This window comes from bacterium (genome assembly GCA_035559435.1).
Classification (GTDB): domain Bacteria; phylum Zixibacteria; class MSB-5A5; order WJJR01; family WJJR01; genus JACQFV01.
Genome location: DATMBC010000100.1, coordinates 1 through 44,011, shown reverse-complemented (window position 1 = coordinate 44,011; position 44,011 = coordinate 1). Strand labels below are relative to the sequence as shown.

The window sequence follows — 44,011 nt, the reverse complement described above, 5'->3', positions numbered from 1 at the left end:
GGCGGGTGATCATCACCGCCGATGCGATCCGCGGCGAGGCCAAGCCGATCCTCGAATTCGCCGCCACCCAGAAGAAGACCGCCTAGCTCCGCGCCGGCCGGAACGATGGACCGTTGCCATGGATGCGCAATTTGTCAAGAGTGTGTTCACGTTGAAAGACCTCCCGCAGGATCGGCTGCCGGAGATCGCGGTCGCCGGCAAGTCGAACGTGGGGAAATCGTCGCTGTTGAACAAACTGCTGAAGAAACGCAACCTGGCCAAGACTTCGCAGACCCCGGGAAAGACCCGTTGCCTGAACTACTTCCAGGTCACGCCCGACAAGCGGGGGCCATTCTATCTGGTCGATCTGCCCGGCTATGGCTACGCGAAGGTCTCGCAATCGATGCGTGATGAGTGGGCCCGTCTGATCGAGGGCTACCTCGCCCTGCCCGATCGTCCGCGCGGCATCATCGCCCTGTTCGATTCGCGCCGCGAGCCGACCGACGTCGACTTGGACTGGATCGCCTGGCTGGCGCAGTGGGGACGGCCCTACCTGATCGTGCTGACCAAGTGCGACAAGTTGTCAAACAACGAGAAAGCGCAGTCACTCCGGCGCTGGACGCTGGATGAACCGACCGCGCAAAAGCCGCTGCTCTCCTCGGCGCTCGACGGCACCGGGGCCGAGAAGATCTGGCAATGGGTGGACACTGTTCGCGCCGGCCGCGCCGCGGCGGCGTGATGGGAGGATAAGGATCGCATGGCCAATCGCGTCGTCGTCGGCGCCCAGTGGGGCGATGAAGGCAAGGGGAAGATTGTCGACCTGCTGGCCGCCTCGTCGGACCTGGTCGTCCGCTATTCCGGAGGCGCCAACGCCGGCCACACCGTCAAAATCGACGGGAAGACCTTCGCGCTGCATCTGATTCCCACTGGGATTCTCATGCCGCACACCCATTGCCTCCTGGGCAACGGCGTGGTGATTGATCTGACGTCGCTGTTTGCCGAGCTGGACATGCTGGTCCGCGAGGGGATCGCGGTCGCTGGGCGGTTGAACGTTGCCGCCGGGGCCCACCTGGTGCTGCCGCATCACCGCATCATCGAGGCGTTCACCGAGGAGTTGGCCGAGGGAAAAGTCGGCACGACCATGCGCGGGATCGGCCCGGCCTACGCCGACAAGATCGCCCGCCGCGGTGTGCGCGCGGTCGACATGGTCTATCCCGACCGTCTGCGCGCCAGTCTGAGCCGGACGATGTCGTTCTGGGATGGGATCACCCGCGGACGGCTCACCGAGCAGAACTGCACCATCGACGCGGTCTTCGATGAACTCATGGGTTTCCGCGAGCGACTGGTGCCGCTTTTGGCCGATCCATCGTTGCAACTGGAAAAGGCGATGCGCGCCGGGCAGTCGATTCTCCTCGAGGGCGCGCAGGGCGCCCTGCTGGACATCGACTTTGGCACGTATCCGTTTGTGACCTCCTCCAACACCACCACCGGCGGCGCGTTGACCGGGCTGGGCATCCCCCCGCGCGCCATCGACCAGGTGCTTGGTGTGGTCAAGGCCTACACCACGCGCGTCGGGCTGGGACCCTTCCCGACCGAGTTGTTCGACGAGGATGGGCAGAAGCTGCAGAAGGGCGGCCTCGAGTTCGGCACCACCACCGGTCGCTCGCGCCGTTGCGGCTGGCTGGACCTGGTGGCGCTGCGCTACGCCGTGCGCGTGACCGGCATCACCCACATCGCGGTCACCAAGCTCGATGTCCTCGACCAGTTCGTCCGGATTCCGGTCTGTGTCGCCTACGACGACAACGGGACTGTGCTTCAGGATACCCCGCTGGACATCACGCGCCTCGATTCGGTGCAACCGGTGTATGAGACGCTGCCGGGATGGAACAGTTCCACGGTGGGGCTCACCGATTTCGACGATCTGCCTGCCAACGCGAAGGCGTATCTGCGGTTCATCACCGACGCGCTCAAGGTGAAGTTGTCAATTGTCTCCACCGGCCCCGGCCGTGAGGAAACGATTTTCTGCGATGACCGCCGTGCCCCGGCGCACGTGTAGCCTCCAACAGCCGTGGAAGGGGCATTCCGCCCCTTGCGTCACCCTGCCCGCGCGATTGTCTACAGAATCCGTCGCATGATCCGCCGTGACGGCGATGGCGTAGCCACCACCACAAATCCCGCCTTGCGGAAGGCGGTCTCCGTGCCGGTGTAGATGAAGACATCGGGCGCCTTGTCCTGGCGCACGACCGAGGGATATCCTTCGAGGATTTTGGCGCGCTTCTTACGGGCATAGACCGCGGCCGCTTCCAACAGCGCGACGCTGATGCCGCGGCGACGGTGGCTCCTCTTGGTGAAAAAGCAGGTGATCGACCAGACCGGTTGATCATCGATGCGCTTAAGCGATCGCGACCGCTCCAGCATCAGGTAGTTCTCCCGCGGCTCGACCGCGCACCAGCCGACCGGTTCGGCGCCGTCGTAGGCGAGAATGCCGGGCGTTGCGCCCGACATCACGATCTGGCGCTGCGCGGCGCGGTTTTTCGCGCCCTTGTTCTTGGTCCACTCGGCGCGCGAGCGCTTCCACCACATGCACCAGCATCCGGCGCAGGCGCCGCGTTCGCCGAACAACGCTTCGAAATCCGCCCAGCGCGCGGGGGTGAGGGGATGGAAGGTGAGTTTCGCGCCGGCTGGCATCGCGAATCAATTCTCCTCGTTGTCCGGACCAATCAGGAGTTCCGACTGCACCTTGCGCGGGGCCCGTTCGACGATGTTGACCTCGGCGATCTCCGGCTGGGCGGTGGCGCCCAATTCCCGGAATTTGCGCGCCGACACCAGCACCCGTCGTTCAAGTGACCCGACCGCCTTGTCGTAGGAACTCACCGCCTGTTCCAGCGCCTTGCCGACGCCGCTGAAGTTGTCGACAAAGGTCACGATCCGGTCATAGAGTTGCCCGCCCAGGATACGGATTTCTTCGGCGTTCTTCTGGAATTGCTCCAGGCGCCAGGAGTGCGCCTGACCGCTGAGGATCGACATCAGACTGCTGGGAGAGGCGAGGATGACGCGGCTGGCCATCGCCTCTTCGAACAGGCCACGGTCCGCCTCCAACGCCGCGGAAAAGAACGATTCGCCGGGGATGAACATGATGACATAGTCGGGGGACTGGTCGAACTGATTCCAGTACGCCTTCGATGACAGACTGCGGACATGCGCCTTGACCTGCTGGGCGTGGCGCGCCAATTGCGACGCGCGGGTCTCCTCGCTGTCGGCGCTGACCGCTTCGAGGTAGGCGTTGAGCGGCACCTTCGAATCGACCACCATCGTCCCGCCGCCGGGGATGTGCACGATCATGTCGGGACGCAGGCGCCCCTCCTCGGAGTCGACCGAGAACTGCTCGACGAAGTCGACATGCTCGGTCATGCCGGCCAGTTCAACGATGCGGCGCAGGGTCAGCTCGCCCCAGCGCCCCTTCACCTGCGGCGCGCGCAGCGCCTGCCCGAGACTGAAGGTCTGCTTCTGCAACTCCTGCGTCGACTGGGTGACCTGCTTGAGTTGCGCCTCGATGTTGCCGTAGGCCTGCTGACGCGCCTGTTCCAGCGCCTTGATGTGTTCCTCATATCGCTTGAGCGTGTCGGCCACCGGCCTGAGCAGCGTGTCAATCGCCTGCTGCTTCTGGGTCAGATCGCCTTTGGCGTCATCGAGCGTCTGACGGAGAATCTCCGAGGAGAGCGCCTTGAAACGGTCGATCATCTGCGCGCGGATCTCCTCGATGTTGCGGCGCTGGTCCTCCAGCGCTTTTTGGGCGTTGCGCAGATCGGATTCGGCGCGTTCTCGGGCGACCTTCGCCTCCTCGTGTTCCTGCCGCAAACGCACGAAGGATTCCTCGTTCTTCTGCAATTGCGTCTGCGCGAAGGCCAGCGCGTTCTGGTGCGACAACGCCATCTCCTCGCGCAACGCCTGCAGCGAGGCGGCGTTCTGACGGCGGGCGATCACCCATGTCATCGCCGCGCCCAAAAACAGCCCCACCACCAGCGGTATCAACCACTCCATCCGCGCCTCCTGAGAATCGCCGCCGACACCCCGTCCAGAATCGGCCAATCCGTGGCGGCAGGCAATCACTTCCCCCGCCGACGGTGTGAACATAACGAAAACTCCGGCCGGCAAATATCGCGGGAGTAAAACGGAACGTGCGCGATATCGCATTGTCCCGCTTGACCTTACAAAATAGACGTCTGGCCGAAGCAGGAAAAGGCCATGATCCATGTCCGGTCCGAAACTCAGAGTGATATCGCCCGTTTAATGCTCTGCCGTATATTGCGGCTCTTTTGCACGGGAGCACTCTGGTCCTCGGATTCAGGATGACACCATGACGACCGACTCACCCAGACCCAGTCTCTCTTCGCTGCGCATTAACCGCGATGAACCGCGTCCCTCCGGTCCATCCGCTTCGTCCAAATCGCGCGCCTGGCTGTGGGGTCTGATTGCTGTCGCTGTCGTTGCGCTGATCGGCTATTTCTTCTTTGGACGCGGCGCCGCGGCGATCGAAGTGCAGACCGCCACGGTGCAGCGTCTGGCGCCGGCGAGCGCGCAGTCGCTTCTGACCGCCACCGGATATGTGGTGGCGCAACGCGCCGCGGCAGTGGCCTCGAAGGGCACCGGCCGTCTGGAAGAACTGCGTGTCGAGGAAGGCGATCAGGTGAAGGCCGGCGACATCATCGCCCGCCTCGAGGCGGCCGATGTGACCGCCTCGCTGGGCGCCGCGCGCGCGGCCCAGAAGGAGGCCGAAGCCGCGGTCGAATACGCCAAGGCCCAGGCCCGTGAGGCGCGTCTGCGCTTCGACCGTGTCAGCGGTCTGCGCGACAAGCAACTGGCCTCCGAGGCCGAATACGATCAGGCGCGCGCCGCCAGCGAGAGCGCCGAGGCCAACGTCGTCGCGGCCGAGGCCGGTCTGCGCGCCGCCGCCGCCAATGTCGAGTGGGCCGAGGTGCAGGTGGAGAACACCATCATCCGCGCCCCCTTCGACGGCACCGTGCTCACCAAGACCGCCGACGTCGGCGAAGTGGTCGCGCCGTTTGCCTCCTCCTCCAGCTCGCGAGGGGCGGTGGTCACCATCGCCGACATGTCCTCGCTGGAAGTCGAGGCCGATGTCAGCGAGTCGAACATCCAGCAGATCCGTGTCGGCCAGCCCTGCCTGATCACACTCGATGCGCTCCCCGCCGAGCCCTACCGCGGCCGTGTGAAGAAAGTCGTTCCCACCGCCGACCGCTCGAAGGCCACGGTCATGGTCAAGGTCGCCTTCGACCAGCTCGATGGCCGGGTCCTGCCGGAGATGAGCGCCAAGATCAGTTTTCTGCCCGGCGACCTGCAAAGTGACGCGGTCAGCACCAAGACCGTGCTGACCGTGCCCTCCAGCGCGGTGGTGCAGCGCAACGGCGTCGCCGCGGTGTTTGTGGTCAAGCAGGGACGTGTGAGCATGCGCCCGGTCGAGACCGGGCAGACCTACGGCGGCACGGTGGAAGTGCGCGCCGGCGTCGAACTCGGCGATGTCGTGGTGATCGCCCCGCCGCCGCAGCTGGGCGATGGCGACACCATCAAACTGAAATCCTAAAACCGTTCGGGATCCATCACATGGCCAACAACGTGGTCGAAGTACGCAGCGTCAGCAAGGTCTACCACCGCGACAAAGTCGAAGTTCCGGTGCTCAACCACTTGTCCCTGACTGTGCCCGAAGGGGAGTTTGTCGCGCTGATGGGGCCTTCGGGTTCGGGCAAGACCACTCTGCTCAACCTGATCGCCGGCATCGACCGTCCCGATTCGGGCGAAGTCTGGGTGGCGGGCACCAACCTGGGGCAGTTGGGCGAGTCCGACCTGGCCAAGTGGCGGGCGCGTCACATCGGCTTTGTCTTCCAGTTCTATAATCTGCTGCCGGTGTTGACCGCTTTCGGCAATGTGGAGCTGCCGCTGCTTCTGACGAAACTCACCCGCGCCGAGCGCAAGCGGCAGACCGAGACCGCGCTGGAGCTGGTCGGGCTGAAGGACCGCATGCACCACTACCCGCGCCAACTTTCCGGCGGTCAGGAGCAGCGTGTCGCCATCGCCCGCGCCATTGTCACCGATCCGACGCTGATCGTCGCCGATGAACCCACCGGCGATCTGGACCGGCAATCGGCCGGGGAAATTCTCGATTTGCTCGGGCAGTTGAACAGCGAATTCAAAAAGACCATCGTGATGGTCACCCATGACCCGCGCGCGGCCGAACGCGCGCACACCCAGCGTCACCTCGAAAAAGGCGAGCTCGCCTGAGGACGAACCGATGCGCGTCTTCAAGCTGATCTACAAGAATGCCCTGCGGCACAAGCTGCGCACCGCGCTCACGGTGCTCGGGATCGCGGTGGCCATTCTCGCCTTCGGGCTTCTGCGCACGGTGATCGCCGCCTGGTACGCCGGCGTCAATCAGTCGGCCCCCGATCGGCTCATCACCCGCAGCCGCATCTCGATCACCTTCACGTTGCCGGTGGCGCAGAAGCAGAAGATCGAACGCATCCCCGGCGTGGAGGCGGTCGGGCATGGGACCTGGTTTGGCGGCATCTACCAGGATCCGAAGAACTTCTTTGCCCAGTTCGCCTTCGAGGACACATCGATGTTCCGGCTCTACCCCGAGTTCATCGTCGATGAGGGCGCCATCGATAAGCTGGCCAACACCCGCAACGGCGCCATCGTCGGCGTCGAAACCATGGCGCGGTTCGGCTGGCAGGTGGGGCAGAAGATCCCGTTTACCGGCACCATCTACCCCGGCACCTGGGACTTCGAGATTGTCGGCACCTACCGCGGCCGTGACGAGACCATCGACGATTCGCAGTTCATCTTCAACTGGCAGTACATCGAGCAGCGCATGCTGCAGGAGTGGCCCGAGCGCGCCGGACAGGTGGGCTGGTACGTGATCAAAATCGACGATCCCGCCCGCGCGGCGGCGATCTCGCAGGCGGTCGACGCCGAGTTCGACAACTCGCCCGACGAGACCGTCACCGAGACCGAGGCGCAGTTCCAGCAGAGTTTTGTGGCGATGGCCGGCACGATCATCTTCTCGCTGCAGGTGATCTCGGTCCTGGTCATCGGCATCATCCTGCTGGTGGCGGCCAACACCATGGCGATGACCGCGCGCGAGCGCATCTCCGAATACGCCGTCCTCAAGACCCTCGGCTTCTCCGGCGGGCACATCCTCGGACTGATCGGCGGCGAGTCGCTGATGATCGCGTTGATGGGGGGTGTGGTGGGGATGCTCCTGATGTTCCCGGTGCTCAACGGCGTGGCGGTGGCGCTGCGCAGTTGGTTCCCGGTCTTCCCGATCGAGGCGCGCACCTTCCAGTTGGCGGGGTTGGCCGCCTTCGGTGTCGGTGTGCTGGCGGCGGTCTTCCCCGCCTGGCGCGCCATCCATGTGTCGATCGTCAACGGCCTGCGGCGGATTGGATGATATGGGTCTTTTTCTCTCCTACACCTGGCGGAACCTGACCACGCGCAAACTCACCACCGCGCTGACCGTGCTCGGCATGGGGCTGGTGGTCTTCGTCTTCGCCGCCGTGCTGATGCTCGGCCATGGGCTGCAGGAAACGCTGGTCGCCACCGGCTCCACGGACAACGCGATCTTCGTCCGCGACGGCGCCAACACCGAGACGATTTCGCTGGTCATGCGCAGCGACGCGCAGATCGCCAAGACGCAGTCCGAAGTCGCCGTCAACGCCGAGGGCAAGCCGATCGCGGTCAATGAAATCGTCGTCCTGATCAACACCACCAAGCGCGAGGGCGGCGACGCCGCCAACGTCATCATCCGCGGCACCAACGACAACGTCTTCGAGTTGCGCGGCGAACTGGTCCGGCTGACCGCCGGGCGGATGTTCACCCCCGGAACTTCCGAGGTGATCGCCGGCAGCGCGGTGGCGAAGAACTTCACCGGCTGCGGGCTGGGGGAGAGCGTGTCGTTTGCCGGACGCGAGTGGACGGTGGTCGGCACCTTCGACGCCGGCGGCGCCGGGTTCGACTCCGAACTCTGGGGCGATGTCGACCAGGTCCAGCAGGCCTTCCGCCGCAACATCTATTCCTCGGTCACCGTGCGTCTGCGCGATCCGGCCCTGTTCGAGCAGTTGAAGCAGAAGATGGAGTCCGACCCGCGCATGACCGTCGATGTCCACCAGGAAAAGGAGTACTACGCCAAGCAGTCGCAGGCAACGACCACCTTCATCACCGTGGTCGGACAGGTGGTGTCGTTCATCTTCGGGCTGGGGGCGATCGTCGGGGCGATGATCACGATGTACGCCGCCGTGGCCAACCGCACCATCGAGATCGGCACTCTGCGCGCCCTTGGGTTTTCGCGCGGACGCATCCTCTTTGTCTTTCTGTTGGAGTCGATCTGGATCGCGCTGTTGGGCGGCGCGGTCGGGTTGGTGGCCGCCTCGTTCATGTCGCTGGTCCAGGTCTCGACCACCAACTGGGACACCTTCTCCGAGCTGGCCTTCAGTTTCGCGCTCTCACCGCAGATTGTGGTGAGTTCGCTGATCTTCGCGCTGGTCATGGGACTGGTCGGCGGCTTCCTGCCGGCGGTGCGCGCATCGCGCGCCAAGATCATCGAGTCGCTGCGCGCGGCGTAGATCGTCCCCGTCAGGGCCTGCGACAAGCGCACGTCCCTTAAGTCACAATGTCATCGTGGTCGCCCGCGGTCTGGGCCCCCGCTTTCGGGGGCGACAGAATCGATTCAACATCTCCTGCGAATCGAGAGCCGATTCTTCATGCGGGAGTGAGAGCCGACACGCCGTGCGCCATCGTCGAGCGCGGACTTCACCTAAAGAAGAACGCCGGCCTCTTGGGGGAGACCGGCGTGTGCTGCACGGGGAAGCCGTCCCGACGGTTGGCGGGACGGGGCAAGAGTTAGGCGATTTCAACCTCGCGGAGGTCCTGATGGAAGGCCTCTGCGACGCGTTTCTCCTGCCGCGTGGGAACACGATGAATCTGCCTCTCGTGCAACGATTCATCGACCGATGTTTCGGTCTGCAATTGACGCAGTTCTTTGCGGCGGAGAGATGCGAGACGGCGGCGGAAGCGCCGGAATGACCGGCGGGTCTTTTCGAAATACATCACTGCGCTCCTTACGGTCCCGGGGCAGCTCCTCACTGCCCACACCTATTCTTACGGGAAATCCCGCCGCAGGTTCCGTCGAATCGACCGTTTCCGCAGGGAAAAACAGGCGCGTGGGGACGGGGGAAGACGGCCTCAGGCGACGGTGCCGATGTATATGTAGGCGATCTTTCCAGTTACGGGGCGGGAGACAATCGCGCTAAAAACCCCGGCGGCGTGCATCAGCTCGACGAATTTTTCCGCCGCGGGGAAGGCGGCCGAACTGTCGGTCAGGTATCGGTACGAGGAGGGTTTGCCGGTGATCCAGCCGCCCACTTTGGGGATCACCCGGTTGCTGTACCAGCGGAAGAACCGTCCGAACAGCGCCCCATCCGGCTGACCGAATTCCAGCACCGCGACACGCCCTCCGGGACGGACCACTCGCGCCATTTCACGCAGTCCCGCCACCGGGTCATCGACATTGCGAATCCCGAAGGCAATCGAACTGATGTCGAAGGCGTCGTCGGGAAACGGCAGCGCCAGGACATCGCCGACGGTGAACACGACCGGCAGATGACGTTGGGCGCGTTTGCGCTCGGCCAGCGCGATCATCTGCGGCGCGAAATCCAGGCCGGTCACCTGCCCGGTGGGCCCGACCGCGCGCTGGAAGGCGAAGGCCAGATCGCCGGTGCCGGTGGCGCAGTCCAGGACCCGCATCCCCGCTCCCGCCCCCGCCAGCCGCACCAGCTGTCGGCGCCAGCGATGATGGATGCCCAACGACAGCACCTGGTTGGCGCGGTCATATCCCGGCGCGACCGCGTCGAACATCTCCTGGATTTGCACACTGGCGAACACTTTGGCAATTCCCGCGTTATCCGCTTCCAAGACCCTCCGCCCGCGCCGAAATCGGCTGGAATGGGGCCGGAACGGTTGCGTATGTTAGGGAACTGTTCCCTGCGATACTCAGGCAAAATTTGCCTCCGGCGGGAACGGCGCCCCGGCGGCTGACCATGGCCTCACTTTCCACCATGACCCCTCCCGCGCCCACGGTTGGCGCGCCTGCCCTCTCGGCCTGGGACTTGGCGCGCACCGCCATTGAGCAGGCCCGCCGTCAGGACACCAAGACCGTGCTTGTGCTCGGCTTCACCGCCCCGGTCGGTGATCCGGTGGTCTGGTTGTCGCGACATCATGGCATTCCTGCGATGTACTGGCGCGGGCGCGACGGCTGGGAGTATGCCGGGCTCGGCGCCGCCCATGTCATCGGCGGCCATGGCGAATCCGCCATGCGCGCCGCCGCCGATGAGGCCGCCGCATTTGTCCGGAAGCATGTCATCGCCGAACCGGCGCCGGCGGGACGTCGCCCGCGGTTCTTCGGCGGATTCGCCTTCGACCCGCATCAGACCGACCGCGGCCCCTGGCGCGACAGCAGCTTCGGCGATGCGGCGCTGATTCTTCCCGAAGCGCTCTATGTCCGTCGCGACACGCAATCGTACATGTTCTTCGCCTTCGAGGTGACCCCGCGCACCACCTCCGAGACGCTGGTCGACCGGCTGGCGCTGTTCAATCAACGGTACTGGGGCGGATTTGCCGGCGAATGCCCTGCCGGTCCGCGAATCGCCGTCGACGAGGAAGGGACGGACGCGGCGCGTGACGCCTGGTTGGCATCGGTGCGTGATGTGCTGCGCCGTATTGACGCTGGCGATTTCGTCAAGACGGTGATTGCCCACTGCCAGCCCGTCGCCATCCAATCTCCCAATTCCGGCGCGCTCGACCCCTGGCCGGTGGTCCGTCGCTTGCGTGATTTCGACGCCTCCTGCTATCACTTCGGTTTTCAATACGATGAGCGCTTCGCCTTCCTCGGTGCCTCGCCGGAGCGTTTGTTGCGCTGGAGCGGCGGCCGTCTGGAAAGCGAGGCGATCGCCGGCACGGTGGTGCGTGGCGTCGATCCCGCCAGTGATCAGGCGCGAGCCGAGCAACTGTTGGCCAGCGCCAAGGATCAGCACGAGCATCGTGTCGTGGTCGATGCGGTACGCGACGCGCTGCGCCGTTTGGCGGCATCCGATTCTCCCGATCCGGTCGCGCAGTTGGAACTGTCCCGTCTGCGCACGCTCACTCATCTGCGTTCGGCGATGGCCGTCGATCTGCGGTCCGGCGTCACCCCCGGGCAGATGCTGGAGGCCCTGCATCCGACGCCGGCGGTGGCGGGCACACCGCGCGCGGCCGCGTTGGCCATTATCCGCGCCGTGGAGGCGATTCCGCGCGGTTGGTATGCGGCCCCGGTGGGCTGGATCGGCGCCGATAGCGCCGAGTTCGCGGTGGCGATTCGTTCCGCGCTGCTGGGTGTCGAGCGTGGATGGCTCTATGCCGGCGCCGGGCTAGTGCGCGGCTCCGTCCCCGACAACGAATGGTGCGAAATACAGGACAAACTGAGCGCCTTCCACAGCGCGGTCCATCCGGCGGAGCCGCAGCCGTAGGCGCCGCCGCCGACAATCTGCGTTGCGCCCACGCGCTGCTTGCGACGTTGGCGCGCGCCGGATTGCGGCATGTCGTGGTCTCCTCCGGCTCGCGCTGCGCGCCGCTGGTGCTGGCCGCCGGACATGGCCGCGCGCTGCGGATCTGGACCAATCCCGATGAACGCGCGGCGGGATTTCTGGCGCTGGGCATCGGCAAGGGCACCGGACAGCCGGCTGCGCTCGTCTGCACCTCCGGCACCGCCGCCGCCAATTACTTTCCCGCCATCATTGAAGCCCGCGCTTCCGGCACGCCGCTTATCGTCATCACCGCCGACCGTCCGCCGCGCCTGCGCGGCGTGGGCGCGTCGCAGACCATCGACCAGATCCATCTGTATGGCAACTACCCGCTCCACTTCGTTGATCTCCCGGTTCCCGATGCCCGCCCCGCGACGTTTACGCGCTGGATCGACGCGGGTGTGGAATCATTCCGTCGGTCAGCCCACGGCCCGGTTCATCTGAATGCGCCGTTCGATGAGCCGTTGATTCCGACGCCCGCTGAGGCCGCGGGCATCATCGGCGATGCCGACGCCGCATTGCCGCAATTGACGACCAACGACCAATTCGTCGATCAGCAGCCATCGGAGCACGGCGAACTTGCCACAGTCGCGGAGTTGTTGCGGCAGAGCCGACGCCCGCTGATTGTCTGCGGTCCGATGCCGGCGGTTGAAGCGGTATCCAATGGGATTGGCCAACTGGCCGATGCGTTGGGCGCGCCGCTTCTGTCCGACATTGCGTCGCCGACGCGCGCGCTGCCCGGCGCGATCGCGCATGCGGATCTCATTCTCCGCGATTCGCATGTGGCCGAAGCGTTGGCGCCCGATCTCGTCCTGCGGCTGGGCGGCCTGCCGACCTCGAAGGCATTCAGTGAGTGGATCGCCGGGTTGCGCGATGTCCCGAAGATCGGCATTCATGAACTCCAGGTTCCCGATCCGCATCGCTGTCTGACCCACGCGCTGTCATTGCCGTTGGCGGCGGCGCTGGCACAACTGCATCAGGCCGATCTCCGGGTCGCTGCGGAGGCGGAGTTTTACCGCAGGCGCTGGCAGGTGGCGGACACGGCGGTTTCGCAGTCGCTGCGCGAATCCATTGCCCTGTCGGAAGCCCCGACGGAGGCGGCGGCGATCGCCGATCTCATCGCGCAACTGCCGACGGCGACTCCGCTTTTTCTCTCCAACAGCATGCCCATACGCTGGGCCGAGATGTATGCCGCGGCGCGGGCCGGGCATCCGCGGGTGATCGTCAACCGCGGCGCCAACGGCATTGACGGGATCATCTCCACCGCGGCCGGTGTCGCGGCGGGCACCGGCAAGCCGACCGTCTGCGTGCTCGGCGATCTGACATTCCTGCACGACCAGAACGGCCTCTGGGGTCTGGTCCGTCAGGAGGTACCGCTCAAACTGGTCGTCTTCCACAACGACGGCGGCGGGGTGTTTCACTTCCTGCCGATCGCCGCGCACACCCCGGTGTTTGAACCGCTGGTGGCAATGCCGCATGGTGTCGATCTCGAAAGACTGGCGCAGGCGCACGGCATTCCAAGCCGGCGGCTAACCGGCGGTGGCAACGTTGACGTGCAAGTTGTCGACTCCCTGGCGCAACCCGGTCCGTGCCTGTTTATCCTGCGCAGTGATCGTGCCGACAATCACCGCCGGCATCAGGCGACGCTGACACGCGCCACGGCGGCGGCGCGTGCCGCGCTGGAGCTGAACTGACGATGCCATCCCCGCTCTGGTTGCTCCACGGTTTCACCGGCTGCGCCGCGGTCTGGACGGATGTGCGCGCCGCGTTCGAATCGTCTCTGCAAACCCAGGCCATCGACTTGCCCGGCCATGGCGCGCTCACCGATCTGGACGATCCACAACGTTACACCTTCGCGTCGGTGATCGCGGAGATCGCCGGGCATCTGGATCATGCCGGCCACACGGCGGTGACGCTGTGGGGATATTCGATGGGCGGACGCATTGCGCTGCAATTTGCGCTGGCCCATCCGCACCGTGTGCGTCGGCTGATTCTTGAAAGCGCCTCGCCGGGCATCGCCGATGACCGTGAACGTGCCCGGCGGCGTCAGGCCGACGATCAGCTGGCCAGTGAGATTGAAAGCCGGGGGATCGACTGGTTTGTCGAGCGCTGGCTCGACCAGCCGCTTTTTGCCTCGCAAAAGTCGCTGCCGGCGGCGCGCTTTGAGCGTGGGCAGGCATTGCGTCGGCAGAATCGCCCGACAGGCCTGGCCCGGGCGCTGCGCGGCTTCAGCGTCGGCCGTCAGGCCCCGCTACACAACCGCTTGCCGGAATTGACGATGCCGACCCTGGTGCTGGCGGGCGCACAGGATGCCAAATACCGCGCGATCGGCGAGGCGATGGCCCGCTCGATCCCCAACGCGCAATTGTGTATCATCCCCGAGGCGGGGCATTCCCCGCATTGGGAGCGTCCGCAGGCGACGGCGGCGGCGGTGTCCGCCTTCCTGATGACCTCCGCCAGCGAAAGTTGAGACGTCCATGATCCAGTGGCAGAAGGCCGGCGAGTACGCCGATATCAAGTACGACAAGGCCGAGGGGATCGCCAAGATCACCATCAACCGGCCGCACGTGCGCAACGCGTTCCGTCCCCAGACCGTCTTCGAAATGTCGCAGGCCTTCAATGACGCTCGCGACGACGCCGCCATCGGTGTGGTCATCCTCACCGGCGAGGGGCCGGAAGCCTTCTGCTCCGGCGGCGACCAGAGCATCCGCGGCGAGGCCGGCTATGTCGATCATCAGGGCGTGGCGCGTCTGAATGTCCTCGACCTGCAACGCCAGATCCGCACCCTGCCCAAACCGGTGATCGCCATGGTGGCCGGATACGCCATTGGCGGCGGACATGTCCTGCATGTGATCTGCGATCTGACCATCGCCGCCGACAACGCTCGCTTCGGGCAGACCGGGCCGCGGGTCGGCAGTTTCGACGGCGGCTATGGCGCGTCGTATTTGGCCCGCATTGTCGGACAGAAAAAGGCGCGGGAGATCTGGTACCTCTGCCGGCAGTACGATGCGCAGCAGGCGCTCGAAATGGGGCTGGTCAATGCCGTGGTGCCGTTGGAACGGCTGGAGGAAGAGACCGTCGCCTGGTGCAAACGCATCCTCGAACACAGCCCGCTGGCGCTGCGCTGCCTGAAGGCGGCGCTCAACGCCGATTGCGACGGCCAAGCCGGGTTGCAGGAGCTGGCCGGCAACGCCACCTTGCTCTTCTACATGACCGAGGAAGCGCAGGAAGGGAAGAAGGCCTTCCTCGAAAAGCGCCGTCCGGATTTCAGCAAGTTTCCGCGGTTTCCCTGACGCTGTCCCGCCATGACCAGTGAGCCGTCCGTTTCGCGTTGGCAGGTGTGGGTGCTGGCGGCCCGTCCCAAGACCCTCTGGGCCTCGGTGGCGCCGGTCATTGTCGGCGCGGCGGTGGCGGTGCGCGACCATCAGTTTCATTGGCCGGCGGCGTTGGCGGCGTTGGCCGGCGCGGTGCTGATTCAGATCGGCACCAATCTCGCCAACGACCTCTTCGATCATCTGCGCGGCACCGACACGTCCGACCGCCAGGGCCCGCTGCGCGTCACGCAGGCGGGCTTGGTCACCCCGGCGCAGATTCGTAACGCCATGATCCTGGTGTTCGGCGTTGCCTTCCTGATCGGCATCTATCTGGTCGCGCGCGGCGGCTGGCCGATTGTCTGGATCGGTCTGTGCTCGATTGCCGCGGCGATCCTTTACACCGGAGGGCCCTATCCCTTTGGCTACTATGGCTGGGGCGATCTGTTTGTCTTCCTCTTCTTCGGTCCGGTGGCGGTGGTCGGCACTTACTATGTGCAGGCATTGTCGATCGTGCCGGCGGTCTGGTGGGCCAGCATCCCGATGGGAGCGCTGGCAACCGCGATTCTGGTGGTCAACAATCTGCGTGACATCGACACCGACCGTCGCGCGGGCAAAAAGACCCTGGCGGTGCGTCTGGGGCGGTTCGGCAGCATCGGCGAATATGTGCTCATGCTTCTGTTGTCGGCGCTGGCGCCCTTGGCGATGGTCATGACCGACACCGCCGGTCCCTGGACATTGCTGTCATCGCTGGTCATCGTCGTCTTCATTCCCTTGAACATGAAGTCGCTGCGCTCCCAGTCGAAGCCGATGAAGTCGGGGGCGATCCTCAACGACTTCCTGGCGCGCACCGCGCGGCTGAAACTGGTTTACGCTCTCGTCTTTGCCGTGGGGATCAACCTGTGAACATCGAATCGGTCCAAGTCATCCCTTACCGTCGGGCGCTGCCGCGTCCGATCACCACCGCGCATGGGCAATACCGCGAGCGCGAAGGGATTGTGTTGATCCTGCGCGATGAGTCGGGCCGGGTCGGGATCGGCGAAGCGGCGCCGCTGGCCGGCGTGTCGACGGACACATTTGCGGAGTGCGCCGCGGCGTTGTCCGGCCTGATGACAGCGGGCCGCTCACGCCTTGATCCCGCACACTGGTTCTCGGATTTCTCGCACCCGATCATCTCGATGCCGCCCGCGGCGCGGTTTGCCGTCGCCTGCGCCCTCGGCGAGCTGAAAGCCAAGTCGGTCGGTCTCAGTCTGTGTCGGACGTTGTCGGGTGAGGAAACGTGCGCGAGAGTTCCCATCAACGGTCTGTTGAGCGGCGCCACGGTCGGGGAGACGCAGACGCGGGCGACGGCGCTGGCCGCCGCGGGGTACCATGTCTTCAAGCTCAAAGTCGGTTATGACTCGCCGTTCGACGATGTCCGTCGGATCATTGCCGCGTGCGAAGCCGCCCCTGACGTCCTCCTGCGTCTGGACGCCAACGCCGGCTGGACCGCCGCGTGGGCCGAGGACGTTCTCTCACGGATTCCGCTGGAGCGGCTGGATTTCATCGAGCAACCCTTCCCGCGCGGGCAGTGGGAGGCGGCGCAGGCATTGGCGCACCGCTTCGGCATTCGTCTGGCCCTTGATGAAGAAATCCAGACCATCGCCGAAGCCGATCACCTGATTGCGCAACGCGCCTGCGATGTCCTTGTGCTCAAGCCGATGGTGATCGGGCATCTGTATCAATGCTTTGTGACAGCCCGGCGCGCCCAACAGGCGGGCATGCAGGTGATCTACACATCGTCATGGGAATCCGATATTGGTGTCGCAGCGACACTTCACCTGGCGGCGGCCCTTGGTCCGCATCCGCCGGCGATGGGACTGTCGACGGCCGGCATGATCGCCGACGGCATTCTCCGGACACCGCTTGCCATCGACAGTGGTTATCTCGCAGTCCCCGACGGCCCGGGGATGGGAGTCGAGCCGGTGGAAGAGCTGCTGGCAGACTGACAGGTCGCCCATGACCACCATCGAGTATCCGACCATACGCTGGGCGCGCGCGATCCCCGATCATCCCGCGGTGATCACCGCGGGCCTCGTTGTCACTTACCGCCGGCTGGAGGCGCTGATCGGCTCTGCCGTGGGAACGCTGCGGCAACATGGCGTCGGACCCGGCGACCGGGTGGTGGTCTGCGGCGTCAATTCCCTCGATTGGATTGTGACGGCGCATGCGCTGATGCGACTGGGCGCGACCCTGATCGCGGCGCGCACACAACTGCTGCCGACCGAGGCGCGCGCGCTGATGGAGCGCTTCCATCCACGACTGGTGCTCTGCGACCCGGCGCTCCAGGATCGCTGGCCGTCGTCGTGGCCGTTGACAGTCATATCACAACCGTCGTCGGCCAGCGACGTGCCGGCAGAGATCGATCCTGATTCCCTCTGCACCATTGTCTTCACCTCCGGCTCGGGAGGGGAGCCCAAGGGCATCGGCCTCACGTTTCGCAATCATCTGGCCGGAGCGCTGGCCTCGGCGCTCAATCTCGGCGTGCAACCCGATGACCGCTGGCTGCTGAATCTGCCCGCCTTCCACATCGGCGGCCTGGCGATCATTCTGCGCGCCGCCATCTATGGGACAACCGTAGTGGTGCATGACCGTTTCGATCCCGCCGCGACTTGGCGGGCCATCCGCGAGGACCGTGTGACGCAACTGTCGCTGGTGGCCACCACCCTGCGGCGGTTGCTCGATGTGGAGCCGGAGTCTCGCTGCCCTGGGTGGGTGCGTTCGGCGCTGGTGGGCGGCGGTCCGGCGCCCTCCGCGCTTCTGGATTCCGCGCGCGATCGTGGTTTCCCGGTCCTGCCAACCTACGGCATGACGGAGACCGCTTCGCAGATCGCCACCCTGGCGCCGTGGGCGCCGCCGGCCAAACGCCACACCGCCGGTATGGCCTTGCCGCTGGCGGAGATCGCGATTCGCGACGAACATGGCCAGGCCGTCGCGGCCGAATGCGAGGGACAGATTCATCTGCGCGGGCCGATGGTGGCATCGGCGTACTTCGATCGCGCCGGCGCGGCGCGCCCGCTGGCCGGCGCCGACGGCTGGATGCCGACGCGCGATGTCGGTTCTCTCGACCAGGATGGCTATCTGACCGTGCATGGACGCATCGATCAGGTCATTATATCCGGCGGCGAGAAGATTCATGCCGAAGAGATTGAGAATGTGCTGGCGGAGATGGCGACGGTGATACGGGCGGCGGTGGTGGGCGTGCCCGATGCCGAGTGGGGGGAGGCTCCGGCCGCGATGATCGAACGCGTCCCCGGGAGCGCCGATTCCGTTGAGGATGTCCGCGCCTTCCTCGCCGTACGGTTGCCGCGCTTCAAGCTGCCGCGGATCATCGAGTTCGTGGATGGCCTGCCCACGCTGCCCTCCGGAAAGCCCGACCGACAGGCGTTGCGCGAACGCTATCTCACGCGATAAACCAGCCGTGTCGAACTCGTCTGCTCGAAGTCGTGCAGATTCAGATACACCTGCCCGTCGGGGCCGTACATCTGCGCATACAGCCGTCCAATCGGCCCCAGATCGAAGACCAGCGAGTCGCGCACGATCGCGTCGCAGGGATCGTCGTGGGCGTCGTGCCACAGATAGAGATTCGCCTGCACCGGGTACGATTCCATGAACACCGCCGGCGTCATGAGCAATTCGTAATCATGCCCGCGGCATCCGCCGCCGGAGGAGATGATCAGGTGCAGACGCGCTCCGTGGATCTCCGCCTGTTCAATGGTGAAGGCATCATGGCGCAGATCATCGGGCGAGCGGTTGGTGATGACCACCGCCGTGTCTGCCGCCGGACGGGCGCTGATCCCGTGGTCGAAGGCGGCGGTCAGCGCCGCGAAGACCAGCAGACTCGCGCACCATGGCCGCGGCTTAATCAAAGTCGTTGACACTTCCCATAAACAGGATCAGCCCCGATTCGCGGTCGGCGATGGCGCAGAAGAAGGGGCGATCCACCAGCATCCGGAAGTGACCGACCGGCTGGATGTCCGACGTGATGCCGACCTCGACGGCGGTGACCGCGGCCGCCACCGTTCCTTCCTCGTTGACTTCCATAATCGTCTTGTGCAGCACCTTGCTGATGAAGGCGTTGGCATCCGGCAAATCGATCATGCGTGTGAACTCGGCTCGATTTGGTTCGAACGCCGAGGGCATGCCCATCGTGCGCAGCGGGCCGACCAGGTCCTTCTCCCATTCGAGCTTGAATCGCGGCAAGTGGATTTCCCCCTTACGGTCGGCGAGCCGGCCGGTCAACTGGCGCCAGCGCTCCGCCGTCAGGGTGTTGAGAAAGGCGGCCAGTCCGGTATCGGCGCGCGGCAACACGACATACATCCCGAACCGTTGCGACTTGCCGTAGGGCAGACGCACCGCCTGAATGGTCTCATCCTCGTAATAATCGAACTCGCCTTCCTGCCACATGAACCGCCGCTCCCGGGCGCCGGCGGGAAAGTGGAATTCGCGTTCGTAGCTTTTGGTGGAATCGAATCTGTAGGTCCAGGTCCCCTTGAAGTAGATGGCGTTGATGAGGTAGAGAATGGTGCTGGGGTCGATCCGCTCAATGATCTTGTCAATCTTGCCGCGCGTCTTGCGCTCAACCCAGCCATTGATCGAGTCCGCCGCCGCCGGTTGGTCGAAATCCAACTCGGTGAGGCGGGCATCGAATGCCTCGATGTTCAACGCCAGGAAGGCCGAATCGAAGGGCAGGCCGAGACGCGCCCACAGTGAATTGGCGATGTCGAGCGTGACATCGGACTTCGGGTCGGTCAAAAACTCGCGCAACGCCCGATGCGCGGCGCTCAATTCCTCGCGGGTCATACCGGTGACCTGCAGAACATCGGCCATCTCGGCGGCGGTGGTTCCGTCAGCGCCGTTATACGTCATCGCCAGCGCCATGGCGACGCTGGCCGGCGAGATCAGCGTCTGGTCGGCCCCGCCGACGCGCAAAGTGGACAGCAACTCGAATCCAAAACGGTTGGTGGCGTCGGCCAGACGGGGGTCAATCTGGCCGGCAGGGACGGGGGGATTGTCTCCGTTGGCGGATGTGCCGGCAACTTGCTCCCGGCCGCAGGCGGCCAAGAGACAGACGGACAAGAGGATGACAATCAACTGCTTCATGACTCCCTCCTTTGCTTCGAGGGATTCTACCAACGAGCTGCGCCGTTATTCCCACGATTTCTTCCCGACCGCGGGCCACAGGTTTCGGCATCAAAAGCGTGGATTCATCCGGCGCGCTTGCGCACCTTGGGCGCACCGAACCGGAGGATGGCATGGCGCAGACGTTTTCCTTTGATATCACATCCAAAGTCAAAATGGACGAGGTCCATAACGCCGTCAATCAGACGCTCAAGGAACTATCCCAGCGCTTTGACTTCAAAGGGACCAAAAGCGAAGTCAATTTGAACCAGAAGGATCACACGATCACGATCGTGGCCGACGACGAGCTCAAATTGAAGAACATCATCGAGATTCTCAAGCTCCGCCTGGCCAAACGCGAGATTTCCCCCAAGGCGCTGGCATTCGGCAAGGTCACCGCCTCGTTTGAAGGAACGGTGACGCAAGTGGTGACCGTGCAGTCGGGACTGTCGAGTGATCAGTGCAAGGAAATCGTCAAGATCATCAAGGAACAGAAACTGAAGGTCCAAGCCACGATCCAGGAGTCACAGGTGCGCGTCACCGGCGCCAAGAAAGACGATTTGCAATCGGTGATTCAGACTCTGCGCGACAAGGATCTGCCCTACCACATCGAATTCGCCAACTACCGCTGACGGCGCCGCGCGAAGCGGTCCGGCGACAGGAGCGGGCTGGCCAGGGGCGGCGTTTCGCCCGCCAGGATCGCGGCGATGAGTCGTCCGGTGATCGGACCGAGGCTGAATCCCATCATCGCGTGCCCGGCCGCTACCGCGAGGTTGTCAAACTGCCTGGTCCGTCCGATATACGGCAGTCCATCCGGCGTCACCGGGCGCAATCCCCGCCATGGCGCCACGCCCGCGAAGTCCGCCGGCGAAAAATCGGTCAGATGCTGGCAGGCGGCGCGGATAATGCGGTTGACACGCCGCGTCGTTATTGATTCGTCCAACCCGGCGATCTCCATCGTTCCGCCAAAACGCAACGCCGCGCCCATCGGCGTGATGGCCACCCGTGCCTCGGAGAGAATCGCCGCGATCTTTGGACGTCGCGGTGGATGGGTGAGCGTGACGCTGTACCCCTTGCCCGCCTGAATCGGAATGTCCAGATCGAGTCCGCGCGCCACCCGCGGCGACCAGGATCCGGCGCAAATCACAAATTGATCCGCTTCGCGTTCGCCGCGCGCGGTCAGGGCGGCGCTCACCCGACGGCCGTCGGTCCGCCATCCGGTCAGTTCGGTCCCCCATTCAATGCGCACGCCCCATCGCTCGGCCAGGCGGCGCAGTCCGGCCATGAAGCGATTCGGCGAGAGGAAGTAGTCCTGCGGGTAGTGGACGCCACCGACGACATTGAGGTTCAGATCGCCATACAGCTCCCGCGCCCGCCGGGCATCGACCACGTCGGCGGTCAGCCCCACCCGACGCGCCAATTCGGCGGTCTGCGCTTCCTGCGCCAGTCCGCGCTCGGTGCGGCAGAGATTGATGACGCCGTCGCGTTTCAAGGCGCAGTCGTCGCCGATCTCGGCGAGCAATTCTTCGTAGCAATCGCGGCTGGCCAGATTCAAGTCGCGGATCAACGGCGCCGCGCGCAACACATGCTCCGTGGTGGCCGAACGCCAGAAGCGCCAGGCCCAGAACCACAGCTCGCCGCTGGGTCGGGGCCTGATGTGAAAGGGGCCTTCCGGGTCAAAGAGGTATTTGATGCCGAGTTTGATCATCCCGGGAGAAGCCAACGGCACAATGTGGCTGGGGGTAATCAAACCGGCGTTGCCGAAGGAACAACCCTCCTCGTCGGCGGCCCCGCGCTCGATCACCGTCACGGTGAATCCACGCCGCGCGCCGTAACAGGCCGTCGACAACCCGACCACGCCGGCGCCGACAATGAGAATGCGCTCGCTCATGGTGAAAACCTCGCATGACCGGACCGGCGGGGCAATGAAAAGCTCTCCGAACTGGAGCAAAACGCCAACGTCCTGATCTTCCCCGACCGGCCATCGGAGGATGTCGCCGTCGGTCCGTTTCTGTGGGCACAGGCCTCCCGGCGCATCTGCTGCATTACGGCGCCACCGTCAAACATCGGGTTCGCCTGACCGCCATCGGTGTGGTCGAAGCCGCAACGCTCCGCCAAACGGGCGATACCTTCAGCTTCGGGACGGGGACGTAGGAGGTCGTAAAGAGACTGTGGGGGCGGGAGGTACGGCATCGGAGAGGGAGGGACACGCACCGTCGTCACTTCCAACTTGTCAGCGCGCCATCGATTCTGCCGTAAGGGCCTGACTCCCTGATACTTATAACCAAGTTCAGAAGCGATCTTTAGTCGTCAGAAGTGTTTCAGGCTTTCATTCTCGTAGCTTCAATTCAGCTTCCCTGATCGTAGCTCCTCGAATCAGACTGAGCGTATGGCAGACTTACTTCACGGACAGCCGTGGCAGGAGTTGCAGCATTGCGACAACGTGTCTTTCAATCACGGTTTGTTCAGCCGGCGAAAGTTCGCCGTACCCCGTCAAGGCATGCGGCCTGCTGTCCTCGAGCACCGTCCACAAATATGACCGCATGGCCTCGACAACTTGACTCTCATCCACGCGGCGCGGTTCCAACTCGAGGGCTTGGAACATTGCTTCGTTGGCGCGTCGCAGGGCGCTGACGGCTTCGAGCAGGGCCCTCCTCTTGCCGGGCGTATAGCTCGCGTGCACCCTCTCAGAAATCCTGTCGGGTCTGTTCCGATTCAGCAAGTCCTCAAGTTGATCCAGCGTGTCTTCCATCACCTGGGCCGTTGCCGACAGGCTGCGTCTATGGTTGTCCGGGAGCCTCATTATTTCTTCTCACGCGATTCGTTGCCCCGCACAATGAGCACACTGCAAGGCGCGTTTTCGCTGATGCGATCAGCAGTGTGTCCCAGGAAACGGCCCCAGAGTCCGGAATGCCCCCGGTTGCCCAGCACGATCAGGTCCACCCCAGCCTCCTCGGCGTATTCGGCGATCGCCTTCGCAGGATGCCCGGCTCGGCAATCCGTCTGCACCTCGACTCCCTCCCGCGCGGACATCTCGCGGATTTCGGCTTCGAGCTTCATCCAGTACCTGTCGGTCGCGGATTTCTCTTCCTCTATTTCGTCAACAGTTTCAGGATAGTGGGGAAGCGATCCCCGAACCCAGAGCGCGCGCAAAGAGGCTCCCGTCAGCTTCGCCAGATTGATGGCATACTTCAACGCCAGTTTGGAGCCATCGGAACCATCGTATCCCACGAGCAACTTTCGGATCATGACTCACCCTCCGATATGGCGGCTGTCTGATTCTTTGCTTCTTCTCCGTTCGCGCCTTGCAACAAACGCCCCCACGCATGCATAGTCGTGGTCTTCGGCTGGAAGAAGCGCTGTGCGATCATTGTTGGAATTACGGCGCTCAAGATGACGACGGTGACGAGTATCGTGTACTGCCGCTGGTCTATGATCTTGTTGTTCAGCCCGAAGAGCGCCGAGATTGTGCCGAAGGTCAGGCCGGTTGCCATCAGCAAAGTTGTGTAATTGGCTTCGCGCGCCCGCATTTTGAAGCCGCGCGCCAACGGCCAGACGCCCACGACCTTTGAGGCCACCTTGATCAACAGAAGAATCCCGATAATACCCAGTCCCGCCCACAGGGCCGAGGCCGAGACGTAGAGGCCCGCCTTGATGAAGTAGAATGGCGTGAACATCGCAAAGGCGATGCTGCGCATTCGGATCACCAGTGTCTTGTCCCGCAAGAATACACCCGCAACGACAAGCCCTACCAGGTACGCGGGAAGTACGGCTTCACTTTTTGCCGTTGTCGCCAAGCCGCCCAGAAAAAAGAGGATCAGGAGGATGAATTTGACCTCCGGCTCACTGACGCGCGTCGCGCCCAAGTGCACGATGATGGCCTTCGTCCACTTGGGCATAAACCAGAGCATGACGGCGCTGACGACGACGAATACCAAAAGCCAGATGTTGAAGTCCGCGAACAAGACTCCCAACGCCAGGACGGTCCCGAAATCCGTGATGAAACACGCGGCCAGAATCATCTTTCCCATGGCGGTGTCATTGAACCCGCGCTCGATCATGACCGCGTACACGACGGCCACGGACGTTGTCGATAGCGCAATCCCGGCAATCTGTGACTGTTGCAGTGTCCAGCCCAGCACGAATTGGGCAAAGCCCCAGACGCTCAAAAAGGGGAGAAAAAAGGAGAGGGCGCCGATGCTCAGGCTCGCTTTCAGGTTTGTCCGCAAGGAAACGGGATCGATTTCCGCCCCCGCAAGGAAAGTGAGAACCCCGCTGCCCAGCATGGCCAGGAAATTGATCCACTCGGTGGTCTTGTACAGCCCCAGGAGGTTGCCCGCCATCACGCCCACGAGGATCTCGACCAAAGCGACGGAGATTCCAAGGCGGATCGAGATCAGGCTGGCCAGAAGAGCCAGTCCCATCCAGATTGCAGCAACGAACCAGATATTATCCATCGGCTCTCTTTGTATTGGACAGCGGGTGCTTCACTCGCCCCAGACAGACGGACGACACTCATTCCAACTCAGCGACCCATCAACAGCCCCATCAACACGAATAGCAGTGCGGCAGCCGGGAGCCCAACCATGTATAATGCGTCTGCGACGCCCGCGCTACACGACATCCGGGGCGCGTCGCGACGCGGCACCATCGGATACGCTAATGCCACGGTCCCACAGGGTTTTCGGCAGCACGGCAGTCGACTCGCAAGACTCACTTTACGATCCCGAGCGTCTGCAAAGCCTTCTGAACCGCGCGCTTCTCGATCACGCCAGATTCCCGACCCGACAGCGCCGAAAGGACGGCGACTGCCTCATTCCCGCCGATTCTCCCCAGCGCTCGAATGACCTCTGCTTTCAGGTAGTGATCCCGAGATGTCCGAACGATCTCAATGAGGTGCGGGATGGCTTCGCGCGCCTGCAGCTCGCCCAGCAGCGCGGCCGCTCGGAGAGGAGTTTCGGGTTCAGGGCTGTGCAGCGACCGAATGAGCTTTTGGACGAATGGCTCGTCAGCCAATTCGTGCTGGCTCGCCCCGCAGTTCGGGCAGACAACCGTTTCCTTCGAGGTCTCACGCCAGCATCGGCCACAGAACCACCTCATCGACGCACCGCCTCAGCCTCGCGGCTGCTGGCGCGTTGGCTGCCGCTTGCAACATTCCCAATGCCGGCATTCTTGAAAGCGGCGAGTCCGGCAAATTGCGCCTTTCCTCCAAGCTCCTCCTCGATTCTGAGCAATCGATTGAACTTCGCGATCCGCTCCCCCCGGCACCCTGAGCCCGTTTTCAGATGCCCGGCTCCGACCGCCACCGCCAGATCGGCGATGAACGTATCCTCGGTCTCGCCCGAGCGGTGTGAGACGAAACAGTTGTAGTCGTGGGTTCTTGCCAGAGCGATTGTTTCCAGCGTTTCGGTCACCGTACCTATTTGATTCAGCTTGATCAGCACTGAGTTTGCAATTCCGTTGTCGATTCCATGCTGCAGGAGCGCGGGATTGGTGCAGAAGTTGTCGTCGCCCACCAGTTCGAGTCGTGAGCCCAACTCTCTGCTAAGCGCCCTCCAGCCCGCCTCGTCGTTTTCGGCCATACTGTCCTCCAGGAGCACGATCGGATACTGACGGGCCCAGTCGGCCCAGTGCCTGACCATCTGCTCCGAGGTTTTGATTGACCGATCCGATTTGAAGAAACAGTAAACTCCGTCATCCCACATTTCGCTTGTTGCGGGATCAAGGCATAGAGAAATGTCGCGCCCCGGTGTGTAATCGGCCGCCGTGATGGCCTCCAGAATCAACTCAACCGCTTCCGTATTTGACTGAACGTTGGGAGCGAAACCCCCTTCATCCCCGACGCCGGTGCTGTATCCCTTTTTTCTTAAGAATCTGCCTGAGAGCGTGAAACGTCTCAATGGCCATGCGGATCGCATCGCGAAAGCTCGACGCATGATGAGGCGCGATCATGAACTCCTGAAAATCGATATTGTTGTCGGCGTGCTTCCCTCCGTTGATCACGTTAAGACAGGGGACCGGGAGAAGACACGCCATGTCGCCACCGAGGTACTGATAGAGCGAGCGGCCCTGCGCCTGCGCGGCCAACCGCGACGCGGCCATTGACACAGCCAGGATGGCATTCGCCCCGAGCGACCTCTTGTTGCGCGTGCCATCCAACGCAACCATGGCCGCGTCGATACCGCGCTGGTCGGTGGCTTCCATTCCGGTGATTGCGGGAGCGATGACTCGATTCACGTTTTCGACTGCTTTGAGCACGCCTTTGCCGGCATATCGGCCCTTGTCGCCATCGCGGAGTTCGTGCGTTTCTCGTTCGCCGGTCGAGGCGCCTGACGGGACCATCGCGGAAGCGATAGCTCCGGAATCGAGAGTTAACTCCGCCTCCACCGTGGGGTTCCCGCGTGAATCGAGCACTTCTCGTGCCCGCACTTGTGCGATCTTCATATGAATTCAGCTCCAATGTTCAACTTTTGTCCTTGGACGACTACTTGCCCGCCGCGTAGCGAATGATGTGCATCTTTTCTTCGGTGATGAGTCCCCCGCACCCCGCTTCCTCAAAGAGATCATCGACTGCCTTGATGAAGTTGTCGATCCGTTCAATCGTGTCGACGATTTCGATGATGATCGGCAGGTCTTCCGACAAGCGAAGGATCTTCGCGGTGTGGATGCGGCTCGCCGCACCAAATCCTTCGATGCCGCGCAACACGGTGGTGCCCGCCATGCCGACTTCCTTGGCCTTGTAGATAATCTCTTCGTACAGCGGTCGGTGATGCAGTCGATCCGACTCCCCGATGAAGATGCGCACGAGCTTGCCTTCGCCTTCGAGTTTCATGGCAGCCTCCAATCCTAGAATTGTGCTCCGATCAGACCGCCGACCCAGGTGGCCCCCAGGCAATTCAGAAGCATATACGCGACATTTGCCGACGCCGTCATGTAACCGCCGGACCGGATCAACGGGATGGTTTCATAGCTGAACGTGGAAAACGTGGTAAACCCTCCCAACATCCCGATTGTCAGAAACAGACGAAGCTCGGGATTCACTGCGAATCGTTCCTGGAAAAACGTCATGAGGAATCCGATCAGAAAGCATCCCAACGTGTTGACCAGAACTGTTCCATACGGAAACTGCGAACTCATGAAGCGGTAGACCGCGCCGGAGAGCAAATACCGCGCCGTCGCGCCGAGCCCACCCCCGGCGAACACAACGAAATACCGCGCCACGAACCGAGTCCCCTCCCAAAAAAGAAATGACTCCCTCTCTCATACCGCCTGTGAATGAGAGCAGGAGTCATCAACCGCGAATTGCGACGCGGTGCTTGTCGAGGCGGACGCCCCGCGGGTGAACTCCATCACCCGTCCTCATTATACTACAGTTTCCCGCCGAGGCCCGTCAACACATTCCGGATGTTCTGCAGACGCTCCTCCGCCTGCTTCATCAAAGGCAGCTCCCGTTCAACCATCGCGACATTCTCGCGGCGGCGCTGCAACGTTGACCTGATGGCGTCATGTGTGGCGGCCAGGGTGTCGGCAAAGCGCTCGTCAAGGGAGTCGCCGTAGATGCGAAATGTCTCGTTGATGCTCTGGAGGAGCACCCAGCGGAGATTCTCGACATTGGTTACAACCAGCGTCTCTATCTCTCTCTCAAGACGCTTGGCGCGTTGCCCTTGTCTATACTCATGCGGAATGAAACTCTCCCATCGGTGTTTCTGCATCGCGGTCAGACCGGCGACCCACTCCTGACTGATCCAGTAGGGCAACCGTGTCAATCGAAGTGCCCCGCCGCCCGGCGCCTCGGTGTGCGCGATCCCGAATGAGTCACTGGCTGCCGTCCGGATCCGTTCGATGATCCCGTTGAGTTTCTCATCGTGTCGACCGAGCACCTCTCCGATGCGCGCGCGGAGTCGTTCCATCGTCTGGACAAAGCATTGCTCAAAGTAATCTGAGATTGCACGCGAAAGACCGGCTTCGGAGGACTCCTGTTGACCCGACGCGGCGCCGAAGGGCGCGACGTTTTGAAGGATGGTTCTGATGTGGACTCGCGATTCCTTCCGAAGGGTCTCCGCCTGCGCCTCGAGCTCATCGATGACACGCTTCTGATCCCCGGCCAGCTGATCCGCGGTCGAAATGCGCTCCACTTGGATCTTCTCAAGTTCCTCCGCAAACATTTGAAGGCGGGATCCGAGTTGCGCGAGAGGCATTTCCAGGCTCTTGGTGGTCAACCGGAGCCGGAGGAGAGTATCCAACAAGACACTCGAGAATTTCAACCTCACGGCGTCGAGAAGCGCCGGCCTTTTCTCTGTGTCGAGAAAGCGGATCAAATGCTCTGCCAGGTCGGCGACGCCACTTTCCCGCCAGCGCGCCTTGTCCCTCCTGGCTCGAGCGTCCAATCCCATTGTTGCGGAGAGGCAAAACACCGGCGTGTCCTTGTTGAGTGCGCTCTGTTGTTCGAGCGTCCTTCGAAGAAAGGCGAGGGCTGTGCTTAACTCCTCTGACGTGACTCTGTCAATCTTGTTGAGGACCAGAAAGAGCCGGGGAATCTGCGGCCGTACCCTGGCCAGATACTGAACCTCCGCCTCAGTCGGCGGGAGATCAGCGGACAGTACGAATATCCCTGCGTCGCAATGGGGAAGGAAATTGACGGCGGTCTCCGTGTTGTGGCGCAGCGTCGAGCCGATGCCCGGTGTGTCGATCACCACGACCCCGTCGGCCAAGAGCGCTTCCGGGTAGACAACCGTCACGCGCGAGATGCGCCGGCGATTTTCCGGATTGCCTGTCTCACTCACCAAATCGGTCAGTCTATTGCGTGCCTCTTCGCTGCACGAGACGCTAACCGTCTCGGTCCTCTGACCGTCTTCGTATTCAATCGTGAGACGGAAATCGGAACCCGATCGTACAAGCGTTGGAACCGCGGTCACGGGCACAATCCCGGTTGGGAGGACCGTGTCGCCAATCAGTGCGTTGATCAACGCACTCTTTCCGCGCTTGAACTGGCCCAGCACTGCAAGGTGGAACACGCCGCCGACCAAGCGGTCATGCAGTTCCCCGATTCGGGCCATCGCACTCCCAAAGTCTCCCCCCAGACCCGCCAGGCAATCGATTGATTCGCGCAGGAGATTCGCCGTGGCCCGCGCCTGATGGGAGGACATTTCATCGCCCCACGACTGAGCGGGAATGCTGCTGCTTATTCGGTTTGGGTCGGACTGCGGGGATTGCACAACAGCTGTGCTCCTCTCGGCGTCGCAAGACGGCGTCAAGGAGTCATCAGCCAAAGGCAGTTTGGGCAGACTCCATTGCCCTGAGTCCTGATCAAGATACGTACGGGCGGGGCCACGCGCAAGATCGCACGAAGGGGCGCAGAATCGCATTTGCGCTTTCCCGCCGCGATCCGTTTTCGGAACTTGGCCAGGAAGGGAGCCGCGTCTTTCCCGTCTTGATGGCTGCCATGCCCACCGATCCTTTCCATCTCTCCTTGCTCGCGTCCCTCATCCTGCTCGCGGCGGTTCTTTATTCCTCGGTCGGTCATGCCGGTGCTTCCGGTTACATAGCGGCGATGGTGCTGTTCGGCGTGGCGACTCCGATGATCAAGCCCACAGCCCTCGTCCTCAACATCCTCGTAGCCTGCGTCGGAACTTGGCGCTTCGCATCGGCAGGACAGGTTCCCTGGAAGCTTCTCGGCTCCCTCTGTATCGGCTCCATCCCGGCGGCCTTTCTCGGCGGCTGGATTGCGCTTCCTCCTCGTATCTACGAGCCAATGCTGGCTGCCTGCCTTGTGCTTGCGGCGTTGCGTCTGATCTTTGCCGAGGGCGATACGGCCCCGCGCGCCCACCCGCCCCTCTGGGGTTTCATCGCGTTGGGTGCGCTGCTTGGTTTCGTATCCGGCCTCACAGGCATCGGCGGCGGCATATTCTTGTCTCCCATCCTCATACTGACTGGATGGGAAAACCCGCGCCGCACGGCCGCAACATCCGCGCCCTTCATTCTGGTCAATTCAATATCCGGGCTTCTCGGCCATGCCTCTTCAATGCAACACATTCCCGCTCAGGCGGCGCTACTGGCGATCGTGGCTCTGTGCGGCGGCCTGTTCGGCTCCTGGCTGGCGGTTAAGAAGCTTCGCTTCCCGGCGCTCAGACGAATTCTCGCGTTAGTCATGCTGGTCGCCGCCTCGAAGTTGGTGGCGGAGCTGTTCAGAGTCGAGTAACGCTGACCGCGGAATCCTACGCGGGCATCGCCCGTGAATGAGCGCAAGAATGAAATTCAGAGCGGGATTGCTCGAACGGACCCAGCTTCTCCTGCGGCTTGCCATGTACGCGAAGACCACATGAGACAGTGCGGCGTGATGACTGAGATCGGAGAGGGAGGATTCCAGCACGGTGTGTCCCCGAACTGCTTGCAACACAGACGGTTCCATCGTAACGCTGCGATGGCCAATCGCGCAGACTTGCCTCAGGAAGTTGCTTTGAGTTGTCGTGAACGTGCCGGGATTTCATTCTCATTGCTTCAATTTCGCCTCCAGAAAGACTTCACAACTCCGCGGTCAGCATGCTTGGCTCGGTGCTCCTTGAACAAGACATCCTCTGGGCCTCGCGGGGGCGATGATCCGGTTCGAAGGATCCAAGTCATGAATTGAAAGGGAATAGGCAGACACTTCGCCGGTAATGCAATTGATCGTGCACACCTCGAAGCGTGGATCGGGAGGATCAAATTATGACCGATCGGTCTGTATGAGATGGATTTTCTCGTTCTGGGGTTGAATCTGCGTGACAGCGTCGCGGAGGGGTGGGGAGTACATTAGGGCTACTGCGACTATGTGGTGAGGACATTCCGGGTGTTCTCACGTCTAGGCATCGCGATTCTTGATCGCTTCACAGGAAGGAGGTGAAAGCGAATGAAGAAGGCCGGAGTCGTGCTCGGTGTTCTCTTGGTGCTGAGCATCATCGTGCTGGATGGGGTTGCGCTGTTGACAGCCACGACAGCGAGGGCCACCGATGGGGGATCAACGTTTTCTGCCGGCGATGTGATCAATCAGGGTGGCCAAATCGTCGGCTGCCGTTGCCCACGGTTGCGTGGCCCGTGTGTTTGCCAGTACGACGATGTTCAGAAGTGAAGTGAAATCGGCGTAATGCGCCACGGGGCTCCGGGGTGCATGCCCCCGGACGCCTCGGTGGTTTCGTCCTCAACAAGGAGGCCGGCCGTGTTGGTATTCTTGATGATCGCCGCTATTCCGTTTGGCAACGCATTCAGGATCGATACATCGTACACGTTGCCGCCGTCGATACAGGTGTCGGGCGAGCACGGCTGGAGCGAGTGGAGTTTTTGTACCGTGGCTCCAGAGGGAGATCGAATCGCGCTCATAGTTCCGACCCGTCATGAAGTTGTGACCTATGAACTCAATTCGGGACACCAATCTGTGGCGGTCAAACACACCGCGGGCGCTGCGTTGGCATCACACGAGTCGGGCGAGGCGCTTGAGGGTTTTGACTGGCAGACATTTGTCAAGACGGTGGCGCGGCAAGGGCGCAATCCGGACCAGGTCAATATTCCTGTCGCAGTTGCCTTTGATCGTAGCGGTCGGTTGATGGTCAGCGATGCCGGAAACCGGCGGCTAAGCATGTTCGCGAGACATGGGGATGTCGTCAGTTCTTTCTTGTTTGGCGCGGATGAGGATGTTCCGTCGACCATGCGCTTGGCGTCGCATGGAAACATTCTTTGTGCCAACCTGCGCCTGGACCGCAAGCAACGGCTCAACGCCGGCCATCACTGCAATCTCTACACGCCTTCCGGCAATCATTTGCTGGCGTTGGCCTACACGCCTTCCATTGCGTTCGAACGGAATCTGTGGGTCGGGGTTGCCGCCACGTTTGATGTCGACACAGCCGGCACAATATTTCAAACCTTCACGTGTGATCCGACGGTCCACGTCTATGACCAGAGCGGACGTGAAGTCAGGTCCTTCGGCGCCAGCCCAACTTGGTTTGTCGGTCCTCCGGTGCTTTCGCCGCCGATCTTTGAGTTGGAGTCGCCGCCTCCGAGTTACTGGACGGCATGGACCCGCCCCATCGGCATCACCTGCATCGACCAGGATCGAGTGCTTCGGACGTCGCTGTCGAACGGCAAGGTTCCGGGAGTGTCCGCCCCGTTCATCATCGATGTGTTCACGAAGGATGGAGAGTTGGTTGCCGAGGGAGTCCCTTCGGATGCGTGGCCGATCGGTGTTGATCGCGATGGCGCCATTTACTTTCTGACGCTCAAAGGCGACCGATTGTTGAAGACTCACGTCAGGGAGAGAATCGTCCCATGAGCACAACACGGTACAAAGTCGCCATCATTGCGCTATTGATCGTCAATGCGCTGCTGTTGGCCAAACAGTTCTCACTGTCAAATCCAGGACAGAAGCCGTTGCTAAAGGAATACGTCTCACGCGCCGCCCTGCCGGCGGTTTCCGTTATCGATCGCACAGGGCGCTCCTGGAGCCTTCGCGAAGTGACGGACAATTCCCCCGCAAGTCTCTTCGTGTTCTTTTCGCCCGCCGATTGTCCCCCATGTTTGGAGGAACGATCTCTCTGGAACCATGTCACCCAGGAGGCGGGGATTCCGGTATTTGGCATTGGCACGTGGCCGTCACCCTCAGAATACTGGGACTGGACCGAACGCATGGAGTTCTCCATGCCGACGTTTCTGGACACGACCTTTACATTGCCTGAGAGCATGGGGCTGCGCGTAATGCCTCTGAAGGTTCTGGTGTCGCAGGATGGTGTCATCCGGTGGGCGGACCCAGCGCGGCTATCGGCCAACGCGGCGGAGGAGTTCAGGGAGGACCTCTCAGATGCGCTGGCTTCGCTACGTTAGTATCGCGGGCGCGCTGATCGTTCCTGTCCTGTGCCGGACGGCGGCTCTTGCAGACAACACGACACATGTGAAGTTCGTGGCGACGCCTGTTGTCGTTGACGGAATTCTTGAAAGTGCCTGGCAGGGCGCAGATTCGATTGTCGAATTCTATCAGGTCCAGCCGCGCGAAGGCGCTCCGGTTTCCGAGCCCACCGTTGCCTACGTCATGCAGACCCAGCAAGCTCTTTGTTTCGCTCTGCGTTGCGGGACCAATGGGCGAACGCCGGACTGCCGTCCCGGATACCGCGACGGTCACGAGGGGGACTATGTCAGTGTCTTCCTTGACACATTTCATGACCGCCGCACGGCATATCGCTTTTCCGTCAATTGCGCCGGCGTCCAGGCGGATGAGATTGTGTCCGCCGATGGCAAGGAGTCGAATGCCGATTGGGATGGCCGCTTTGAAAGCGCGGTCACGCGGGACTCCGCTGGGTATACCGTCGAGATTCGGATCCCCTGGTCGACGCTTCGATACGATCGCAAGAAGGAAGAATGGGGCTTCAATTTGGAGCGCGCGATCCCGCTGAGTGGGGAATTGGCTTTCGCGACGCCCGTTCGTCTGAACGAAGGGTTGAGAGTCTCTGGGTTCCGTACCCTGACTGGACTCAAGCCTGTGGTGCGGGCGTGCGGGATCGAGATCTACCCGCAGGGTTTTTATCGCACCGAGAAATACTTGGACGAGCGATCGGAAACATGGAAGCCGGCGTTGGATCTCAACTGGGCGATCACTTCGTATGCCCGGCTTCAGTCGACCGTCAATTCGGACTTCTCGCAGGTTGAGGCCGATCCATTCGCCCTCAATCTGTCAAAGTACAGCCTCTATTTTCGTGAGAAGCGCCCTTTCTTCGTCGAGGGACAGGAATTCTTCCGGCCGAGCGGCGGTGTCGTGGCCGACATGTTGCAGGTGTTCTACTCGCGCCAGATCGGGCAGAAGCTGCCGGATGGCACGGAGGTCCCGCTTGATGCGGGCCTTCGAATGACGATGAAGTGGCAGAACGAAGAAATCGCCGCGTTGGGAGCCCTGACGGGAGAAAAGACGTACGACGGGTTTTCGGGATTGGGTCGCGAGCCGCGCGCGGGCTTTGGGGTTGCCCGCTGGAACCACCAGTTTGCGACACCGATCACCGGGGCGGTCATGGCGGCGGGCAAGTTTACGGATTCGGTCGATAACAACGTGTTGTCCCTGGACGGGACAGTGTCGACGGCAACGTTGCAGTTCACCACTCAGGTGGCGCGCAGCACATACCTTGGTACTTCGGATTGGGCGGCCAAGTCCTACTTTGGCTACTTTGCCCGCGCCTTTTCGGTCAGCGCATACGCCACGATCATTGGCGATAGGTTTGATGTGTCGCAGATCGGGTTTGTGCCATGGTATGGCCTGCGACGGTACTCGCTTTCGGCGGGACCGACTTTGATCAGCGACTCGGGCACCATCGTCTACGGCAGTGCGCGTCTGACCGCCGACGTCAGCCGCGAATACGGCGAGAGTCGTTACTCCACCAGTTACATTGCGACGCTCGAGGCGTCGTTCCGCAACAACTGGGGGGCGGTCCTCAATGGCCGGATCGGCCGCGAGCGCGAATTGTTCGGCTCGTACAACCCCAGGGCGCTGAGCGTGTCGCTGTCGTCGGATCCGTCGCGGCGGGCTTGGGTCTCGCTGTCGTACTACTCCGTGTACGAGTACAACTATGCCCGTGGCCATTTCGGGCGCAGCGATTACGGCGATTGGTACACTTCCTGGAGGTTCTCGAAGCGCAATTCTGCCTATTTCAATGGCTCCTCCTGGGTCGAACGCGGCCCGGCGGGCGGAGTGGAGGAAGTGACGTTGCGCTTTCGCCCCGGCACCGATTGGGCGATCACGGACGGAATGAACACGAGACTCTATGTGGAGATTCCGGTGACCAAGAGCGATGGGTTGCTCTCATTCCGACTGGGTTGGGCGTTCTCATACAACTTCGCCAATAAGAGTTGGCTGTATCTGGCGTTCAACGACTACCAAAGACGCGAGGACGGCAATTATCAGCCGCGACAGCGGGTTTTTGCGGTGAAACTGAAGTACCTCATCTCGATTTAGACCCTCAGCCCAAGTTACAATCTTCTGTGTCAGACCTTCGTTAGCAGTGAACGCGAAGTTAGCTGGTTGCCGTCGAGGCTCTTCCTCTCCGATTAATTTCTCGAAAGATGGTAATGAGTTAGTGAGGGGGAATGTATGCAAATCGGAGAGGGAGGGATTCGAACCCTCGAACCTCGTGAAAGGTTAACGGTTTTCGAGACCGCCCCGTTCAACCGCTCCGGCACCTCTCCGGCGCGAATATACACGGTTGCGCTCCCCCAAGTCAAAAGGGGCGCGTGATTTTCTCGCGGGTGGTGGCGACGGACTCCGGCGCGGTCAGTTGAGACGGTGGCGGACCTTTTCCCACACCTCGCGGCTGTCGACATCGATCAGCACTTCATCGGATGCGATGGGGACCTCGCGGATATCATTCGGGTTGGACTCGAGCACCGGTGTGGCGCCGACATCGCCGCGCAGACTGACCAGCGACTCCAGATGCTTCAGATCCAGCAGCACCGGATAGCCGCGCTGCCCCTCGTGCACCGGCACGACAATCCCCTTCTTGCCCTTCTGATACTCGGCGACCAGCCGTCCGATTGTGCCGCTGGTGACCAGCGGCATGTTCCCACGCCCGATCAGCACCGCCTGAAACCGCGAGGAGATGTGCGCCAGCCCGCGTTGAATCGACGACGACAGCCCGGCGCGGTGCTCGTTGTTGATGATGATCTTGATGCCGTTGAGGGAAATGCGCTGCACGATCTGCCGGGCATCCTGCCCCAGCACCACAATCAGATCATCCAGCGGCGCGGCGCGGAATTGCCGCACCACCATCTCGAGCAGAAACGCCTGATCGGCCGCCAACAGCGGCTTGGCCTGGCCTGAGTATTTCACCTGGCCGGCGGCCAGGATCAACCCGGCAATCACTTCCGACTCCCCCGGTGAGGGTCCACACCCTCCAATCAGCAGACCCCGTTAGTTTGCAGACCGACGCCCCGGCGGGCAAGAGGAAAAATCGGATGGTTGGATAGCGGTATCGTGAAATCGAAGGCGGGCAATCAGACCTCGAAGAAGGCGCGCGCCTCGGCGGGCAGGTGGGTGCACAACTGCAGACGGCAGGACAACTCTTCCAGTTTCCCCTGCAGGGATTTCAGCATCGTCCAGAGATCTCCATGCGGACGGCCGTGCAGGTCGGGCGAGACCACACACACCAGCTTGCCGGCGCGCAGATGCTGGATGATCAGGCGTTCATCGAACCAGTCGCGCTCGAATGAATCCAGCCAGACTCCCTCGGCCAGCTCATAGAACGCCGGCTGCGGTTCGTGCTCGCTTTGACGGACAAACAGCGGGATCTGCCCATCGAGGTACCCGGCGGTGTCGGCCACCGACATGCCGAAGATATAGGGCACAAGTCCATCCAGATTCGCCAGCGACCGGTGGACCATCCGTGCCAGCCCATCGGCGCAGATGCGCACCGCCATGATCGGAGGATGCCCCGGCCAGACCGGACGCTCGGCGAGGAAGTCATCGAACCGCGGGGAGGCATCGCTTGCCGGACCGGCCGAGATTACCAGACGGCCATTGTGGTCGCGCACCGGCACGACAATCCCCATGCCCGCCTCCAGCGCGCGGTAATACGCCGACGGCAGGTCCCGTTCGCCGGGCATGACAAACCACCCCCCGCAGGCCAGAATTCCCACCCCGCGCGGGTGACTTTCCGCATGTTTCGGATGCGGGCTCACGATGGATATTGATACACGATCGTCGGGAGAGGGTGGCATGAATTCTGACTGTCGACCCGGAGATACAACCGGTGGGGACAACGCCCCACCCACCGGAAGTATCGACCCCGGATGATCCCGCCTTTAGGTCCGTCCCCGGAAGTCCCGGAAATCACCCGAACCGCCAAAGTTGCGGCCTTGGCCCTCCATGAGCTGTTTACCGATCACCCCCCTGCCCGTTCTATGGTCGGAGAGAGTGATGGCGATGCTTGTCCCGAACCCGAAAGGATCCGTGCGATGACCGATACCCAGGCGGTGCTGCTGCATGAGGCGATCACCTTCATCGGCCTGTTTGCCTTGGCGGGATTTGTGCTCTGGCTGCTCTACAAACGTTACCAGGTGCGCACCCAGGTGAACGCCCGCAAACTGGAAACCTTCGGCAGGCTGGTCGACAAATTCGGCGACGCGAAGGACTTTGTGGACTTCGTCAAAAGCGAGGAGGGGCGCAGTCTCCTGCGCGAGTCGGGGGTCAACGGGATCAGTCCCCGGCAGACCGCGCTGCGTATGTTTGTGGTCGCGGCCTTGCTCTTCGCCGTTGGATATGGTTTCATGAGCGGAACATCCGCCTACGACAACTCGACCGATCCGAACTTCATCAACAAGGTGGCGGAACTGCGCTATTGGGGGAGGATGGCCTTCGGGCTGGCGGTGGGATTTATTGCCGCCGGGATTATGACACACCTTCTCGGCGGCGAATCGGGCAAATCCGGCAAGGCCTGATCTCCGCCGCCACGGACCATTAATGACGACCACCGGAGCCGGGCGACATGATGGATGAGACCCGGTTCCGGGCATTCTACCGGGAGATGTATCCGCGGCTGTGGAGCTATGTGCATCGCATGATTGCCGATCGCGCCGAGTGCGACGATGCCGTGCAGGAGTCCTTCTTTCGCTTCCTGCGCGCCGCGCCATCGCATCTCAGCGAGGCGGACCAGCGATCGTACCTGTACCGTATCGCGACCAACCTGATCAAGGACGCCTGGCGCGCGCGGAAGACGCAGAGCGCCTGGCTGGCCGAGCAGGAAGAGAGTGAACCATCCGCCGAACCGGAAACCGCCCTCGCCGCCGGCTTGGACCTGCGGCGGGCGTTGGAAGTGCTCTCGCCCGGTCAGCGTTCGTTGGTCTGGCTGGCTTATGTCGAGGGATATGAACACAAGGAGATCGCCGAGATTGTCGGGGTCGAATCCGCCAGTGTGCGTGTGCTGCTGATGCGGGCGCGACGCCGTCTGGCCGCCTTTCTGGCGGCCGAACCCAGCGAGAGACGCGATGACTGAGTCAGGTTGCATCCACGAATCGGCTGTGCTGCGCGCGGCGCACACGGGGCAGTGGCAGCCCGAACTGCGCCGTCACACGCAGACCTGTGCTGCGTGCGCGGAGGTGCTGCGCCTCCATGCGCAGCTGACCCTCTTGCGGGCGGGCGATCAGCCCACACCGGCCCCCGATCCCACACGTCTCTGGCTCAAGGCGCAGTTCGCCGAGCGTCAGCGCCGCAGTCTGCTGATTGCTCGGATTTCCGGCTTTGCCTACACGGCGCTCTTTGCCGGCATTGGTATCGGGTTGTATCCCCTCATTGGACGTAAGCTGGCCCAATCCGGCGGCTCGCTGCCCGGCGCGCTTGGCTGGCTGGTCACGGACAACCCGACGCTGCCGATTCTGGCGGCGCTGATTCTCCTATGGTATGCGCTGTCGGCGCAGCCGCATCGCGCCCGCTGAACCCGGCGATTATTGTTGCCAATCGCGGCCGCGGACGGCTACTTACTGCTCGACGGGGCTGATGCCGGTGGTTGCCGAGCCGAGCGTCAGTCTTGCCCCCGTCGAACCGACCGAACAACGACACATAGATCGACCGAGAGGCACCTCTTGACGGGCACACCTCGATCGCGTTTGGCGTCCGGGCTTACCACCGCGATGCTGGTATTCGCCGGCGCCGCGGTCGTCATCGCGGCGATCAACCTCGTCTGCTATCTGCCCTGGCAGGGCAGTGTTGCCCGCTATTGGGACGAGGCCGCGCTCATCCAGGGGACCGAAAAGACGGGATTTCCCACTGGCGAGGATGTGATTAAGGGCGAATACGCGGTGCTCAAGTATGGCTACGCCCTGCCATATTGGTGTCTGCGGCACTGGACCAGCGCGGCCCCGGCGCCGGCGCTGGGGATGGCGTGGTTTGTTGTGATGCTGGCCGCCCCCTTCGTCACACCCCTCTTCCGGATTCAGGGACGATTTTCCGTGATCGGGGCGTTGGCCTGGGTCGGCGCGATGCTGTCGTTGCCGATCGTGAACAAGTATATCGGGATGGCCAACCCGACGATTCAGTCGATGGGGTTGTGGCTCCTGCTGGTTCTGTTCTATGGCGCGCCCAATGCCGTCCGCCGCCGTTGGATGATTGTGCCGGGGCTCTTAAGCGGTCTGTTGATCCTCACCGATTACAAATGGCTCTCTTTCTCTGCCGCCGGAATTCTGGCCATCGAACTCTGGGAGCAGTGGCTGATCGATCGGCAGACCGGGCGGTTTTGGGCGCGCGAGACGATCATGACCCTGGCACGTCGTCTCGGGTTGACCGCGCTTTGGGCAGCGGCGGTGGTGGCCGTCGCGGCCATCGTCAATCCGCTCTATCTCCCCTCGATCATCCACTATGTCACCGCCCCGACCCACATCGACGCTTTTCGGCCGTCGCTGTCCTGGAATCTGCTCATCTTCCTCTGGGTGCTGGGGGGATTCTGGGCGTTTGGCTGGACCCTCTGGCAGCAGTGGCTGCGTCGGCGGGAGGACTCTTTCAACGATGACCCCTCGGCGCGCATCATCCGGCGCGCGGTGATCATGGGGGCGGTTATTTGCATCGGGTTCAGCGTGATCTTCTGGCCGCGCTCGGCGCGAATGTTCGCCCCGGCGGTTGTTATTGGCCTGCTGGTCTTTGCCCGTCTGGCGGGACAGGCGGCGGCCGAGTTGGAAACCGGGAGTCGCCGTGCGCGGTTCGCCGCGATTCTGTTGACACTCATTCTCGCGGGAATCTCCGTGCGCGCTCTCCAGGCCGGGGACTATTACAAGAGTGAAGATGGCATTCGCAAACTCTCCGACTTCATTCAGGACCACCCCGACCAGTTTCCGCCGCAACCGATGGGCTGCTATGCTCCGCCGATCTTCCGGGTGAATGTCAGCGACGCGCACGAGTGGCTCTTTTTGCCCGCCCCCGTGCCGTCGACGCTCAGCTGGGTGGTCACCTCCGAGGTGTTCGACCGTGTGATCATTGATGAGCAGTACCTGTTCGGAAACCGTCCCTGGGACTGGCGCTCGAAGTCGCTGGGGATTCGCGAGAAACTGGCCGCCGCCGGCCCGGCGATGATCAGCTTCCCCTGCGACTTCTATGCGTCGCCCTATTACCTCTGTGAATCGAACTACTCCGACGCCGAGCTGACCTTCATGCTCGACGAAGCCCGGGAGGTTGACAAGCCCACATGGGATTTGCGCTATATCGGCTCCCTGTTCGGACCCCAGGCGCCAGGTGTATCCACGCCTTAGGGTTGCGTCGGCGATGCCGCCGCGGTCCGTCTTACTTTTTTGGCCCCCAACGAGTTTTTGTTTGACAGGCCGCAACCGGCCGCGCTAATTCGCCGTACCGAATTCTTGATTCGGGGAGCTGGAGACCAAGATCCATGATCAATCTGTGCATTACGCAACACAAGATCGGAGCCAGGGGGGTAGTCTGCCCGGCGCGCAGCCGCGCATTGACGGGCTCCCCCAGCCATACCGATGGGCCATAGCAGATTGATGCTTGCGTGTGACCGCCACACCGCCGCCCATCGCAGTTGGGCGGCGGTTTTTCTTTACCGATGGCGGCCGCAGCGGTCGTAGACCGGGGCGCCGTCAGCCAACAGAGAACACAAATCGAGGTACGCATATGCATTGGGCCATTGAAACACATCAGGTCACCCGCCGTTTCAAGGGCGGTCTGGCCAAACGCTGGTGGCGGCGTCACGCCGACGGCACAAACGGCAACGGCGAGACCATCGCCCTGGATGGCGTCGATCTGACCGTCCGACCCGGTGAACTGTTCGGGCTTCTGGGACCCAACGGCGCGGGGAAGACCACATTGCTGAAAATCCTCTCGACCCTGCTGCTGCCGTCCAGCGGCACCGCCCGCGTCGATGGGCTCGATGTCGCCCGCGAGCCGGAACAGGTGCGGCGGCGGATCAACATGGTCTCCGGCGGTGAGCATTCCGGCTACGGCATCCTGACCGTGCGCGAGACGATCTGGATGTTCGCGCAGTTCTATGGCGTGCCGACGCGGGTGGCGCACGAGCGCGCCGACCGGATGATGGAGGCGCTCGATTTAACCCGATTCGCCAACACCAAGATCTCGAAGCTGTCGACCGGGACGCGGCAGAAGATGAACATCGTGCGCGGATTTGTCTCCGATCCGAAGATTCTCTACCTCGACGAGCCCACGCTCGGGCTGGATGTCGGCGTGGCGCGCGAGGTGCGTACCTTCGTGCGGCATTGGATGGATGAGAATCCCGACCGCACCGTGATCCTGACCACGCACTACATGGCCGAGGCCGACTCGATGTGCGACCGGATCGCCATCATCGACAAGGGCCGGGTGCAGGCCTGCGACACGCCGGACCATCTCAAGCGCGACTGGGCGCCGTCGGTCGTCTACCGGATCGAAACGCCGCTGTGGACCAGTTTCGGGCGGACCTTCGACGACCTCGCGGTGGTCAAGTCGGTCGACGCCGAGCATAACGACGAACGCGGGCGCACGCAGTTGCGCGTCCTCCTCGAGGCGGAAGACGGGATCGCCGCGGTGCAGAACCGTCTGGCCGAACGCGGCATCACGCCGCATGCGGTCATCCGGCTGGAGCCGACGCTGGAGGACGCGTTTTTGAATCTGGTCGGGCATGGGCTCTCCGGCGCCAACGGCACCGGTGGGCATTGAGACGCGGCGCCGGATTGACCGGCAGAAAGTGCGATGGCCGGGAGTAAGACGATGAAGACGGATCTGAAAACGAATCTGCGGGCGATCTGGGGACGCGCCTATGTGCGCGTCGTCGGCGCCAACCGCGAGCTGTCGTGGCTGATCTTCGAGGTCGTGCTGCCGCTGCTGTCGGTGTTCGGCTTCGCCATGCTCTACCGCGGGCTGGGCGCGCCGGAGCAGTACATCGGCTTTGTGGTCGTCTCGGGCGCGATGATCGCCTTCTGGCAGAATATCCTCTGGGGTATGGCCTCGCAGTTCTACTGGGAGAAGGAGATGGGCAATCTCGAGCTGTACCTGATCGCCCCGATCTCCCGCATGGCGATCCTGCTGGGCATGGCGATCGGCGGGCTGTTCATGACCGGCACCCGCGCGGCGGCGATCCTGCTGGTCGGCAGTTGGATCTTCGATGTGCAGTACACGGTCGCCAACTGGCTGGCGTTGATCGGCGTCTTCTGGCTCACCATGGCGGCGATCTACGGTTTGGGGATGCTGGCCGCGTCGCTGTTTATGCTCTATGGCCGCGAGGCCTGGCACACCGCCAACCTGTTCCAGGAGCCGGTGTATTTTATCAGCGGCTTCTACTTCCCGGTGCGGGCGCTGGGGAGCGTCGCGGCGCTGGCCGCCTCGGCGATGCCGCTTACGCTGGGCTTGGATGCGATCCGTCAGTTGATCTTCGCCGGGCAGCCGGTCAATCCGCTGTTCTCGGTCGGGGTGGAACTGGCGCTTTTGGCGATCGGCGCGGTGATCCTCAACTACGCCGCGCTGCGGATGCTGGAATACATGGAGCGTCTCGGCAAACAGACCGGACGTCTGACGCTGAAGGCGCAGTAGGAGTCAGTCACGATGCGTACGAACCGAATGAACAATGACGATGCCCTCGACCGCTGGATGGCCGACACGCTGACCATGATTCAGGAACGCGGGGCCGACAGCCGCCGCGTCCTGCGGCTGCTGCCGCCGGCGGTCTTTGTCGACGCCGCCTGGCATGTCGCCGACGTGGTCCTGGCGGGCGAATGGGAACTGCGCATGCACATCGTCGAGTATATCGCGCCCACCGGCGAGACCTATCCCTGCGCCGTCCTCGATGCGGTCTCGGTCAAGCCGTTCAACGCCTGGTGCATGCTGGACTGGGAGATCGACCGCCGCAGCGATGTCGAACATGTGCGGGTGACGGTGCATTCCCGTCTGGGGCGGAGTCTGAATCTCTCGCCGATCGCCCGGCGCAATTGAGCCGAAAGGACACCACGATGACCGCAACCGCGATCAGGCATTCGCTGGGCACCCGCGCCCGCCAGTTCTGGGCGGCGGTGCGTCTGGGCTGGGCCATCGAATCCAACTGGACCGACCCGTTTGTCTTCTTCGTCTACCAGGTGGTGCGTCCGCTCTTCGGCGCGCTCATCCTGGTGGTGATGTACAAGGTGATCCGCGGCGGCGCCGATGATCCGCTGGGCTTCGCGCAAATCTATCTGGGCAACGCCTTCTTCATCCTCGTCATGCAGTCGATCCTCGTGATCGGCTTCATCGTCTTCGAGGATCGGGAGCGTTACGAGATGATCCGCTATGTCTATCTGGCGCCGATCGGCCTGGGGCCCTACATGCTGGCGCGCGGCGCCTCGCATGTGGCGGCCACCAGCGCCGCGATCATCCTCACGCTCCTGCTGGGCGTCTTCGGGTTCGACCTGCGGATGCACTTGGCGCTGTCCGAACTGCCCTACTTCGCCGCAACCATGGCGTTGGGCGTGGCGGCGACGCTGGCGATGGGGTTGATCCTGGCGGCGGCCACCATGCTCCTGGCACATCATGGGCAGTCGATGCCCGAGGGCGTGGTCGGGGCGCTCTTTCTGCTGTCCGGCGTGGTCTTCCCGGTCGACCTGCTGCCCGGGGCGTTTGCCGAACTGGGACGCTTGCTTCCGTGGACCTACTGGCTGGAAGGGACCCGGCATGTGCTACTAGGAGCGCCGTTCAACAGTTCGCTGGCGGGATTGTCCGATGCCCAGATCCTCCAGCGTCTGGCGCTGCTGACGGTTGGGATCGCGTTGACCGCGGCGCTGGCGCTGCGGGGCGCGCAGTATCTGGCCATCGCCCGCGGCAAACTCGACGAGAAGACCGACCACTAAGCAAGATGGCGGCTCTCCCCGCCCTTGGGAGAGCCGCCCTCTATGGCCGTACGAACTTTCTGTCGTGTACTGCAAGTATCGGCAGATGGCCGGCGGGCTTGAGTGACCGGCTACGGCGCCACCGGCGGGATG

43 protein-coding genes, 1 tRNA gene, 1 pseudogene and 2 riboswitches are annotated in these 44,011 nt (G+C 62.8%); of the genes and pseudogenes, 27 read left to right on the top strand and 18 right to left on the bottom strand.

Annotated features, from left to right (window positions below; translation table 11 throughout):
* Positions 1-118 precede the first annotated feature (118 nt).
* Together yihA and VNN55_11410 are read left to right on the top strand one after the other, a co-directional pair.
* Entirely contained in the window at positions 119-718 is a 600-nt protein-coding gene (yihA, locus tag VNN55_11415; GenBank protein ID HWO58161.1) for a ribosome biogenesis GTP-binding protein YihA/YsxC, read from the top strand.
* An 18-nt stretch (positions 719-736) separates the two neighbouring features.
* Entirely contained in the window at positions 737-2,035 is a 1,299-nt protein-coding gene (locus VNN55_11410) for an adenylosuccinate synthase (GenBank protein HWO58160.1), read from the top strand.
* Between the two features lie 59 nt (positions 2,036-2,094).
* Here the strand turns inward: VNN55_11410 and VNN55_11405 are convergent, their stop codons facing one another.
* Both VNN55_11405 and rmuC read right to left on the bottom strand, forming a co-directional pair.
* A complete protein-coding gene (locus VNN55_11405) occupies positions 2,095-2,667 on the bottom strand; it encodes a GNAT family N-acetyltransferase (protein HWO58159.1) in 573 nt (190 codons plus the stop codon).
* Between the two features lie 6 nt (positions 2,668-2,673).
* Positions 2,674-4,113 (bottom strand): DNA recombination protein RmuC, encoded by a 1,440-nt coding sequence (gene rmuC / locus VNN55_11400; protein ID HWO58158.1) that lies wholly within the window; start codon positions 4,111-4,113, stop codon positions 2,674-2,676.
* 223 nt (positions 4,114-4,336) lie between these two features.
* Here rmuC and VNN55_11395 point away from each other — a divergent pair, with 223 nt between their 5' ends.
* Genes VNN55_11395 through VNN55_11380 form a run of 4 tightly spaced genes read left to right on the top strand, consistent with a single transcriptional unit; the run spans position 4,337 to position 8,612 of the window.
* Positions 4,337-5,578 carry an efflux RND transporter periplasmic adaptor subunit gene (locus VNN55_11395; protein HWO58157.1) on the top strand — a complete coding sequence of 414 codons (1,242 nt, stop codon included), beginning with the start codon at positions 4,337-4,339 and terminating at the stop codon, positions 5,576-5,578.
* Positions 5,579-5,598: 20 nt separating this feature from the next.
* A complete protein-coding gene (locus VNN55_11390; protein HWO58156.1) occupies positions 5,599-6,273 on the top strand; it encodes an ABC transporter ATP-binding protein in 675 nt (224 codons plus the stop codon).
* A gap of 10 nt (positions 6,274-6,283) precedes the next feature.
* On the top strand, positions 6,284-7,441 hold the full coding sequence (locus VNN55_11385; GenBank protein HWO58155.1) for an FtsX-like permease family protein: 1,158 nt from the start codon (positions 6,284-6,286) through the stop codon (positions 7,439-7,441).
* A 1-nt stretch (position 7,442) separates the two neighbouring features.
* Positions 7,443-8,612, top strand: a complete 1,170-nt coding sequence (locus VNN55_11380; protein HWO58154.1) for an ABC transporter permease — start codon at positions 7,443-7,445, stop codon at positions 8,610-8,612.
* 277 nt (positions 8,613-8,889) lie between these two features.
* On the opposite strand, the gene VNN55_11375 is transcribed toward VNN55_11380, so the two are convergent.
* Complete coding sequence (locus tag VNN55_11375; protein HWO58153.1) at positions 8,890-9,096, bottom strand: hypothetical protein; 207 nt, start codon at positions 9,094-9,096, stop codon at positions 8,890-8,892.
* Positions 9,097-9,231: 135 nt separating this feature from the next.
* A complete protein-coding gene (ubiE, locus tag VNN55_11370; protein ID HWO58152.1) occupies positions 9,232-9,960 on the bottom strand; it encodes a bifunctional demethylmenaquinone methyltransferase/2-methoxy-6-polyprenyl-1,4-benzoquinol methylase UbiE in 729 nt (242 codons plus the stop codon).
* Between the two features lie 125 nt (positions 9,961-10,085).
* On the opposite strand from ubiE, the gene VNN55_11365 reads away from it, so the two are divergent.
* The 7 genes from VNN55_11365 to menE are packed head-to-tail and all read left to right on the top strand — an operon-like array spanning position 10,086 to position 18,367.
* Entirely contained in the window at positions 10,086-11,549 is a 1,464-nt protein-coding gene (locus tag VNN55_11365; protein ID HWO58151.1) for an isochorismate synthase, read from the top strand.
* Positions 11,480-13,297, top strand: a complete 1,818-nt coding sequence (gene menD / locus VNN55_11360; GenBank protein HWO58150.1) for a 2-succinyl-5-enolpyruvyl-6-hydroxy-3-cyclohexene-1-carboxylic-acid synthase — start codon at positions 11,480-11,482, stop codon at positions 13,295-13,297. The genes VNN55_11365 and menD overlap by 70 nt, the downstream gene beginning before the upstream one ends.
* 2 nt (positions 13,298-13,299) lie before the next feature.
* Complete coding sequence (gene menH, locus VNN55_11355) at positions 13,300-14,073, top strand: 2-succinyl-6-hydroxy-2,4-cyclohexadiene-1-carboxylate synthase (protein HWO58149.1); 774 nt, start codon at positions 13,300-13,302, stop codon at positions 14,071-14,073.
* A gap of 7 nt (positions 14,074-14,080) precedes the next feature.
* Positions 14,081-14,896 (top strand): 1,4-dihydroxy-2-naphthoyl-CoA synthase, encoded by an 816-nt coding sequence (gene menB, locus VNN55_11350; GenBank protein HWO58148.1) that lies wholly within the window; start codon positions 14,081-14,083, stop codon positions 14,894-14,896.
* Positions 14,897-14,908: 12 nt separating this feature from the next.
* The gene (locus VNN55_11345; GenBank protein HWO58147.1) at positions 14,909-15,820 is read left to right on the top strand and encodes a 1,4-dihydroxy-2-naphthoate polyprenyltransferase; all 912 of its coding nucleotides are present in this window, start codon (positions 14,909-14,911) and stop codon (positions 15,818-15,820) included.
* A complete protein-coding gene (gene menC, locus VNN55_11340) occupies positions 15,817-16,902 on the top strand; it encodes an o-succinylbenzoate synthase (GenBank protein HWO58146.1) in 1,086 nt (361 codons plus the stop codon). Before VNN55_11345 ends, menC begins: the two co-directional genes overlap by 4 nt.
* Before the next feature lie 10 nt (positions 16,903-16,912).
* On the top strand, positions 16,913-18,367 hold the full coding sequence (menE, locus tag VNN55_11335) for an o-succinylbenzoate--CoA ligase (protein ID HWO58145.1): 1,455 nt from the start codon (positions 16,913-16,915) through the stop codon (positions 18,365-18,367).
* Here the strand turns inward: menE and VNN55_11330 are convergent.
* Both VNN55_11330 and VNN55_11325 read right to left on the bottom strand, forming a co-directional pair.
* The gene (locus tag VNN55_11330; GenBank protein HWO58144.1) at positions 18,352-18,822 is read right to left on the bottom strand and encodes a hypothetical protein; all 471 of its coding nucleotides are present in this window, start codon (positions 18,820-18,822) and stop codon (positions 18,352-18,354) included. The two genes, menE and VNN55_11330, sit on opposite strands and share 16 nt — an antisense overlap.
* Complete coding sequence (locus VNN55_11325; protein ID HWO58143.1) at positions 18,815-20,056, bottom strand: serpin family protein; 1,242 nt, start codon at positions 20,054-20,056, stop codon at positions 18,815-18,817. Before VNN55_11325 ends, VNN55_11330 begins: the two co-directional genes overlap by 8 nt.
* Positions 20,057-20,208: 152 nt before the next feature.
* Between VNN55_11325 and VNN55_11320 the strand changes: the two genes are divergently transcribed.
* Positions 20,209-20,706, top strand: a complete 498-nt coding sequence (locus VNN55_11320; GenBank protein HWO58142.1) for a YajQ family cyclic di-GMP-binding protein — start codon at positions 20,209-20,211, stop codon at positions 20,704-20,706.
* Here VNN55_11320 and VNN55_11315 read toward each other — a convergent pair.
* The 9 genes and pseudogenes from VNN55_11315 to VNN55_11275 form a co-directional block, all read right to left on the bottom strand.
* Positions 20,697-21,965 (bottom strand): FAD-dependent oxidoreductase, encoded by a 1,269-nt coding sequence (locus VNN55_11315; protein ID HWO58141.1) that lies wholly within the window; start codon positions 21,963-21,965, stop codon positions 20,697-20,699. The two genes, VNN55_11320 and VNN55_11315, sit on opposite strands and share 10 nt — an antisense overlap.
* Positions 21,966-22,472: 507 nt before the next feature.
* Positions 22,473-22,826: a hypothetical protein gene (locus tag VNN55_11310; GenBank protein ID HWO58140.1), complete on the bottom strand. Its 354-nt coding sequence runs from the start codon at positions 22,824-22,826 to the stop codon at positions 22,473-22,475.
* Between the two features lie 50 nt (positions 22,827-22,876).
* Positions 22,877-23,323, bottom strand: coding sequence for a universal stress protein (locus VNN55_11305; protein ID HWO58139.1), 447 nt, complete (start codon positions 23,321-23,323; stop codon positions 22,877-22,879).
* Entirely contained in the window at positions 23,320-24,531 is a 1,212-nt protein-coding gene (locus VNN55_11300) for a cation:proton antiporter (GenBank protein HWO58138.1), read from the bottom strand. The genes VNN55_11305 and VNN55_11300 overlap by 4 nt, the downstream gene beginning before the upstream one ends.
* Before the next feature lie 256 nt (positions 24,532-24,787).
* Positions 24,788-25,174, bottom strand: coding sequence for a HEAT repeat domain-containing protein (locus VNN55_11295; protein HWO58137.1), 387 nt, complete (start codon positions 25,172-25,174; stop codon positions 24,788-24,790).
* Positions 25,175-25,248: 74 nt separating this feature from the next.
* Positions 25,249-26,518, bottom strand: a pseudogene (gene eno / locus VNN55_11290) (phosphopyruvate hydratase).
* 40 nt (positions 26,519-26,558) lie between these two features.
* Positions 26,559-26,906, bottom strand: a complete 348-nt coding sequence (locus tag VNN55_11285) for a DUF190 domain-containing protein (GenBank protein HWO58136.1) — start codon at positions 26,904-26,906, stop codon at positions 26,559-26,561.
* Positions 26,907-26,920: 14 nt separating this feature from the next.
* A complete protein-coding gene (gene crcB, locus VNN55_11280) occupies positions 26,921-27,295 on the bottom strand; it encodes a fluoride efflux transporter CrcB (protein HWO58135.1) in 375 nt (124 codons plus the stop codon).
* A 54-nt stretch (positions 27,296-27,349) separates the two neighbouring features.
* Positions 27,350-27,437, bottom strand: a riboswitch (Fluoride riboswitch).
* Between the two features lie 4 nt (positions 27,438-27,441).
* The gene (locus VNN55_11275) at positions 27,442-29,220 is read right to left on the bottom strand and encodes a dynamin family protein (protein HWO58134.1); all 1,779 of its coding nucleotides are present in this window, start codon (positions 29,218-29,220) and stop codon (positions 27,442-27,444) included.
* Between the two features lie 99 nt (positions 29,221-29,319).
* A riboswitch (Fluoride riboswitch) is annotated at positions 29,320-29,378 on the bottom strand.
* 138 nt (positions 29,379-29,516) lie between these two features.
* On the opposite strand from VNN55_11275, the gene VNN55_11270 reads away from it, so the two are divergent.
* The 5 genes from VNN55_11270 (at position 29,517) to VNN55_11250 (ending at position 35,033) form a co-directional block, all read left to right on the top strand.
* Positions 29,517-30,272 (top strand): sulfite exporter TauE/SafE family protein, encoded by a 756-nt coding sequence (locus VNN55_11270; protein HWO58133.1) that lies wholly within the window; start codon positions 29,517-29,519, stop codon positions 30,270-30,272.
* A gap of 687 nt (positions 30,273-30,959) precedes the next feature.
* Positions 30,960-31,178, top strand: a complete 219-nt coding sequence (locus VNN55_11265) for a hypothetical protein (GenBank protein HWO58132.1) — start codon at positions 30,960-30,962, stop codon at positions 31,176-31,178.
* 87 nt (positions 31,179-31,265) lie between these two features.
* Positions 31,266-32,372, top strand: coding sequence for a hypothetical protein (locus VNN55_11260; protein ID HWO58131.1), 1,107 nt, complete (start codon positions 31,266-31,268; stop codon positions 32,370-32,372).
* A complete protein-coding gene (locus VNN55_11255; protein HWO58130.1) occupies positions 32,369-32,920 on the top strand; it encodes a redoxin domain-containing protein in 552 nt (183 codons plus the stop codon). Before VNN55_11260 ends, VNN55_11255 begins: the two co-directional genes overlap by 4 nt.
* A 76-nt stretch (positions 32,921-32,996) precedes the next feature.
* The gene (locus VNN55_11250) at positions 32,997-35,033 is read left to right on the top strand and encodes a DUF5916 domain-containing protein (GenBank protein ID HWO58129.1); all 2,037 of its coding nucleotides are present in this window, start codon (positions 32,997-32,999) and stop codon (positions 35,031-35,033) included.
* Positions 35,034-35,176: 143 nt separating this feature from the next.
* Here VNN55_11250 and VNN55_11245 read toward each other — a convergent pair.
* The 3 genes from VNN55_11245 to VNN55_11235 form a co-directional block, all read right to left on the bottom strand.
* Positions 35,177-35,263: transfer RNA gene (locus VNN55_11245), tRNA-Ser, on the bottom strand.
* An 85-nt stretch (positions 35,264-35,348) separates the two neighbouring features.
* On the bottom strand, positions 35,349-35,936 hold the full coding sequence (locus VNN55_11240) for a nucleotidyltransferase family protein (protein HWO58128.1): 588 nt from the start codon (positions 35,934-35,936) through the stop codon (positions 35,349-35,351).
* Positions 35,937-36,067: 131 nt separating this feature from the next.
* Complete coding sequence (locus tag VNN55_11235) at positions 36,068-36,676, bottom strand: hypothetical protein (protein HWO58127.1); 609 nt, start codon at positions 36,674-36,676, stop codon at positions 36,068-36,070.
* Positions 36,677-37,027: 351 nt separating this feature from the next.
* Here VNN55_11235 and VNN55_11230 point away from each other — a divergent pair, with 351 nt between their 5' ends.
* The 8 genes from VNN55_11230 (at position 37,028) to VNN55_11195 (ending at position 43,879) form a co-directional block, all read left to right on the top strand.
* Positions 37,028-37,510 carry a hypothetical protein gene (locus VNN55_11230; protein HWO58126.1) on the top strand — a complete coding sequence of 161 codons (483 nt, stop codon included), beginning with the start codon at positions 37,028-37,030 and terminating at the stop codon, positions 37,508-37,510.
* 47 nt (positions 37,511-37,557) lie between these two features.
* The gene (locus VNN55_11225; protein ID HWO58125.1) at positions 37,558-38,064 is read left to right on the top strand and encodes an RNA polymerase sigma factor; all 507 of its coding nucleotides are present in this window, start codon (positions 37,558-37,560) and stop codon (positions 38,062-38,064) included.
* The gene (locus tag VNN55_11220) at positions 38,057-38,503 is read left to right on the top strand and encodes a hypothetical protein (GenBank protein ID HWO58124.1); all 447 of its coding nucleotides are present in this window, start codon (positions 38,057-38,059) and stop codon (positions 38,501-38,503) included. The genes VNN55_11225 and VNN55_11220 overlap by 8 nt, the downstream gene beginning before the upstream one ends.
* Before the next feature lie 171 nt (positions 38,504-38,674).
* The gene (locus VNN55_11215) at positions 38,675-40,306 is read left to right on the top strand and encodes a hypothetical protein (GenBank protein HWO58123.1); all 1,632 of its coding nucleotides are present in this window, start codon (positions 38,675-38,677) and stop codon (positions 40,304-40,306) included.
* A 379-nt stretch (positions 40,307-40,685) separates the two neighbouring features.
* On the top strand, positions 40,686-41,723 hold the full coding sequence (locus tag VNN55_11210; protein HWO58122.1) for an ABC transporter ATP-binding protein: 1,038 nt from the start codon (positions 40,686-40,688) through the stop codon (positions 41,721-41,723).
* Positions 41,724-41,774: 51 nt separating this feature from the next.
* Positions 41,775-42,593, top strand: a complete 819-nt coding sequence (locus tag VNN55_11205; protein ID HWO58121.1) for an ABC transporter permease — start codon at positions 41,775-41,777, stop codon at positions 42,591-42,593.
* Positions 42,594-42,605: 12 nt separating this feature from the next.
* Positions 42,606-42,992, top strand: coding sequence for a hypothetical protein (locus tag VNN55_11200; GenBank protein ID HWO58120.1), 387 nt, complete (start codon positions 42,606-42,608; stop codon positions 42,990-42,992).
* A 17-nt stretch (positions 42,993-43,009) separates the two neighbouring features.
* Positions 43,010-43,879 carry an ABC transporter permease gene (locus tag VNN55_11195; protein ID HWO58119.1) on the top strand — a complete coding sequence of 290 codons (870 nt, stop codon included), beginning with the start codon at positions 43,010-43,012 and terminating at the stop codon, positions 43,877-43,879.
* Positions 43,880-44,011: the final 132 nt, after the last annotated feature.

What these genes read in the sequence shown, in the direction of transcription:
- yihA (HWO58161.1), top strand. Translation starts at nt 119, where the DNA reads ATGGATGCGCAATTTGTCAAGAGTGTGTTCACGTTGAAAGACCTCCCG.
- VNN55_11410 (HWO58160.1), top strand. Translation starts at nt 737, where the DNA reads ATGGCCAATCGCGTCGTCGTCGGCGCCCAGTGGGGCGATGAAGGCAAG.
- VNN55_11405 (HWO58159.1), bottom strand. Translation starts at nt 2,667, where the DNA reads ATGCCAGCCGGCGCGAAACTCACCTTCCATCCCCTCACCCCCGCGCGC.
- rmuC (HWO58158.1), bottom strand. Translation starts at nt 4,113, where the DNA reads ATGTTCACACCGTCGGCGGGGGAAGTGATTGCCTGCCGCCACGGATTG.
- VNN55_11395 (HWO58157.1), top strand. Translation starts at nt 4,337, where the DNA reads ATGACGACCGACTCACCCAGACCCAGTCTCTCTTCGCTGCGCATTAAC.
- VNN55_11390 (HWO58156.1), top strand. Translation starts at nt 5,599, where the DNA reads ATGGCCAACAACGTGGTCGAAGTACGCAGCGTCAGCAAGGTCTACCAC.
- VNN55_11385 (HWO58155.1), top strand. Translation starts at nt 6,284, where the DNA reads ATGCGCGTCTTCAAGCTGATCTACAAGAATGCCCTGCGGCACAAGCTG.
- VNN55_11380 (HWO58154.1), top strand. Translation starts at nt 7,443, where the DNA reads ATGGGTCTTTTTCTCTCCTACACCTGGCGGAACCTGACCACGCGCAAA.
- VNN55_11375 (HWO58153.1), bottom strand. Translation starts at nt 9,096, where the DNA reads ATGTATTTCGAAAAGACCCGCCGGTCATTCCGGCGCTTCCGCCGCCGT.
- VNN55_11365 (HWO58151.1), top strand. Translation starts at nt 10,086, where the DNA reads ATGGCCTCACTTTCCACCATGACCCCTCCCGCGCCCACGGTTGGCGCG.
- menD (HWO58150.1), top strand. Translation starts at nt 11,480, where the DNA reads ATGGTGCGAAATACAGGACAAACTGAGCGCCTTCCACAGCGCGGTCCA.
- menH (HWO58149.1), top strand. Translation starts at nt 13,300, where the DNA reads ATGCCATCCCCGCTCTGGTTGCTCCACGGTTTCACCGGCTGCGCCGCG.
- menB (HWO58148.1), top strand. Translation starts at nt 14,081, where the DNA reads ATGATCCAGTGGCAGAAGGCCGGCGAGTACGCCGATATCAAGTACGAC.
- VNN55_11345 (HWO58147.1), top strand. Translation starts at nt 14,909, where the DNA reads ATGACCAGTGAGCCGTCCGTTTCGCGTTGGCAGGTGTGGGTGCTGGCG.
- menE (HWO58145.1), top strand. Translation starts at nt 16,913, where the DNA reads ATGACCACCATCGAGTATCCGACCATACGCTGGGCGCGCGCGATCCCC.
- VNN55_11325 (HWO58143.1), bottom strand. Translation starts at nt 20,056, where the DNA reads ATGAAGCAGTTGATTGTCATCCTCTTGTCCGTCTGTCTCTTGGCCGCC.
- VNN55_11320 (HWO58142.1), top strand. Translation starts at nt 20,209, where the DNA reads ATGGCGCAGACGTTTTCCTTTGATATCACATCCAAAGTCAAAATGGAC.
- VNN55_11315 (HWO58141.1), bottom strand. Translation starts at nt 21,965, where the DNA reads ATGAGCGAGCGCATTCTCATTGTCGGCGCCGGCGTGGTCGGGTTGTCG.
- VNN55_11310 (HWO58140.1), bottom strand. Translation starts at nt 22,826, where the DNA reads ATGGAAGACACGCTGGATCAACTTGAGGACTTGCTGAATCGGAACAGA.
- VNN55_11305 (HWO58139.1), bottom strand. Translation starts at nt 23,323, where the DNA reads ATGATCCGAAAGTTGCTCGTGGGATACGATGGTTCCGATGGCTCCAAA.
- VNN55_11300 (HWO58138.1), bottom strand. Translation starts at nt 24,531, where the DNA reads ATGGATAATATCTGGTTCGTTGCTGCAATCTGGATGGGACTGGCTCTT.
- VNN55_11295 (HWO58137.1), bottom strand. Translation starts at nt 25,174, where the DNA reads ATGAGGTGGTTCTGTGGCCGATGCTGGCGTGAGACCTCGAAGGAAACG.
- VNN55_11285 (HWO58136.1), bottom strand. Translation starts at nt 26,906, where the DNA reads ATGAAACTCGAAGGCGAAGGCAAGCTCGTGCGCATCTTCATCGGGGAG.
- VNN55_11275 (HWO58134.1), bottom strand. Translation starts at nt 29,220, where the DNA reads ATGTCCTCCCATCAGGCGCGGGCCACGGCGAATCTCCTGCGCGAATCA.
- VNN55_11270 (HWO58133.1), top strand. Translation starts at nt 29,517, where the DNA reads ATGCCCACCGATCCTTTCCATCTCTCCTTGCTCGCGTCCCTCATCCTG.
- VNN55_11265 (HWO58132.1), top strand. Translation starts at nt 30,960, where the DNA reads ATGAAGAAGGCCGGAGTCGTGCTCGGTGTTCTCTTGGTGCTGAGCATC.
- VNN55_11255 (HWO58130.1), top strand. Translation starts at nt 32,369, where the DNA reads ATGAGCACAACACGGTACAAAGTCGCCATCATTGCGCTATTGATCGTC.
- VNN55_11235 (HWO58127.1), bottom strand. Translation starts at nt 36,676, where the DNA reads ATGCCCGGCGAACGGGACCTGCCGTCGGCGTATTACCGCGCGCTGGAG.
- VNN55_11230 (HWO58126.1), top strand. Translation starts at nt 37,028, where the DNA reads ATGACCGATACCCAGGCGGTGCTGCTGCATGAGGCGATCACCTTCATC.
- VNN55_11225 (HWO58125.1), top strand. Translation starts at nt 37,558, where the DNA reads ATGATGGATGAGACCCGGTTCCGGGCATTCTACCGGGAGATGTATCCG.
- VNN55_11220 (HWO58124.1), top strand. Translation starts at nt 38,057, where the DNA reads ATGACTGAGTCAGGTTGCATCCACGAATCGGCTGTGCTGCGCGCGGCG.
- VNN55_11210 (HWO58122.1), top strand. Translation starts at nt 40,686, where the DNA reads ATGCATTGGGCCATTGAAACACATCAGGTCACCCGCCGTTTCAAGGGC.
- VNN55_11205 (HWO58121.1), top strand. Translation starts at nt 41,775, where the DNA reads ATGAAGACGGATCTGAAAACGAATCTGCGGGCGATCTGGGGACGCGCC.
- VNN55_11200 (HWO58120.1), top strand. Translation starts at nt 42,606, where the DNA reads ATGCGTACGAACCGAATGAACAATGACGATGCCCTCGACCGCTGGATG.
- VNN55_11195 (HWO58119.1), top strand. Translation starts at nt 43,010, where the DNA reads ATGACCGCAACCGCGATCAGGCATTCGCTGGGCACCCGCGCCCGCCAG.